Below are 56431 nucleotides of genomic sequence, written 5' to 3' on the forward strand. Positions count from 1 at the left end.
GCGGCGGCGCTCGACGAGATCAACGCCACCGTCTCGCAGATGGACGAGATGACCCAGAAGAACGCCGCGCTGGTCGAGGAAACCACCGCCGCGGCGCAGTCGCTTGCCAACCAGGCGACGGACCTGCGCTCGCTGGTCAGCTTCTTCAAGTTGGACGCCGCGGCCTTCGCGGCGGCCCCCGCCGTCCATCATGGCGGGGCATCCCAGGCTCTGCGGCGCAGCATCGCCCCGACCAAGCCGGCCCCCGCCAAGCCGGTCGCGCGCAAGGCGGCGCCGGCGGCCCGTCCGGCCGCCGCGGGAAAAGCGGCCTCGGCCACCCTGCAGCGCGCTTCCGCCGATGAGGATGACTGGAAGGAGTTCTGACCGGAGGCGCTAAAAAAGCGTGCGATGGAAAGGGCGGCGCGGACGTTTGTCAGGGTAGGCCATCACACCGGCCTCATTCACCAACCGGGAGTGACGAACCCATGACCGCGCGCCGCCTCATCCCCGTGAGTCTCATGGTGCCTCTGCTCCTCGCCGGAGCCTTGTGGGCGGTGCCGGCGGGTGCCGCCGACACGCCGCCCCCGCCCGGCGCCACACCACCGGTTCCCGGCACGCCCGGCACGCCGGGCGAACAAGCCCGCCAGGGGGTGGAGCTGCTGATGAAGGCCCTGGAGGGGTGGGTGCGGCAGGTGCCGATGTTCGCTCCCCCCGAAGTCACGCCGGAGGGCGACATCGTCATCCGCCGGCTCGACCGGTCCCGTCCGACACCACGCAATCCGGCACCGGCCGAACCTGCGCCGCCGAAGGCCGAACCCCCGGTGCCGAACGCGCCGACCGACCTTTAGGGCGAAGGCAGAGCCCGATACAGTTTGTCACGCAGCGTGCCGGCGTGGTCGGCAGAGCGCCGTGAACTGCCGGAACAGGCTTAACGCTTCCTTAATTCATAGTTAATGGCGGGTTAACGACCTTTTGCGGGCCGAACGGAGGCCGCATGGGCCGTGCTGCGTGACGCCCTGTATCGGGCTTCCGGCGTTCCCCGTCAGCCGGCGTGCCAGGGACCGCCTGTGCGGGCGAAGCCCTCCACCTGATCGCGCAGTTTCTGGATTTGCGACGGGGTGAGGGTGAGGCCGAGCCGCGCGGCGAAGGCGGCGGCGAGGGCGCCGCGTGTCGGGCGCTCCCCCCGCTCCGACAGGGCGCGGTACAGCTCGAACGCCGCGGCGTAGCGCTGCAGGGCCTCCGGACGGCGGCGCAGCTGGGCCGCCTGCGGGGTGGCGGCGGCCTCCAGATGGGCTTCAAGGCGGCGCAGGGCGTCCGCCGCCGACAGGGCGGGAAGGGGAACGGGCGGTTCCGGTTCCCGCTCGGGCCGGCCGATGGCGGCCTTGGCGCGGTGCCGCCGCTGGCGCAGCCGGTCCTCGTTGCGCAGCCGCTCCGCATAGGCGGGATCGCTGCGCCGCCGCTCGGTGCGGGAGCGGTTGGCGCGGGCGTTGCGTTCCTCCCGGTCCGCACGGCTCTGCGGATCGCTGAGAAGGAAGGCGAGCTCCTCCGCGGTCAGGCGCAGAGAGTCGGTGTCGGTATCAGTGTCGTTTTCGGCAGCCATGCCGAAAGCAACGTTTCAGGCGCCGTGATCGATCCATACCACCAAAGAAGGTCACAGAAGGGGGCGCCTCAGGCCGCGTGGTGCATCTCCCGACCGTCCGGGCAGGGGCCGGTTTCCACCTGGACCGTGGCGTGGCCGATGCCGAAACGCCCGCGCAGGGTCTCGACCAGATCGCGCAGCACCGCATCCCGGTCGGTTCCCGGAGGCACCACGGCGTGCATGGTCAGCAGCGGCCGCTCCGCCGTCAGGGACCAGACATGGACGTGATGGATGTCGGTGACCGCCGGCACCGCCTCGTGCAGGGCGCTGCGCAGTTCGTCCACGTCGATGCCGACCGGCGTGCCCTCCACCAGGATGTGGGCGCTCTGCCGCACCACCTCCCAGGCGCCGCGCAGGATCAGCAGGGCGACCAGCACCGACAGGATGGGGTCGATGGGCGTCCAGCCGGTCGCCAGGATGATGCCCGCCGCAACGACCGCCGCCACCGAGCCGAGCAGGTCGCCCAGGACATGCAGGGCGGCCCCGCGGACGTTCAGGTTCTCCCGGTCGCCGCGGTGGAGGATGTAGAAACCGGCGAGGTTGCCGAGCCCACCCAGCACCGCCACCGCCATCATGGCGCCGCCCAGGACCGGCTGGGGCTCCATCAGCCGCTCCGCCGCCTCCCACAGGATCCAGGCGGAGAGCAGGAACAGGCTGAGTCCGTTGACGAAGGCGGCGAGGACCTGGAGCCGGTGGTAGCCGAAGCTGCGCCGCCGGTCGGACGGGCGCCGCCCCAGCCGGAAGGCCAGCCAAGCCAGCGCCAGCGCCGCTGCGTCGGTCAGCATGTGCCCGGCGTCGGCCAGCAGGGCGAGCGACCCGGAGAGGACGCCGCCCACCACCTCCACCACCATCAGGGTGGCGGTCATCAGCAGGACCAGCAGGATCCGCCGCTCGCTGTCCGCCGTCACCGTCGCGGTGTGGGAATGCCCATGGCCATGCCCGTGCCCATGATCGTGGTCATGACCATCATCATGGTCATGATGCTCGTGATCATGGTGATGGGCGCCATGGCCCTGCGGTCCCTGCGTCACTGGCCTGCCCCCTCGCGGTTATGCTTGGAATAGGACGACGGCGTCAGGATAGGACCGATGCTGCGCCGCCGCCACGGCGTTTCCGGTCACGGCGATTTCGCTGTCCATCGCAACGGCGCCTCGTGCTAGAGAATGCCCCCGACACGAGACGTCACCCATTTCACAGCAGACGGGACCCGGCCGGCCATGACCCCCAGGCAAGCCCTCCAGCAGCGCCTCGCCGCCCTGGACGCGCATCTCCGCGCGGAAAACCCGAACCTTCTCCCGGTCATTCCGACCTTCCGCAATTTCGACCGGGTTCTGGTCCGGCTGGGCCTGCTGGGGCCGCACGAGTCGCTGACGACGCGCATCCCCTGGTGGCCGATGATCGCGGTGCTGGGCACCTTCTCCGCAGGCAAGTCCACCTTTCTCAACGGCTATCTCGGCGCGCCGCTGCAGAACACCGGCAACCAAGCGGTGGACGACAAGTTCACGGTGATCTGCCACGGGCCGGAGACCCGGCGGGAGGCACTGCCGGGCACAGCGCTGAACGCCGACCCGCGCTTTCCCTTCTACCGGATCGCCGACGAGATCGAGAAGGTCGCGGCGGGCGAGGGCAAGCGCATCGACAACTACCTGCAGCTCAAGACGCTGTCCGGCGACCGGGCGCGCGGCAAGATCTTCATCGACTCGCCGGGCTTCGACGCCGACGACCAGCGCCGCTCGGTCCTGCGGCTGGTCGACCACATCGTCGAGCTGTCCGACCTCGTGCTGGTCTTCTTCGACGGGCGCCACCCGGAGCCGGGGGCGATGCAGGACACGCTGAAGCACCTGGTGTCGAAGACGGTGGACCGCGCCGACGCGCGCAAGGTCTGCTACATCCTGAACCAGATCGACACGACGGCGAAGGAAGACAATCTGGAGGCGGTGTTCGGCGCGTGGCAGCGCGCCATCGCCCAGGCCGGGCTGGTGTCGGGCCGCTTCTACGCGCTCTACGACAGCAAGTCGGCGGTCGCCATCGCCGACGACGCTGTGCGCGCCCGGTACGAGGCGCGGCGCGACTCCGACCTCGCCGAACTCCAGGTGCGCATCAACGAGGTGGAGGTCGCCCGCGCCTACCGCATCGTCGGCATGATCGACAGCCTCGTGAAGGAGCTGAAGGGCGAGATCGTCCCGCAGCTTGCCGCGGCGATGAAGCGCTGGCGCAAGCTGGTGCTGATCGGAGACGCGGTGTGGCTGGCCCTGCTGGCCGTGCTGTTCGGCGGGATCGCCAGCCTCGCCGGCGGCGACACGGTGTCGGCCTTCCTGACCTGGCTGACCCAGTCGCAGCCGGCTTGGGCCGGCGGCCTGCCGGTCGGGGTGCTGGTGGCGCTGGTGGTGCTGGCCGGCCTGTTCGGCGCCGGTCATTTCTGGCTGCGCTCCTTCATGGCCCGCCGCGTCGCCCGCAGCCTGCCGGAGCGCTACGGCGACGTGGACCTGAACCTTCAGCAGGGCTTCCTGCGCAACACCCGCTTCTTCCGTTCGATCTTCCGCAAGAAGCCGGTGGGCTGGAGCGGCGGGGCCGAGAAGCGCATCTTCTCCATCCGCGAAGCGGTGGCGGAGCATGTCCAGCGCATCAACGACCTGTTCACCGACCCCGCCGGGCGGCGCAACCGCGCTCCGGCGGAGTGAGCGGGCGCCCGCCGAAGAGGGAAGGTGGCTGGCCCGTCTCCGGGCAGCACCTGATTCTCTCCCGTTCGCTGGCGGCGGCGGCGGCGATCCTGGCCGCCTTCAACGCCGGATTGAAGACGCTGAAGGATGGCGGCGCCATCGAGGAGATCCTGCGCCGCCATCTGTCCGCCGCTCCATGAGGCGTTTGCCGTCGAAGGGGGCAGAACACGCCGAATGGACGTAATGTTTGCGCCATGCGGCATTGCCAGCGCGACGCAAAGTGCTATAAACGCGCGGACTCGATCTTGGAAAAGGGGCGTGGCCCGTGGCCATCGACGCTTCCGTTCTGGTCCTGAACGGACCGAACCTGAACATGCTGGGCGTGCGCGAACCGCACATTTATGGCTCCATGACGCTCGACGACCTGGAAGGCGCGTGCCAGGAACGCGCCGAACAGCTCGGGCTGGCCATCGACTTCCGGCAGTCGAACCACGAGGGCGAACTCGTTTCCTGGATTCAGCAGGCGCGGACGGAGCATGACGGCATCGTCATCAACGCCGGCGCCTACAGCCACACCTCCGTCGCCATCATGGACGCGCTGATCCTGTCCGAGCTGCCGATCGTCGAGGTGCATCTCTCCAACATCTACAAGCGTGAGGCCATCCGCCACCACTCGCACATTTCCGCGGTGGCCAAGGGGATGATCTGCGGCTTCGGCCCGCACGGGTATCTGCTGGCGCTGGACGCCATGGCGAATATCCTCGAGCGCGACTAAGGAACACGGGAAAAACGAACACCATGGCAAGCTTCGACATCGATGGCGATCTGGTCCGCAAGCTCGCGGATCTCCTGCGTGAGACGGGCTTGAGCGAGATCGAGTTTGCCGAGGGCGAGAAGCGGATCCGCGTCACCCGCCCGACGGCCGCCCAGACGGTGGCCGTGCACGCTCCGGTCGCCGCTCCCGCTCCGGTCGCGGCCCCGGCCGCCGCCCCGGCGGGCAAGCCCGTCAGCCACCCCGGCGCCGTCACCTCGCCGATGGTCGGCACGGCCTACGCCGCGGCCGAGCCGGGCGGCACGCCCTTCGTGCGCGTCGGCGACACGGTGAAGGCCGGCCAGACCGTCCTCATCATCGAGGCGATGAAGGTCATGAACCCCATCAAGGCCCCGCGGGGCGGCACGGTTGTCGAGGTCCTGGTCTCCGACAGCCAGCCGGTGGAGTTCGGCGAAGTCCTTATGATCATCGAGTGAGCGGGGATCATCCCTTGGCGATGTTCGAGAAGGTCCTGATCGCGAACCGCGGTGAGATTGCTCTGCGCATCCACCGCGCCTGCCGCGAAATGGGCATCCAGACCGTGGCGGTGCATTCCACCGCCGATGCCGACGCCATGCACGTCCGCCTCGCGGACGAGAGCGTGTGCATCGGCCCCGCGTCGGCCCGCGAAAGCTACCTGAACATTCCGGCGATCCTGTCGGCGGCGTCGATCACCGGGGCGGACGCGATCCATCCCGGCATCGGCTTCCTGTCGGAGAACGCCCAGTTCGCGGAGATGGTGGAGGAGCACGGCTTCACCTTCATCGGCCCGACCGCGGAGCACATCCGCATCATGGGCGACAAGGTCACCGCGAAGAAGACGGTGATGGAGCAGGGGCTGCCCGTGGTCCCGGGCTCCGACGGCCCGGTGCCGACGCTGGAGGAGGCGGAGAAGATCGGCCGTGAGACCGGCTATCCGATCCTCATCAAGGCGGCGGCGGGCGGCGGCGGCAAGGGCATGAAGGTCGCCCGCAACCCCGACCAGCTCAAGGAAGCTTACCAGCTCGCCCGTGGCGAGGCGCGCGCCGCCTTCGGCAACGACGAGGTCTACATCGAGAAGTATCTCGGCAAGCCCCGGCACATCGAGATCCAGCTTCTCGGCGACGAGCATGGCAATTGCGTGCATTTCGGCGAGCGCGACTGCTCCGTGCAGCGCCGCCACCAGAAGGTCATCGAGGAAGCCCCGTCGCCGGCCCTGAACGCCGAGCAGCGCGCCTTCATCGGCGATCTGGCGGCCAAGACGGCGGCGGCCATCGGTTACCGCGGCGTCGGCACGATGGAGTTCCTGTTCGAGGACGGGCAGTTCTACTTCATCGAGATGAACACCCGCCTGCAGGTCGAGCACACGATCACCGAGATGATCACCGGCATCGATCTGGTGCGCGAGCAGATCCGCGTGGCGACCGGCGCCCCGCTCGGCTACGGCCAGGCGGACATCCGGTTCCAGGGCCACTCGATCGAGTGCCGCGTGAACGCGGAGCATCCGGAGACCTTCATCCCGTCGCCGGGGAAGATCGACGGCTACCACGCGCCGGGCGGTCTGGGCGTGCGCGTCGACTCGGCGCTCTACGACGGCTACCGCATCCCGCCGCATTACGACAGCCTGATCGCCAAGCTGGTCGTCCACGGCACCACCCGCAACGAGTGCCTGATGCGGCTGCGCCGGACGATCGAGGAGTATGTGATCGGCGGCGTCGACACCACGCTGCCCCTGCACCAGCGCATCATCGCGCAGCAGGCTTTCATCGACGGCAACTACGACATCCATTGGCTCGAACAGCTGATGGGCATGAAGAAGTAAACGGCAGAACGGTTCAAAGAAAAGAGCCCTTCTTCCCGGTGGGGAGGAAGGGCTCTTTTCGTTCGTGTGGGTGTCGAATTCTCGGGTGACAAGGTCTTCACGGATTTCACGGATCCAGGCACGGATTTCACGGATTTATATACTCGTGCTCAGCGCGTGCCCGTTGGATCGGCGGGGGCTGGGCAAGCCCGAAGAAATCCGTGCCGTCCGTGCTTAAATCCGCGAAGACCCTGTTGTCATCCAAGAATCCCCCGTCACGGCGCCGCGGTCAGAAGCGCGTCGCGGCGGCAGCGGTCGACCACCTTGGCGCCGCAGGGCATGAAGGACAGATCCTTGTTCAGGCACAGCCGCACCTCGGCCACGTCGCGCTTGGAGCAGATCAGCGCCACCGATTCCGGCTCAAGTCCCGGATTGGCCTGGACGAACAGGCGCTCCACCTGGGTCGCGGGGATCGACAGGTCGGACTTCGGGGCCTGGAGCGCCTCGGGGACCTTCACCTTGGCGAAGGCCTTGCGGACCTGCGCGAAATAGTCGGTGACGGGCAGGCCGCTGCAGGTGCCGTGCTTCGTCCACTGATGCACGATCAGCCCGACGCTGGGCATCACCGGCATGGTGGCGTCCACAACGGCGCGGGGGACCGTGCGGTCGCGGGTGCAGGTGGCCGGGTAGCCGCCGTTGCTGTACTGCGGCCACAGGCCGTGGACGATGAAGCCGAACTTTCGCTCCACCCCGCACTGGTCGGGGTCGGCGTCGCCCTGATTCTTGGCGCAGTGGGTGGGCGACCAGGACAGGCTGAGCACATAGTAATCGAAGGTGCCGGGCTCCGCCTTGCGCTGCGCCCATGACGCGCCGGTCATCGAGAGAAACGCAACCAAAGCTATGGTGATGGCTGGCAGAGCCGTCTTCATAATGGAGTCCCTCCTGTGAACGCTTCCTTCCGTTGCATACCATGGTGGGAGCCACCTGTCGCGCGGAAGTGGTGCGCTGAGATAACGTTGCTGGGGTGAGGGGGCAAACGGCTATAGTGTCCGCGATGATCGAACTGTCCGCATCGTTGCTTCTGCGCGCCTACGCCGCCGGCATTTTCCCGATGGCGGAGAACGCCGACTCCGAGGAGCTGTACTGGTTCGATCCGGAGCGGCGCGGCGTCCTGCCGCTGGAGGGCTTCCACGTCCCGCGCAAACTGCGCAAGACCGTGCGGCGCGGCCCATTCGAGCTGCGTTTCGACACGGCCTTCCGCGCGGTGATCGAAGCTTGCGCGGAATCGACGCCGGACCGCCCGAAGACCTGGATCAACGGCGACATCCTGCGGCTCTACACCGAACTGCACGAGCGTGGCTGCGCCCACAGCGTGGAATGCTGGAGCGGGAGCCAACTCGTCGGTGGTCTGTATGGCGTCGCGTTGGGCGGCGCCTTCTTCGGGGAAAGCATGTTCAGCCGCGTCACCGACGCCAGCAAGGTGGCGCTGGTGCATCTGGTCGCCCGGCTGCGGGCGGCGGGCTACACGCTGCTGGACGCGCAATTCGTGACGGAGCATCTGAGCCAGTTCGGCGCCATGGAAATCCCGCGCTCCGAGTACCGCCGTCGGCTGGCCGCCGCCCTGGCGGTGCCGACGGACTTCGGCGGCGTGGACCAGGGCACGGCCATCGCGGCGTTGCTGGGCACGGAGGGGTGAAGGCGAGGCGCTGGGCTTGCCTCAGTCCCCCTCGCAGGACAGGACCCAGACGTCGTAGATCGGGTGCTCCATCGCCGACAGGGCGGGGCTGGAGGCGAACATCCAGCCGCTGAACACCGGCTCGGCCTGCTCGCCGGGCTTGTTCTCGATCACTTCCAGAAAGGCGGCGGTTTCCGGCGGCTCGATCGGCGGGTTCTCCTTGCAGGCGCGCAGCGTGATGCGCAGGCTGCCGAGCGTCTTGGTCTCGCCGACCGCGATGGTGAAGGTGGAGGTGCGGGCGGTGATCTTGTCCAGCCCCTGAAGCTTGGCGGCGGGGCGGCTGACCATCTCCTCCGGCACCGGGGCGGCGCCGGCCGGGCTGGTCAGGCTCAGGGCCGGAAGGCAGAGCAGCGCGGCCGCCAGGGCCGCGCCGCGAATGCGTTTGCCAACGATCGGGCCGATGAGGCTTTTCGGAGTCGTCGTCACTTGGATCGTCGTCACTGGGGATCGCTTCCGTGATGTCGAACGGCGTGGGCCGAAACCCGACAGCCTTCTAGCCCGGAAGCGTCTCCCCGTCTACTCCGTGCCGGCTTTACTGGGTGATGCTGCCGCTGGGGCGGGCGCCGCCGTAGGGAGCGTTGGTGGACGGACCGGCGGTGCCCTCCTTCTCCTCGACCTTCTGGGTGGCGGTGCCGCCCGCGGCACCCGCAGCGCCACCGACCACCGCGCCGACCGGCCCGCCGATCACGGCGCCCGCCGCCGCTCCGCCCAGAGCGCCGCTGGCGGCCTTCTCCTCGGTGTTGACGCCGCAGGCGGCGGCGAGCAGGGCGAGGCCGAGAACCAGGAAACGGGCTTTCATCGCTGATCTCCTTTGTGATGGGGCTGGCGTGATGAGTCTCGCGTGATCGGTGTGCCGTGTTGGGTCTGCGGAAGGAAACGGCAGCGTGGCCGCGGCTGTTCCGATGGGGTTTGGGAAAAAGTGGATGGCGCAAACGAAAAAAGGGGCCGTGAGGCCCCTTCGTTCGACGTCTTTGTATGCGGCGTTTACAGCTTGGGCGGTTCGCCGCCCTCCTGGCCGGGCTTGCTCATGTTCTGCAGCGAGAAGATGACCTGACCCAGGAGCTGTTCGATGCCGGGGGTGCTCTGCGTGTACTCGACGCGGCCGTCCGGCTTGAGCATGTCCTCTTCGCCGCCCGGTTCCAGCGACAGGAACTTGCCGCCCAGCAGGCTTTCCGAGGCGATGACCGCCGCGGTGTCCTTGGGCAGCTTGATGTCCGGGTGGATCGACATGTGCACGACCGCCTGATAGCTCTTCGGGTCGAGCGTCAGTTCGGTGACCGACCCCACCTTCACGCCGCTGATCCGCACGTCCGCACCGCTCTGCAGGCCGGAGATGCTGGTGAAATTGGCGGTGAGGGCGTAGCCGTTCACCTTGCGCAAATCGGCGCTGGTGTAGGCGAAAGCCAGAAAAAAGCCGGCCACGGCGAGGACGACCCCGCCGAGCACGGTTTCAATCACATTGCGGCGCATGAGGAATTCCTAAGGGACCGCGCGGGCGTCTCAGCCCGGAGTCCAGGGTTCGTAATCGCCGGTGGCGCGCACGCGCTGCCCGCCCGCATACTGATGCCCGGGCGGCCGGTAGGCCTGGAGCGAGCCGGACAGGTTCGGGAGATGCTCCTTCTGCCACGGCTTGTGGAAGGCGCTGTTGCCTTCCGGCAGCGGCTCCTTGGTGGTGTGGTGGAGCCAGGAGTGCCATTCCGGCGGCACCTTGGAGGCATCCGGCTCCCCGGCATAGATCACCCAGCGGCGTTCCTTGACGCCGGCGATCGCGCTCGGGGCGCGGTAATAGGTGTTGCCGAAGCGGTCGGTGCCGACCTTGTTGCCCCGGCGCCAGGTGACGAACCGGATGTGGATGTTCGCCATCCAGGTGATCAGGGAGATTTTCTCGCTCATCGTCGCTCGCGGTCGGTAAGCCATTCGGCCGGACGGGCTGGCCGGTTAAACGCGGGCGGCACTATGACACCCCCGGCCACGCTCGTCCACTGACTCCGCAACGTCTTTTCCCGCCTGACGGATTTGCCGTCAGGCGATGCGCCGGTCGGTCAGCAGCAGACGCAGCGCGAAGCCCAGGAACAGCACCCCCGCGACGCCGTCCAGCACCGCCCGCACCCGCGCGCTCGACAGGGCGCGCCGCGCGGCACCGGCGCTGAGCGCCGCGACCCCCAGCAGGTAGAGGCCGCCGATGACGCCGAGGATCGCGCCGAGCAGGAAGATCTGCAGCGCGACGTGGCCGAGCGCCGGTGCGACGAATTGCGGCACGAAGGCGAGATAGAACAGGATGACCTTCGGATTCAGCAGATTGGTCAGCAGCGCCTGGAGGAAGACGCGGTGCGCCGGGGCCGACTCGGGCTTGGCGGTCGCCTCCTCCGCGCCGCCGCGGCGGCCGAAGCCGCTCCGCAGGGCGCTCCACAGCGCCCGCCCGCCGATCCAGCCCAGATAGGCGCCGCCGGCGTAGCGCAGCACGTCGAACAGGGCCGGGGAGGCGGCGACCAGCGCCGAGATGCCGGCGGCGGCGAGCAGCGCGTGGATCAGGTTCCCCACGGTGATGCCGGCGGTGGCGACCACCCCGGCGTTGCGCCCTTCCATCACGCTGCGCGACAGGACCAGCAGCGAATCCGGTCCCGGCGCCAGCGTCAGGACCAGCGCCGCGACGAGGTAAAGCTGAAGCAGATGCGGGTCGAGCGGCAGGGCCATGGGACTTTCTCCGTCAGTCGGGCCAGCGCCGGTGCAGCCAGAGCCATTCGGCGGGGCGCTCGCGAATCCATTGCTCCAACAGACCGTTCAGGCGCTCCATCAAAATCCGCACATCAGCGTTGCGGTCACCGGTGTTGGGAGACTCGACTGGCGGCAGAACGGTGATGCGGAAGCGCGCGCCGCCCAGCCGTTCCGTCCGCGCCGGCACCAGCGGGATGCCCAGCCGCAGGGCGAGCTGCGCCGCCGCCGGGGCGGTCATGGCGTCGCGCCCGAAGAAGGGGACGGGCATGCCGTCGTTCATCTTCTGGTCGATCAGCATGCCGACATGCCCGCCCTTGGTCAGCACCCGGATAAGCGTGCGCGCGCCCTCCGGTCCCTTGGGAATGTGCGTGCCGCCGGCGGCCCCCCGCAGTTCGGTCAGCAACCGGCCCACATAGGGGTTGTTGGGCGCGCGGTAGACCACGGCCAGTTCCAATCCCATCTTGCGGGAGCAGACGGGCTTCACTTCCCAGTTGGCGAAATGGCCCGAGACGAGGATGCCGGCCTTGCCGTCGTCGCGCAGGGCGTCGATGTGCTCGCCCCCGATCACCTCGGTCCGTCCGCCGGGGCCGTACGCGCCGATGGCGTCGAGGTGCGGGTACTCGGCGATGACGCGGCCCAGATTGTCCCACATGCCAAGGATGATCGCCTCGATCTCCGCGCGGGATTTCTCGGGGAAGGCGCGCTCCAGGTTGCGGCGGGCGGTGCGCGTGCCGCGAAGGCGCGGGCCGACGGTCCGCCCGATCCAGCCGCCGAGAGCCGAGGCGCGGTCGAGCGGCAGGGCGCGGAACAAGCCGCAGAAGCCGTAGACGAGGACGGCCTCCAGCGGGTAGCCGACCCGCCGGGTCAGCCAGGACACCAGGGGGCCGCGCGGCTTAGCCATTGGGAACTCCAGTCGGAAGCGCGGTCAGAAGGGGGGCGAGCAGGCGGTCGAGGGCGGCGGGGTCCCGCCAGACGGCGCGCACCGGCACCGCCCGGACCAGGGCGCGCAGAGGGTCCGGCAGGCGGACGGCGTCCTTCACGGTGGTGACCGGCAGGGCGCCCAGGGCGTTGGCGCGGTCGACCAGGGCCATCACCTCCTCCGGACGGTAAGGGTGGTGGTCGGCGAAGGCGGCGCGCTCCACGACGCGGGCGCCCAGCGCCTCCAGCGTCGCGAAGAACTTCTCGGGCCGTCCGATGCCGGCGAAGGCCAGGACCGCCCGTCCGGCCAGATCGTGGGCGCTCTCCACGGGTTCCAGCCGGGCGTGCAGGACGGGCAGCGCGCCGGCCACGCGGCGCTCCACCCCGGCGCGGTCCTCCCCCAGCACGACCACGGCTCCGGCGCGGGCCAGCCCGCGGGCCACCGGCTCGCGCAGAGGGCCGGCCGGTACGAGATGGCCGTTGCCGAAGCCCACCGCGCCATCCACCACGATCAGCGACAGATCCTTGGCCAGCCCGGGATTTTGGAACCCGTCGTCCATGACCAGGACGGATGCGCCCGCGGCGACCGCCGCCCGCGCCCCGGCGGCGCGGTCGCGCGCCACCCAGCAGGGACCATGGGCGGCCAGCAGCAGCGCCTCGTCGCCCACCGCGGCGGAGTCGTGGGTGCCGAGGTCGACCGGCAGCGGGCCGTGCTCCCGCCCGCCATGACCGCGGGTGAGGAAGGCGGGGGCGACGCCGCGGGCGCGCAGAGTGTCGGCCACGGCGATGCAGACCGGCGTCTTGCCGGCCCCGCCCGCCACCAGATTGCCGACGCAGAGGACCGGGACGGCGGCCCGCTCCGGCTGTCCCGCCGCCATGCGCAGTTGCCCGGCCAGCCCGTAGAGCGCGCCCAGCGGGGCGAGCGCCCAGCCCAGAGCCGCCCCGGCGGCGCCGCCGGACCCGTACCAGAAGCCGGGAGTCCTCATGCCGCGGGCCGGACGCTACCGGCGTCCAGGACGGGGGCCAACGCCGCCAGCGCGCGGTCGACGATCCGCCGGTTGCCTTCGGTCACCGCGGTCGCTCCGGCGGCCACGCCGGCGCGGGCGGCCTCGTCGGTCAGCAGCCGCCCGACCGCGTCGGGCAGCGCCTCCGCCCCGGCCACCGGCAGGGCTCCTCCGGCGGCTTCGAGCTGGCGGGTGATCTCCGCGAAGTTCCACATGTGCGGACCGTAGAGAACGGCGCAGCCGAGCAGGGCCGGCTCGACCGGGTTCTGGCCGCCGTGCGGCACGAAGGAGCCGCCCATGCAGACCACCGGGGCCAGCCGGTAGAACAACCCGACCTCCCCCATCGTGTCGGCGATGTGCACGGCGTCGGTGGCGGCCGGCAGGGCGCCCTCGCCGCGGCGCGAGACGGTCAGGCCGCGCCCGCGCAGCAGCGCCGCGATGTCGGCGCCGCGGTGGGCGTGGCGGGGAAGCAGCAGGGTCAGCAGGCCGGGGAGGCGCGGGGTCAGTGCCTCATGCACCGCGGCGGCCAGCTCGTCCTCGCCGGGGTGGCTGCTGGCGAGCAGCCAGACAGGGCGCCCGGCGCAGGCCGCGCGCAGCGCCTCCAGGGCCATGGGGTCGGCGGGCGGCGGCTCGGCGGAGAATTTCAGGTTGCCGACGCTGACGACGCCCCGCGCGCCCAATCGGCGCAGCCGGTCCGCGTCGCCGTTCGACTGGGCCAGCGTGACCTGGAAGGTGGAGAGCAGTGGCGTGATCAGGCCCGACGCGCAGCGCCAGCGGGAGAAAGAGCGCTCCGACATGCGCGCGTTGACCAGCGCCGCCGGAATGCCCCGCGCCCGCACCGCGGCCAGCAGGTTGGGCCAGATCTCCGATTCCGTCCACAGCACCAGATCGGGTTGCCAATGATCGAGGAAACGGTCCACGGCCGACGGCAGATCCACCGGCACATATTGGTGAAAGGCGCGCTCCGGCAGACGGCGGGCCATCAGCTCCGCCGAGGTCACCGTGCCGGTGGTCATCAGGACCGTCAGATCCGGGGTCTCGTCCAGCAGGCGGTCGATGAGGACGAGGACCGAGTTGGCTTCCCCGACGCTGGCCGCGTGAATCCAGGCGAGCCGCCCGGGCGGGCGCGGACGAGCGGGCGTGCCGAACCGTTCCCCCCGGCGGGCGGAGTCCTCCTTGCCGGCGGCCAGCCGCCGGTCGAGATACAGACGAACCGCCGGCCCGGCGAGGGTCGTCAGGCCGCGGTAGAGTGACTGAAGCATGCGGGTCGAAACGCCATCCACAAAACCAACGCGGCCAGGAATCCCGGCCGCGGTCCCCACCACTTTAGCACGGGGGGCTGTGGCAGAGGTAAGGCTTTGCGCTGGCGTCGACCGGAAGGCTGATGGCCGGATGGGGGCTGCGCGCATACCAGGGTATGACGATTTTGCGATCCATTATGATAATTTTGAAGCAATCCGATGCTATCCCTATGACGTAGAAACGTCGGCAGCTTCAAGGAAGGCGGGCAAGGCGCCGGCCTCCAACATTTCAGGATGATAATATCATGGCGGGCGTACAGGAACGTGACGGCCAGGAAAACCGGCTCCGGGCCTTCAGCATCACCGAAGCGGACATCGCGCGTCTGCGCGCCAACCGGGATTTCGCGCAGCACCGTCTGCCCGTGCTGCTGGAGCAGTGGCACGGCGCCTTCGCGGCCTGGCCGGAAATCCGCGACGCCCTGACCTTGCCCGACGTCCACGCCGCGCGCGTCGCCCACTGGACCCGCGTGGTCTCGGGCGACTTCGGTCCGGGCTTCCTGGAGTCCGCCCATCGGCTGGCCAAGGCCTTCTACGACCACGGCGTGCCGGGCTATGCGGTGGCCATCTGCCACCACACGGTGTCCAGCGGCATCGCCCGCGAACTGGGCCTCGATGCGGCGGACGGGCGCCGATCGCTGTTCGGATCGAACAAGGCGGCGGAGCGGGCGGCCCTGCGCGACACGCTGGGGCGGGTCGCTTGGCTCGACCTCGAAGTGCTGCTGGAGACCTACGCGGCGGCCGAGCAGGAAAGCAAGCGCGCCATCCTGAACCAACTCGCCGACAGCCTGGAGGGCAGCGTCCGCGGCATCGCCGACAACACGGTGGCCGCGTCGGACGAGATGAAGGGCAACGCCCAGCGCATGGCGCAGATCGCCGCCGCCACCAACCGCCAGTCGCTCGCCGTCGCCGTCGCCGCCGAGCAGGCGTCCGCCAACGTGCAGACGGTCGCCGCCGCGTCGGAACAGCTCACCAGCTCCATCACGGAGATCAGCCGGCAGGTCGCCCAGTCCTCGCAGATCGCCCGTGGCGCGGTGGCCGAGGCGGAGCGGACCAACGCCACGGTGAACGGCCTGGTCGACGCCGCACAGAAGATCGGCGCGGTGCTGCAGCTCATCAACAGCATCGCCGGCCAGACCAACCTGCTGGCGCTGAACGCGACGATCGAGGCCGCCCGCGCCGGGGAGGCCGGCAAAGGCTTCGCCGTGGTCGCGCAGGAGGTCAAGAACCTCGCCAACCAGACGGCCAAGGCGACGGAGGACATCTCCGCCCAGATCGGCAGCATCCAGGAGGTGGCGCGCGGCTCCGCGGAGGCGCTGAGCGGCATCGGCTCCACCATCGGCAGCATCAACGACATCGTCATCACCGTCGCCGCCGCGGTGGAGCAGCAGACCGCCGCCACCCAGGAGATCGTCCGCAACGTCCAGGAGGCCGCCCGCGGGACCCGCAGCGTGACCGACACCATCGGGGCGGTGACCAGCGGCGCGTCCGAGACCGGCAGCCTTGCCGAGGAGGTGCTGGGGGCCGCCGGCAACCTGCACCGCGAGTCCGACCGTCTGCGCGAGAGCGTGGACCTGTTCATGCAGCGCATTCGCGCCGCGTGACCGGGGGCGAGCCGGGCCGGCAGCGCGCCGGTCCGGCTTCCTTCCCTCTTCAGGTGAACGGACGGAGGTTCGCCAGGAACTGCTCGGCGGAGCGCCGCCAGGAGAAGTTCAGGGCATAGTCCCGGCACTGCTCGGGCGGGATGGTCAGGGCGCGTTCGACGGCTCCCTTGAGATCCTCGTCCAGGCAGCCGGCGCCGGAGCCGTCGACCACGTCCAGGGGGCCGGGGACCGGGTAGGCCGCCACCGGCACGCCCGAGGCCAGCGCCTCCAGCAGAACCAGACCGAAGGTGTCGGTGCGCGACGGGAAGACGAAGACGTCCGCCGCGGCGTAATGCTGGGCCAGCTCTTCGCCATGGCGGGCGCCGGCCCAATGGACGTCCGGGTATTTCTGCTGAAGCTCCGCGCGGGCCGGGCCGTCGCCGACCACCACCTTGCTACCCGGCAGGTCCAGCCTCAGGAAATCCTCCAGATTCTTCTCCACCGCCACGCGCCCGACATAGAGGGCGATGGGGCGCGGCAGCGCCAGGAAGCCCTTGGTACGGGGGCGAAACAACTCGGTGTCCACGCCGCGGGTCCAGCGCCGGATGTTGGTGAAGCCGCGGGCGGCGAGGTCGCTTTCGATGGATGGCGTCGCCACCATCACCGCCGAGGACGGCTTGTGGAAGCGGCGGACCACCGCGTAGCTGAGCGCCAGCGGCACCGGCGCCCGGTCGCGCACATATTCCGGAAAGCGGGTGTGGTAGGCGGTGGTGAAGGGCTTGCCGCGGCTGAGGCAGTAGCGCCGGGCGGCGAAGCCCAGCGGCCCTTCGGTCGCGATGTGGATGCAGTCGGGGCGCAGCGCGTCGATCAAGGCGTGCAGCCGCCGCCCAGCCCCCAGCGCCAGCCGGATTTCCGGGTAGGTGGGCATCGGCACGGTGCGGAAGCGGTCGGGGCCGATCACCTCCACGCGGTGGCCCATGGCCTCCAACTCCGAGCGGACGGTGCCGATGGTGCGCACCACGCCGTTGACCTGGGGGAGCCAGGCGTCGGAGACGATCAGGATGTTCACGCCGCAACCGACTCCTTGGGCGCCTTCTCCTTCGCCTTTTCCTTGGCCGGGATGCGGGCGGGCAGCGTCGTCGCGGCGCGCCGGCGGATGTCCGCCGCCCAATCGATGATCTCCAGCCGGCCGCAGGGATGCTCGACCAAGGCGGTGCAGGACTCGACCCAGTCGCCGTCGTTGCAATAGAGGATTCCTTCCATGTCGCGGATTTCCGCGGTGTGGATGTGGCCGCAGACAACGCCGTCCACCTTGCGGCGCCGGGCCTCGTCGCCGAGAGCGGTCTCGTAGTTGCCGATGAACTCGACCGCCGTCTTCGTCTTGTGCTTCAGGAAGGCGGACAGCGACCAGTAGGGGAAGCCCAGCTTGCGGCGGACCCAGTTGAACAGCGTGTTGGCCTGGAGCAGAACCACGTAGGCGTTGTCGCCGATGAAGGCCAGCCAGCGGGCGTATTTCACCACCACGTCGAAGCGATCGCCGTGGGTGACCAGGAGCCGCCGCCCGTCGGCGGTGACGTGGATCATCTCCTCCACCACATGGACCCCGCCGAACTGCAGGCCGGTGTAATCGCGGGCGGCCTCGTCGTGGTTGCCGGGGATGTAATAGACCTGCACGCCCTTGCGCGCCCGGCGCAGGATCTTCTGCACCACGTCGTTGTGCGCCTGCGGCCAGTACCAGGTCTTGCGCAGCCGCCAGCCGTCCACGATGTCGCCGACGAGATAGAGATGGTCGGACTCGTTGTGCTTCAGGAAATCGAGAAGGTACTCCGCCCTGCATCCCCGCGTGCCCAGATGGACGTCGGAGATCCAGATGCTGCGGTACTGCTTGACGTCGCGTGATGCGCTCATGCCCCGCTCCATCGCCGTTCCGGCAAGGGTTCGTTGAAACACATCCCGTATATCTGCGGGTCATTATCTTGACAATGATTTCGAGTGCTCGCATCTGTTGGGAGCGGTGATTTCAATGAGACTTCTTGTCAGTGAAACAAAGGCGAAAAATGACTTTATCAAAACTGAAACAGTATGGTCACATTGGGTGCCGGCGCAGCGAATGGGGGCGAATCGGTGCCTGAGACGTCCGGGCCGGCCGCGGCGACCCGGCGGCGTCTTCTGGTGATCCACAACCCGGTGGCCGGCGCCCGCCGGGCCCGCCGTCTGGGCGCGGTGCTGGAGCGGCTGGAGCAGCGCCATCGGGCCGCGGTGACGCTTCAGGCCACCGGCGGGCGCGGCGACGCAGAGGCGATGGCCCGCGCGGTGGCGCCCGGCGCCTTCGACGCGGTGGTCGTCGCGGGCGGCGACGGCACCATCAACGAGGTGGTCAACGGTCTGGGGGCGCGCGGACGCGGGGAGGCGGCGATTCCCTTGGGCATCGTGCCGCTGGGCACCGCCAACGTGCTGGCCCATGAGTTGGGCCTGCCGCTGGACGCGGAGGGCGTGGCGCGGGTGCTGGCGGAGGGGCGGCCGCTGCCGGTGCATCTGGGTGTGGCGAATGGCCGCGCCTTCGCCATGATGGCCGGCGCCGGCCTGGACGCCCGTGTCGTGGAGGGGGTGGACACACGGCTGAAGCGGCTGATCGGCAAGGGCGCCTACGCGGTGGAAACGCTGGCCCGGATCGCCGCGGGCGGTGGCGGCCCCTACCGCGTGGCGGTGGACGGCGCGGAGCCGGTGGAGGTCGCCTCCGTCATCGTCGCCAAGGGGCATTTCTACGGGGGGCGCTTCGTCTGCGCGCCCGATGCGCGGCTGACCGACCCGCGGCTGCACGTTTGCCTGTTCCCACGGGCGGGGCGTGGGAACGCCCTGCGCTACCTCTGGGGTGTCACCGCCGGGCGGCTGCCGCGCTTCCCCGACTACCGCATCCTGCCGGGCCGCCGGGTGGTCATCGACGGGCCGGCGGGCGAGCCCGTGCAGGGCGACGGCGACGTGATCGCCCGCCTGCCGGTGGAGATCGCGCTGGCGCCGTGGGTTCTGCCGGTGCTGGCGCGCTGAACAGTGTTTTAAGACTCCGTTAAGGGGTCTCTTGGGAAAATTACTTGGGAGCATTCAATAATTACTTCGGTCTCTAAGGATCAAGGCCCCGCGGCTCAGGCGGGACCGCAAGGGGGAAGCCATGTCCACGTCGATCAACGCCCTGTTTTCGGCCACCACAGCCAGCGCCGCCGCGACCACCACCAAATGGAAGCCCGCCGCTGGTGCCGCCGAAGCGGAGGGGACGTGGAAGGCGGCCTCCGACGCCGGGTCCTCCGCGGGCGCCGCGGCCCTGGCCGCCTTGAAGGGAGAGGACAGCGTGGAGCTCAGCGGACTGGCGAAGTCGCTGACCGGCGTGGCGGGGAAGGTCTTCGCGTCCATCGGCTCCAAGGGACGCGCGATGCTGGAAGACTTCGTCAAGTCCGGCAAGATGACCGAGAAGGACGTGGCGTTGGGACTGCGCCAAATGGCGACCAACGCCGTGAAGGACCGCTTCATCAAGGAGCGGCCCGAGGATGAGGAGGACAAGGCCTGGGCGGAGAAGCTCGGGGCGGCTGAAAAGGCCTTCAAGACCAAGACGGAGCGCATGGACAAGGCCATGTCGGCCCTGAACGAGGCGCGGACCGCCGCTTTCGCCGCCTTTGGGAAGGACGAGGATACCGAGGCGTTTCAGGCGGCGATGGCTCCGGCCAATGCCGTCTTCCGCGCGGAGGCGGCGGACATCGACCGCGAGATGATGGAGACCGTCGGTGGCGACCCGAACAAGATCAAGGGGAATGCCTTCAGGTATTTCGCGACAAAGGGAGAGGACGCGTTCGAAAAACTGGATTTCGGCGCGGAAGCGGAAGGCGGCGAGGGTGGGTTGCTGTCACCGGACAATGAGAAGGGAAAGGCCGCCGCCAAGCTTATGTATGACCTGGGCTTCGAGGCCAAGCTTTACGCAAATGGTCTCGCGCAGTACGCCGCGGACGTGGACATCCCCGGCATCGGGCGCGGTGAGGTCGACAAGAGCCGCCCAGGTGGCAAAGACCTCGAGCCCTCCGCCAAGGAGGAGGCCGAGGCCGCCGGCCTGCCGCCGCCGCCCGCCACGGTGCTGACCACCAGCCAGACGCCGGGGCTCCAGGGCTTCGCAAAGGTCATCCAGGACGCCCGCGACTCGCTGGACGCCACCTACACGGCCATGGCGAAGGAAGGCAAGGGGGTGAACTACTCCGACCCGACCGGAAAGGACATGGACCGGTTGTTCGGCGGCTTCGACCGGCGCAGCCTCCACGCCATCGCCAGCAACAAGGACGGGACCTTCTCCAAGAACGAGCAGCAGGCGGCGCAATCCATCATGGCCCGTCAGCAGAAGGAGGCAATGGACGCCGCCGACCCTCTCGGCACCGACAAGGCCGCCGCCTACCGCGCCGGGGTGAAGTTCCTCGACGAGGCCAGCCAGGAGGAGAAGGAGTCGGTCAACTGGTCGGTCCAGCGGGCGGCGCTTCAGTACAGCTACGAGAAAACGGTTCAGGAGACGGGCGGGAAGATGGAGCGGCTGGGCTACGGCAGTGCGCTGGCCTCCGTTCTGAAGGACGCGCTGGAGGCCCAGGGCGCGCAGACCGCCGAGGTGATGAAGAGCATCGGTGGAAAGACGATGGGTGGCGAGGGCACGGGGTACGTCTCCGACCTGAAGAGCCTGTCGCTGTTCCGGGATTTCCTGCCCAACCTCTCGGTGCGTGGTGCCGGCGGTCCGGTGAGCGTGACGGTCTGATATCCCGTCCTTACCACAGGCGGGCGGCGGAGCTTGCGGCTAATCCGATAGGGGTAGGGCCGCGGGATGTGTTTGCGGCTCAAATTCGGCAGGCAAGGGAATGCGGATCATGAACGGGGATCGGGTGCGGCGTTGGAGCGGGCGTGCCTCGCTGGCGCTTCTGGCGGTGCTGTGCATTGCCACTCCGGCGCTGGCGGACAAGCCCGACTGGGCCGGCGGTCCCGGCGGTGGGCACGGCAAGCCGCAGGGTGAGCCGTCGTACGATTCCAAAGGGCACGACTCCAGAGGGCAGGGTTCCAAAAAGCACGACTCCAGAGGGTCGGTGTCCCGCGGCGAGGTGACGATCATCCGGGACTATTTCTCCGCCCATCCGGTCGGGGCGACGGCCCTGCCGCCGGGGATCGCGAAGAAGCTGGCGCGCGGCCAGCCGCTGCCGCCGGGCATCGCCAAAAAGGTGGCGCCCATCGAGCTGCGCCAGCGGGTGCCCATGTGCATGAACGGCTGGGAGTGCATCCTGGCCGGCGCGGACATGCTGATTCTGGATGCGGTGCACGGCACCATCGCCGACATCGTCCGCGGCGTGGTCCGCTGACAGGAAGAGGGGGCGCCTTGCGGCGCCTCCCGTTGCGCTCACAGCCCGGCGATGGTCAGACCGTCGATGCGGATGGTCGGGGCGTCCATGCCGAAGCGCAGCTCCAGGTCGCTGGCCGGCTCCAGGTTCAGGAACATCTCCTTCAGGTTCCCGGCGATGGTCAGTTCGGTCACCGGATAGGCGATCTGGCCGTTCTCGATCCAATAGCCGGCCGCACCCCGGCTGTAGTCGCCGGTCACCCCGTTGACGCCCGTCCCCATCAGCTCCGTCACGTAGAAGCCGTTGGGGATCTCGGCCAGCAGCTCCTCACGGCTCTTGGCGCCTGGAACCATGTAGACGTTGGCCGGGGCCGGGCCCGGCGGACCGGAGGTGCCGCGCGCCGCGTGGCCGGTCGTCGACAGGCCGAGCTGGCGGGCCGAACGCAGATCGAGCAGCCACGTGGTCAGGTGCCCGTCCTCGATCAGGTTGCGGCGGGTGGTGGCGACGCCCTCCGCGTCGAAGGGGCGGGAGCGCAGGCCGCGCTTCACATGCGGGTCGTCCACGATGGTGATGCCGGCGGCGAAGATCCGCTGCCCCATCTTGTCCTTGAGGAAGCTGGTGCCCCGCGCGATGCTCGGCCCGCTGATGGAGCCGGTCAGATGCCCCAGCAACCCGCGCGAGACGCGGGGGTCGAACACCACCGGCACCTTGCAGCTCTTGACCCGGCGCGGATTCAGGCGGCGGATGGCCCGCTCGCCGGCCTCGCGCCCGATCGACGCCGGGTCGCGCAGGTCGGAGCCGTAGACCTTGCTGTCATAGTCGTAGTCGCGCTCCATCCCCGTGCCCGTCCCGGCGAGAACCGAGGCCGACAGGGACTGCCGCGACACGCCGTAGCTGCCGGTGAAGCCGTTGGACGCGGCGATGGCGATGGTGGAGCGGCTCCACCCCGCGTCGGCCCCTTCGGAGTTCGTCACCCCCTCGACCGCCAGGGCGGCCTCCTCGGCGATGCGGGCGCGTTCGATCAGCAGCTCCGCCGAGGGTTCCGACGGGTCGCACACGTCGAGGTCCGGAAGGGTGGTGTAGATCTGCTCCGGGTCGGCGAGACCGCAGAAGGGGTCCTCCGGCACCACGCGGGCCATGGCGACGGCGCGCTCCACCAACTCGTCCAGCGCCTTGGCGCTGCGGTCGGTGGAGGAGACGATGGCCTGCCGCTTGCCGATGAAGACGCGCAGCCCCAGGTCGCCCGACTCGGACCGCTCCAGCTTCTCCGTCTTGCCGAAACGCTGGCTCAGCGACAGGGAGGCGCTGTCGAACAGCACGGCGTCGGCGGCGTCGGCCCCGGCACCCTTCGCCTTGCGGATCAAATCGTCCAGCAGGGTCAGCACGTCGGGCTGAGAGGCGGGTTGCGAGGTGGTCGAAACGGGCATTACGGTCTCCGCTAGGTCTCCGGCTTGTCTAGCAAATGGGAGCCCGGAGAAGAAGAGGAAGGGGCATATCGCCTCAGGTCGGGCGCGGTCCGGGCGCAAACGCGGCGGCGCGCGGGGGGCTGGTGCCCGCCCGCGCGCCGTTCGTCATGTCCGCTTCAGGGTCAGGCCAGCCGGCTCTGAAGGGCGCTGCGGCCGGCGGTCGGCAGCTTCAGGGCGAAGGCGCCGTCGCCCAGCAGGGCCTGCACGCCGAGCAGCACGGTCCAGAACACCGGGAACTCCCAGCCGCCGCCCTGGGCCGAGAAGACCCAGCCGTTGCCGGTGTGCTGGAGCGTCGCGCCGATCATGATCGGCAGCAGGGCCAGCGAAATCCAGCGGGTGAAGACGCCGGCCACCAGCAGCAGGCCGCCGCCGATCTCGCCGAGGATCACCAGATAGGCGAAGAGGCCGGGATAGCCGAGGCTCTCGAAGTATCCGACCGTGCCGGCGATGCCGAAGGTGACGACCTTCAGGATCAGGCCGTGGGCGATGAAGAGAAGGCCCAGGCTGACGCGCAGCAGGAAGGCGGCGTAGGGGGCGGTGCGGTTGTCGATGGTGGCGTTCATGGCTTGGTCTCCTTGTCTCAGCGTGGTGCCCCGCGCCGGGGCCGTTGTCGTCTGAGGCCAAGAATAGCGATGTCCTCGGTTGGGATAATCCGCTTATTTATGCACTGATTGTTGCCCATTCAAGAACGATGTTCACGCGAGGGAAGCGTTGGCCGGATCGTAGCGGGAGGGCAGGGCGAACAGGTCGGCGGTGGTGCCGGCGTCGTGAAGGCGCGTCTTGGACGGGCTGTCGTAGACCACCAGAAGGGCGGGCGGGGCGCCGTCGCGGCGGACGCATGCGATGCCCTCCGCGTGGTCGTCGCCCTTGCCGTGGGGGAGATTCAGCAGATGGACGAGCCGGTCGCGCGGGATGACGGTCTCGTGGGTGACGGACAGGACGTCGGTCCAGCGCCATAGGCTGACGGGACCGTCGAGGTCCATCGTTGGCCCGGCCAGGATCACCAGATCCTCCCCGTCGAAGGTCAGTTCGCGGATGCCCAGCCCATCCAGATCGACGAAGTGCTTGCGGTACTTCTCGCCGTTCGGCCCGATGGGGCGCAGCCGCAGGCGCTCCTCGACGTCCGGGTGGTCCTCCACCGCCAGTTCCAGAATGCAGGCCCAGCCGCGCAGCACCGGGCCGCGCAGCCCCAACCAGACCCGGTCGCCATGGGCGGCCAGCCCTTCCACGTCGAAGCCGTTCTCCTTGGCGGGCACGGCGACGAAGCGGGCCAGATGCTCGTCCTCCGCCAGCGCCTTGGTCAGCGCGTTGCCGCCCTTGCGGAACTTCAGGCAACCGGCCGTCCGCTTCCCGTCGCGGCGGACCGGGGTGAGGCGCCCGCCCGCCTCGGTGACCAGCGGGACACGGCCGAGCAGGAAGCGGTTGGGGTCGCAGCGCACCTCGGTCAGCCGCTCCAGCGCCTTCTCGATGCTGCTCTCGTCGCGCCCCGGCTTCTTGCGGGCCAGCGCGTGGGAGCCGGTGACCCACAGCCAACCGTCGGCGATGGTCATGCCTTCGATGTCCGCCTCGTCCTCCCCTGGGATCGTCACCGGCAGGGCGAAGAAATCCGCCAGGGGATAGACGGCGTCCTGGCGGTAGAGAGTGCCGCCGTCTTCGGCGGCCATGTGGACGATCCGCGCGCCCTCGTCCGACGCCACGAACAGGTTGCTTCCCGCCCGCTCGGCCACCGACAGGTTCCCGGCGGTTTCGCCACCGTCACGGAAGACCAGGCGGACGGTGGCGATGGGGCGGCCAATGGGGTGGTCGGTGTCGCTGGGCATGGCGGGACTCCTTGGAAGAAGCGGGACGTCCCTTAACGCCTCACTTCCAGATCGGGGTCCCGCTGCCCGGAAGACCGTAGGACGCCCATTTGCGCGACACCTCGTCGACCACGCCCTGGTCCATGCGGATCTTCTGGCCCCATTCGCGCTTGGTCTCCGGCGGCCACTTGTTGGTGGCGTCCAGCCCGACCTTGCCGCCCAGGCCCGACTCGGGACTGGCGAAGTCCAGATAGTCGATGGGAGTGCCCTCGATCACCGTGATGTCGCGGGCCGGGTCCATGCGGGTGCTCATCGCCCACATCACGTCCTTCCAGTTCCGCGCGTCGATGTCGTCGTCCACGACGATCACCCATTTCGTGTACATGAACTGGCGCAGGAAGGACCAGACCCCCATCATCACGCGCTTGGCGTGGCCGGGATAGGCCTTCTTCATGCTGACCACCGCGATCCGGTAGGAGCAGCCTTCCGGCGGCAGCCAGAAATCCACGATCTCCGGAAACTGCTGGGTCAGCAGGGGAATGAAGACTTCGTTCAGCGCCTCGCCCAGCACCGACGGCTCGTCGGGCGGGCGGCCGGTGAAGGTGGAGAGGTAGATCGGGTTGCGCCGCATGGTCATCGCCGTGACGGTGAAGACCGGGAAGGGCTCGACCGAGTTGTAATAGCCGGTGTGGTCGCCGTAGGGCCCCTCGTCGGCGTACTCGTCCAGGCTGACATGGCCTTCCAGGATGATCTCGGCCTGGGCGGGCACCTTCAGCGGCACGGTCTTGCAGTCCACCAGCTCGACCTTCTTGCCGCGCAGCAGGCCGGCGAACTGGTATTCCGACAGCGTGTCCGGCACCGGCGTGACGGCGGCCAGGATGGTGCCGGGATCGGCGCCGAGGACCACCGCGCAGGGCAGCGGCTCGCGCTTGCCGCTGGCCTGCCAGCGATGATGGTGCTGCGCACCGCCGCGGTGCTTCAGCCAGCGCATGATCGTCTTGTTCTTCCCCAGCACCTGCATCCGGTAGATGCCGAGGTTGAAGTCGTCCTCGCGCTTGCCGGTCGGCCCCTTGGTGACGACCAGCGGCCAGGTGATGAGTGGGGCCGGCTCGCCCGGCCAGCAGCTCTGCACCGGCAGGCGGCCGAGATCGATCTGGTCGCCGGTCAGCACCACCTCCTGGCAGGGGGCGGAGCCGACCGTCTTTGGCTTCATCGACAGCACGGTCTTGGCGAGCGGGATCAGCTCCATCGCCTCGCGGAAGCCGCCCGGCGGCTCCGGCTGCTTCAGGAAGGCCAGCGTCTCGCCGACGCCGCGCAGCTCGTGCGGCTCGCGGTCCATGCCCCAGGCGACGCGCTCCACCGTGCCGAACAGGTTGACCAGCACCGGCATCTCCGAACGGGTGCCGTCGGCCTTGATGACGTTCTCGAACAGCACCGCCGGGCCGCCTTCGGCGAGCAGGCGGGTCTGGATCTCGGTCATCTCCAGCGCCGTGGACACCGGCTCCCGGACCACCACCAGCCGCCCGGCCTTCTCCAGCCGGTCGATGAAGTCGCGCAACGAGGTGTAGGGCATGGTCGAGGGTCCGTTCGGATGCGATGGGGTCGGATCAAGAGAGGGCGCTTAGCATCGGCCTGGAGGGCGCCGCGTCAAGGGGGGAGGTGCCGCCTCACGCGGGTTCCTTCACGCTGCGCAGGGCGCGGCGGACGATGCGGCGGGTGGCGTCCGGGTCGGGACTGTCCATTTCCCAGCGGGCGCAGAGGGCCTGCACCCAGCCGGGCTGGCTCTTCGCCGCGTCGTTCAGCCAGTTGGCGACCGAATCCTGGACGTAGCGCGCGCCGTCCGCCCGCAGCGGGTCGAGGACCGGCAGGCCGCGCGCCGGGTCGGTCTTCAGCGCGCCGATGTGGCCGCACCAGACGCCGCGCGGGCGGGTCGCCTCGCTGGCGAAACGGCGCAGCCGCTCCGACGGTTCGGCGGTCCAGGGCGCGAGGAGGGCCAACGCCTCGTCGAGGGCGGCGGCGATGTGCGGGCGCAACGCCAGCCACGCCCATTCGCGCACCCCGAAATGCGGGTCGTCGGCCAGCGGGCGGACGCGCACCAGCCGCTCCGCCAGAGTCAGGCCGGGGGCCGCCGCCAGTGCGTAGCAGGCCCAGCCGCGCACCGTGTCGGAGGGGTGGACGGCCAGCCGCTCCACGGCCTCCAGGCCGAGGCGCTCGACGGCCGCGCTCCCCGCCGCCGCCATGCGCCGGGTCACGCCCTCCTTCGGGTCGAAGGACACGGCGCCCGCGGCTTCCGGAACGGCCGCGGCCAGCAGGGCGGCGAAGTCGATGGCGAGCGATTCGGCCAGCGTGGCGGTCTCGCGCCGGCCCGCGTTCAGGTCGGCCAGCACCTCCGGCGGGATGTCGGCCATGCGGGTGGCGCCCTTGCGCGGAGCGGTCGTGGTCATGACTCAGGCCTCCGGCAGCAGGCGCCAGATCGTCGTCTCGCGCATCTCGCGGTCCTCCAACTCCAGGGAGGTCGGGACGCTGTACTGCGCGACCCGCTCGATTCCGCTGAGCGGGACATAGGCGCGGCCCGGATCGCCCAGCAGGACCAGCGTGCCGGTTGCGGCGATTCCGCGCAGCCAGGCGGTCACCCGGTCGGCCATCGGCTTCTCGTAGCAGACGTCGCCCGCCAGGACGACGTCGATGCCGGGCAGGGGGCGGTCCACCAGATCGGCGCTGACCGCCTTCACGTCGACTCCGTTGGATTCGGCGTTCAGGGCGATGGCCGCCAGGGCGAAGCGGTCGATGTCGCAGGACTGAACGCGCGCCGCCCCGGCCATCATCGCGGCGATGCCGACCAGTCCGGTGCCGGCGGCGAAATCCAGCACCGACTTGCCCGCCACCAGCTCCGGCCGGTCGAGCACGAGCCGCGCCACCGCCTGACCGCCCGGCCAAGCAAAGGCCCAGTAGGGCGGCGGCACATTGGACTCTTTCAAAGAATCCTCCGTAGCTTCCCACAGCGGCGTGATTTCCGTCGCCAGATGCAGCGCGATTTCGGGCAGCAGAGGAGTCCGCGTTACGACCGTGTTGGAGCGAATGAAGTCGATTTGAGAAAAGTTGTTCATAACTGGACTCTCACCGGAGCTGCGCGGGGGTGGATGATCTATCCACAACCGGTTTTGGTTACATAATTCAAACGGAGTAGACACACCTGCTGTCCCGTGTTACCCGTTCGAAAGGAGAAAAACAAAGGGCATGGGGCTGATATGCGGTCGAAAGGGATTGCACTCTGCGCATCGTTCGCGGCGTTCATCGCTCTTAGCCCGTTCACCATATCCCAAGCCCAGGCCCAGGACGGGGATTGCGTCCGCACGGTGCGCTCCATATCGGATTTCGACATCCGGGGCGATGCCTGGACGTGGTGGAACGCCGCCGCCAACCAACAATACGAGCGTGACCAGCGCCCGGCGCTCGGTTCCGTCCTCGTCTTCAAACGGTCGCAGCGGTTGGGCCGCGGCCATGTCTCCCTGGTCAGCCACATCATCGATCGCCGCACCATCGAGGTCGATCACTCCTGGCTCGACGGCCGTGGCCTCCGTCGCAACATGCGCGTGGTCGACGTGTCGCCGCGCAACGACTGGTCGGCCGTCCGCGTCTGGCACGAGCCGTCGGACCAGCTCGGCCTGCGCGTCTACACCACCTACGGCTTCATCCTGCCGGAGGGCGAGGAGGCGGAAATCCGCCAAGCCGATTCCCGGGGTGCCGGCATCGGCAGCACCTTCGCCGTGGCTCCGCAGGGCCGCGCCACACCCAAGCCCGCCGCCGGGCCGCGCCTGATGGAGGCCTCCCTGAAAGGGCAAGCCGTCGCCGTTCCGGGCCGCAAGCCGCAGGTGCTGACCGCGTCCCTCACCCTCTCCGGCAAGGGCACCGCCGCGAAGATGGTTCCGCCGGTGGTGACCGCCGTGCTGCCGGCCCGCAAGCCGACCCAGCCGGCCGCGCAGAAAGGCGTCGAGATGGTGGCCTCCACCGAGGGCATCCGTGCGGTCCTGCCGCCGCGCAAGCCGGGCTCCGGCGACAGCACCGTCGCCGAGCTGACGCGCTGAAACCTCCCTCCGTCTAGATCGTCCCGGCCAGGAAGGCCGCCAGCACCAGCCAGCCGAACCAGCGGTTCGACTTGAACTTCTTCAGGCAATCCGTCTGATCGTCGGGGTTCCAGGTCGCGACCTGCCAGGACAGATGCAGCGCGGCCAGGGAGAGCAGCGGCAGGAACAGCCCGCCCAGCCCGGCCAGACGCCCGGCGATGCCGATCCCCACGAAGGTCAGCGTGTAGAAGCCGTAGATCCAGATCTTGCTCTGGTCGCCCAACCGCAGAGCGGTGGACTTCACGCCGATTCGCGCGTCGTCCTCCTTGTCCTGGTGGGCGTAGATGGTGTCGTAGCCCAGAGTCCAGACGATCCCCGCGGCGTACAGCGCCAGCGCCGGCCATTCGAGATTGCCGCGCACCGCGGTCCAGCCCATCAGGGCGCCCCAGTTGAAGGTCAAACCCAGGAAAGCCTGCGGCCACCAGGTGATACGCTTCATCAGCGGGTAGGTGAAGACCAGCGCCAGCGACAGCACGCCCAGCCCGATGGTGAGCGGATTGAACTGCACCAGCACCGCCAACCCGATGAGGAGCTGGACGGCGAGGAAGGCCAGCGCCTGTTTCACCGACACCTGTCCGGAGGGGATCGGGCGCGTCCGCGTGCGTTCCACCATCGCGTCGAAGTCGCGGTCGAGGATGTCGTTGACCGTGCAGCCCGCCCCGCGCATGACCACGGCGCCGATTGCGAACAGCGCCATCATCCAGAGGTCGGGAATCGGCCCCGATCCGGCCAGCGCGATGCTCCACCAGCCAGGAAACAGCAGCAGCCATGTGCCGATGGGCCGGTCCAGCCGCGCTAGCCGCAGATAGGGACGGACCGCCGCCGGGGCGAAGCGGTCGATCCAGTCGCCGCGCCGGATGTCGGTGAATTCGCCGGGAGCGGGGGAGGCGGGGCTGGTCATGGCGGACTCGGGAAAGGGGAATGGAAGAAGCCGGGGGCAAGGTAGCGGCGGGGGTGGGTCCCCGCAAGGCTGGGCCGTTTCCGCCCCGAAGCGTTATCGCTATAGTCGGCGCCGCACACCGGAGACCTCGCGCCATGTCAAACCAACCGAAGACCCGCCTCTATGTGGACAGCCCCCTCGGCGAGGGGCAGGCGGTGGGGCTCGACCACGAGCGGGCGCATTTCCTGCGCCATGTCCTGCGGCTCGACAAGGGCGACGTCGTGGCCGTCTTCAACGGGCGGGACGGCGAGTGGCTGGCCGCCATCGACGGCTTCGGCAAGGGCTGGTGCTCGCTCACCGTGACCGCGCAGCGGCGTCTTCAGGCGGCCGGGCCGGACCTCTGGCTGCTGTTCGCCCCGATCAAGCGCGGGCGCATCGATTTCGTGGCGGAGAAGGCCAGCGAACTGGGCGTGTCGCGGCTGTGGCCGGTCTTCACCCGCCGCACCGACCCCAACCGCGTCAACACCGATCGCCTGCGCGCCAACGCCATCGAGGCCGCCGAGCAGTCGGAGCGGCTGACCGTGCCGGAGATGGCCGACCCGCTGCCACTGGACAAGGCGCTGGCCGGCTGGCCGGCTGAACGTACGCTGTACCTGTGCGCCGAGGCCGGGAACGTACGCCCCATCGCGGAGGCCGTCCGCGACCGTCCACGCGGCCCCGCCGCCTTCCTGATCGGGCCGGAGGGCGGCTTTGCGCAGTCCGAACTTGACGAAATTTGCAAACTCCCCTTTGTTGTTCCCGTCGGTCTGGGGCCCCGCATTCTCCGGGCCGACACGGCGGTGGTCGCGGCGCTCGCCTGCTGGCAGGCCCTTGCGGGGGACTGGACGGCGGACGGGGGCGACACCCGACCGCCCTTCCGCGCGCCGGCCGACCCCACCGTCGGGGAGTAAGGGCCGCTCGACGCGCCGCTGTTCCGAGGCGGGCCGTTTGACTCGTTGGCCAGTTTTGACTTTTTGAAAGCGGGAGCTTCCATGTCCGCACCTCCGCAGACGCGTGGTGAACCGATCACCGACCGCCGCCAGCTGGCGGCTTATCTGGAATCCGGCAGCAAGCCGGCCGACCAGTGGCGCATCGGGACCGAGCACGAGAAATTCGCCTACCGCGTCTCCGACCACCGGCCGCTGCCTTACGAGGGGCCGGACGGGATCCGTGAACTGCTGACCCGCCTGCAGCGCTTCGGCTGGGACCCGGTGGAGGAGAAGGGCAACCTGATCGCCCTGACCCAGGGCATGGCGAACATCACGTTGGAACCGGGCGGGCAGGTGGAGCTGTCCGGCGCGCCGTTGGAGACCCTGCACCAGACCTGCGCCGAGGTGCACCGTCACCTCGATCAGGTGAAGGAGATTGGGGGCGAACTGGGCATCGCCATGATGGGTCTCGGCTTCCAGCCGAAGTGGCGGCGCGACGAGATCCCCTGGATGCCCAAGGGCCGTTACAAGATCATGGGCGACTATATGCCCAAGCGCGGCAATCTCGGCCTGGACATGATGATGCGCACCTGCACCGTGCAGGTGAACCTGGACTTCGCGTCGGAAGCCGACATGGTGAAGAAGTTCCGGGTCAGCCTGGCGCTTCAGCCCATCGCCACGGCGCTGTTCGCCAACTCGCCCTTCACCGAGGGCAAGCCGAACGGCTTCCAGAGCTTCCGCAGCCACATCTGGACCGACACCGACCCCGACCGCACCGGCGACCTGCCCTTCGTGTTCGAGGACGGCTTCGGGTTCGATCGGTACGTGGACTACCTGCTCGACGTGCCGATGTACTTCGTCTACCGCGATGGCACCTACATCGACGCCTCCGGCCAGTCCTTCCGCGACTTCATGCAGGGCCGCCTGCCGGCGTTGCCGGGCGAGGTCCCGCTGATCACCGACTGGGCCGACCACATGACCACCTCCTTCCCCGAGGTGCGTCTGAAGAAGTATCTGGAGATGCGCGGCGCCGACGGCGGCCCCTGGCGCCGCCTGTGCGCCCTGCCGGCCCTGTGGGTCGGGCTGCTCTACGACAGCCAGGCGCTCGACGCCGCCTGGGACCTCGTGAAGGGCTGGACGACGGAGGAGCGCGCCCACTTGCGCGCCGAGGTGCCGCGCCACGCCCTGCGCACCCCCTTCCGCGGCCGCACGGTGCGGGAGGTCGCGCTCGAGGTGCTGGAGATCGCCCGCGGCGGTCTGGCGCGCCGCGCCCGCAACGACAACTGGGGCGACGACGAGGCGCATTTCCTGAACACGCTGCTCGACATCGCCGAGTCCGGCCAGACCCCCGCCGACGAGCTTCTGGAGAAGTTCAACGGTCCCTGGGGCGGCAGCGTTGATCCGGTGTTCAAGGAATACGCGTACTGAGGTTGAAGCCCTCTCCCCCCCTGGGGAGAGGGTTGGGTGAGGGGGCGTTACGCCCGGCAGGGCGGGAGAGTGGTTGTGTCGCCCACTTGGCGCGCCTTCGGCGCCCCCCTCATCCTTAACCTTCTCCCCAGGGGGGAGAAGGGATAGGGCAAGGGCTCCTTACTTTTTCCAGGCGATCAGCCGCCGGGCCGCTTCGGCGATGGTCTCCTCCGAGCCGGCGAAGCTAAAGCGCACGAAGCGGAGGCCGCGGGCCGGGTCGAAGTCGACGCCTGGGGTGCAGGCGATGCCGGTCTCCGCCAGGATTCGCTTGCAGAAGGCCTCGCTGTCGTCGGTCATCTCCGTCACGTCGGCGTAGATGTAGAAGGCGCCGTCGGCCGGAGCCAGCTTGTCGAACCCGGCCTTCGGCAGTTCCCTCAGCAGAAGCTCGCGGTTGCGGGCGTAACGAGCGACGTGGCCGTCCAGTTCCTCGGTGCAGGTGAAGGCGGCGACCGCGGCGGCCTGCGACAGGCTGGGGGCGGAGATGAACAGGTTCTGGGCGAGGCATTCGACCGAGCGGATCAGGTCGTCCGGAACGATCATCCAGCCGAGCCGCCAGCCGGTCATCGAGAAATACTTGGAGAAGCTGTTCACCACCAGCGCGCTGTCGCTGACCTCCGCGGCGGTGACGGCCTCCGGCCCGTACGTCAGCCCGTGGTAGATCTCGTCGGAGACGAGGCGCACGCCCTTGGCGTCGCACCAGCTGGCGAGCGCGGTCAGCTCTTCGCGACTCAGCATCGTGCCGGTCGGGTTGGCCGGGCTGGCGACGATCAGGCCCTGGATGGGCGGGTCGAGCTGTTCCAGCAATTCGATGGTCGGCTGGAAGCGGTGCTCCGGCCCGGTCGGCAGTTCCACTGGCTCGACCCCGATGGCGGTCAAGGTGTGGCGGTAAGCCGGGTAGCTGGGCGAGGCCATGGCGACGCGGTCGCCCGGATCGAAGGCCGCCAGGAAGCCGAGCTGGAAGGCCCCCGAGGAGCCGGTGGTGACCACCACGCGCCGCTCCGGCACGTCGATCCCGTAACGCTCGCGGTACCAGCCGGCGATGGCCGCCCGCAGCGCCGGGATGCCCAGCGCGCCGGTGTAGCCCAGCACGTCGGCGTCGAGCATGCGGTGGGCGGCCTCCAGCACGCCCTTCGGCGCGCCGGTCGAGGGCTGCCCGACCTCCATGTGCAGGACCTCAAGGCCGGCGGCTTCGCGCTCGGCAGCGGCGCGCATCACTTCCATGACGAAGAAGGGCGGGATGGCGCCCCGTTTGGAGACTTTGGGTGCTTTGCTCATGATTCCAGACTTCTGAACATCAACGCTCGGTTTCGACCAGGATGCCCAGGGCGTGGGCGCGTGGGTCGGCGGCGATCTGGCATTCCTTCCAGCCGCTCTCCATCGAGGTCTGGCAGGTGACGAAGGTGGCGCGGCCCGGCCCGCTCGCGGCGCGGCTGGCGCGGATGGCGGCGCCCGGTTCCTTGTCCAGCGCGGCGGGCAAGGCAGCGGTCAGCAGGGCGGCGGGAGCGGCGGCCGGGCCGTCGTTGCCGGCGGCGCTGGCCGCCCCCGCGAACTGGGTGCGGCCGACAATGGCGTTGGTCAGCAGGGCGGGCGCGCCGAAGCCGGCGCCGTCCACCCCGCGGGCACCCAGCAGGCCGGTGCCCGGCACCATGCGGCCGGTGCCGAAGGGTGCCCCCATGGTGAAGGAGCAGGCGACGCCGTTCTCCTCATGGTCGATCACGACGAGGCCGGCGCCGGGCGTGGAGGCCCCACTGCCGGTGGCGCCCAGCGCCTGGGCCACGCGGGCCGCGCGCTGGTCGGACGGCAGGTCGGCGGTGGCGTTCCAGGCGGCGGTCAGGGCGGCGCCGTTGTTGGTCTCGGGAAGCTGGGCGAAATGCATCGACACGATGCCCAGCGGAACGGCGGCGGTGCCGGTCCAGCGCGGCTGGAAGCCGCGGATGGTCGCGGGGTCGATGGCGGCGGCCTGGGCCACGGCACCACCCAGCGGCCCGCCATACATCGCGGCGATGCCGCTGCGGCGCACCTGCGACAGGGTTGCGGCCAGCTCCGGCTGGCTCAGCGGCGCGCCCTCGGCCAGCGGTGCGCCGGTCGGCAGGAAGACGCGGCGCGCCTCCGGGTCGGCGGACAGGCGGGCGGCGGAGTCGGCGAGGTCGCGGGCCAGCGCCCGGCTGACCGGGGTGGAGCGGGCGAGTTGCTCGGCCGGGACCACGGCCTGCTCCCAGCGCATCGCCCCCGTGGCGGCCTGGAGCGCGTAGACGCCGCGCAGGAAGCCGGGCTGGGCCGCCCCTCCAGCGCCGACGGACCGGGGGAGGAAGTCGAGCGTGCGGGTTTCCTTCTTCGCGGCGTCGAACACCACGCAGACGCCGCCGCCGGTCATCCCGACGCGCGACGGCAGGGTGACGGCCATTGCCATCGCCATGGCGGTGGCGGCGTCGCCGGCCTTGCCGCCCTGGGCGATGATGTCGCGCCCGATCTCCGCCGCGCGCGGCTCGTCGGCCGCGACGAAGCTTTGGGCCGGGGCGCCCGTGCGGTATTTCGTGTTGACGCAGCCACCCACCAGCGATGCGGCTATGGCAATCACGCCCAACCCTTGCCAGATTCGGCGGGTGGAATGGGGCGCCCGGGCCGGCATCTTGACCGGCTGCCCGGTGTCCCGGTGTGCGGAGGAAGAAACGGTGCGCAAGCCCAGCAGGCTGGTTTCGGTCATCGCCATGGTTGCCGTGATGGTTCTGTCGTGGTCGCCGCCCGCGGGCGCGCAGCGGCGCCAGGAGATGCAATTCCTGAGCGACGCCGAGACGGAACATATCATCCGCGACATGGCGCGGCCAATCTTCCAGGCCGCCGGCATCGATCCGGACGCGGTGAACATCGTTCTGGTCAACGACAACACCATGAACGCCTTCGTCGCGGGCGGGCAGAACATCTTCCTGCACACCGGCCTGCTGCTGGGGCTGGAGGACGCCGGGCAGCTCATCGGCGTGATCGCGCACGAAACCGGCCACATCGCCGGGGGCCATCTGGTCCGCGGGTCGGAGGCGATGGAGAACGCCTTCCTGTCCTCGCTGATCGGCATGGGCATCGGCATCGTCGGCGGCATCGCCGCGGGCAACGCCGGGGCCGGTGCGGCGGGCGTCATGCTGGGTCAGCATCTGGCGGAGCGCAACTTCCTGTCCTTCTCGCGCAGCCAGGAATCCTCGGCCGACCAGGCGGGCCTGTCCTACATGGAGCAGTCGGGCATCTCGGCGGAGGGGCTGGTCACCTTCCTGGAGAAGCTGGGCGCCGCCGACGATCCGCTTTTGGTGGACCGCGACGCCGGCTACCGCCGCACCCACCCGCTGACCCGCGAGCGCATCGAGACGGTGCGCAATTTCGTGGAGCGGTCACGGGCCGGTAAGAAGCCGGTCCCGGCGCAGTGGAACGAGGAGTTCCGCCGCATCCAGGCCAAGCTCTACGCCTATCTCGACCCCAACGGGGCGCTGCGCCGCTACAAGGCGGACGACCCGTCCTTCGTGGCGCGCTACGGCCGGGCCTACGCCTATTTCCGGCGCGGCGAGGTCCGGCAGGCATTGCCGCTGGTCGACGGGCTGATCGCCCAGGAGCCGAAGAACGCCTTCCTTTACGAGATGAAGGGCGACCTGATGCTGCAGAACGGGCGGGCGGTGGACGCCGCCGCCCCCTACCGCAAGGCGATCGAACTGGAGCCGGACGCCGGCAGCATCCGCGTCTCGCTGGCCCATTCCCTGATGGAGCAGAACGACAGCCGGCTGGCCGACGAGGCGCTCCGCAACCTTCAGGTGGCGTCCAAGACGCAGGCGCAGTCGGCCTTCCTGTGGCGGTTGATGGCCCAGGCCTGGAGCATGAAGGGCAACGCCGGCATGGTCGCCTACGCCACCGCCGAGGAGGCCTTCGCCCGCGGCGACAAGCCGATGGCCCGCTTCCAGGCGGAGCGGGCGGAGAAGCTGCTGCCCGCCGGCTCCCCCGGCTGGCTGCGCGCCCAGGACATCCGCGGGCAGGCGGGCGGCAAGTGAGGCTCCTCCGTTCGCACGGCGCACAGCCGTCTTGCCTGACCCCGCCGTCCCGGTCCACAGTATCGCCCCGATTCGCGCCGTTTTGGCTCCCCACGAGAGAGTTCGACATGACCCGCTTCCGCCCCGCCGCCCTGGCGCTCGCCGCCGCGCTGGCCCTCCCGACGGGGCTGCTGGCCCCCGCCCTCCAGGCGCAGAGCCCGATGGACGACGCGCAGCGCAAGGCCGTCGAGGAGGTGGTGCGCGACTACATCCTGAAGAACCCGGAAATCATCCTGGAGGCCGTGGACTCGCTCCAGAAGCGCCAGAAGGTGGCCGAGGAGCAGAAGGCCAAGGCGGCGCTGGCCGACAACAAGGCGGCGCTGTTCCAGAACCCCGCCGATCCGGTCGCCGGCAACCCCAAGGGCGACGTGACGGTGGTCGAGTTCTTCGACTACCAGTGCGGCTACTGCAAGGCCGTGCAGGCCGACACCGAGCGCCTGATCAAGGACGACGGCAAGCTGCGCTTCGTCTTCAAGGAGTTCCCGATCCTCAGCCCGGCCTCGCTGACCGCGTCCAAGGCGGCCCTGGCGTCGCGCGGGCAGGGCAAGTATCTGGAGTTCCACAACGCCCTGATGGCCCACCGCGGCCAGCTCGACGACGACGTGATCCAGCGGCTGGCCAAGTCGGTCGGGCTGGACACCGACAGGCTGAAGAAGGACATGAACAGCCCCGAGGTGCTGAAGGTCATCGCCGCCAACCAGGCGCTGGCCGAGGAGCTGGGCATCCGCGGCACCCCGGCCTTCGTCATCGGCGACGAGCTGGTCCCCGGCGCCATCAAGCTGGACCAGATGAAGGAACTCGTCGCCGCGGCCCGCAAGGGCTGAGGCAGGGACGAGAAATGACGATGACCAAGCCGACCACCGTCGTCTTCGACATCGGCCAAGTGCTCATCGAATGGGACCCGCGGCATCTCTACCGCGAGCTGTTCGACGGGTACGAGGACCTGATGGAGGACTTCCTCGACAATGTGTGCACCCCCGCCTGGAACCTGGAGCAGGACCGCGGCCGCCCGTGGGACGAGGCGGTCGCCGTCCTGACCGCCGAGTTCCCCGACTGCCGCGAACTGATCCGCGCCTATCACGAGCGGTGGGAGGAGATGGTGCCCGGCCCCATGGCCGGGACCCCGGAGATCCTGATGGAGCTGAAGCAGCGCGGGACGCCGCTCTACTCCATCACCAACTTCTCGTCGGAGAAGCTGGCGCTGACCCGCAGGCGCTTCGATTTCCTGAACGTCTTCGACGGGATCATCGTGTCCGGCGATGAGAGGCTGGTGAAGCCGGACCCGGCGATCTTCCAACGCCTGCTGGACCGTTACGGCTTGGCGGCGGCGGACTGCTATTTCATCGACGACAGCCCCGCCAACGTCGAGGCTGCCCGCGTCCTCGGCATGACGGCGCATCGTTTCTCCGGCGCCGCCAGCCTGCGCGCCGAACTGGAGGAGCTGGGGCTTCTGTAGCCCCAGCCTTTCTTACGCCGCGTCGCCCGGATAGCGGATGGCGACGACCTCGATCTGCTCCAGCCCGGCGGGGGTGCGCAGATCGACCACATCGCCTTCCTGCGCCTTCAGCAGGGCGCGGGCGATGGGCGAAATCCAGCTCACATGGGCGCGGTCCATGTCCACCTCGTCGGCGCCGACGATGGTGATGGTGTTTTCCGTCCCGTCCTCCCGCGCGTAGGTGACGGTGGCGCCGAAGAACACGCGGTCGCGGTTCTTCTGGAGGGTTGGGTCCACCACCTCCGCCGATTCCAGGCGCTTGGTCAGGAAGCGGATGCGCCGGTCGATCTCGCGCAGGCGCTTCTTGCCGTAAATGTAGTCGCCGTTTTCCGAGCGGTCGCCGTTGCCGGCCGCCCAGGACACCACCTCGACCACCTTCGGGCGCTCGACGCGCAGCAGCGAGCGCAGCTCCTCCTGCATGCGCTGGAAGCCTTCGGGCGTCATGTAGTTCTTCACGCCCTTGGGCAAGGGTTTGGGATCGTCGGCCTCGTCGTCGTCGCCGGCGGAGTCGTTCTCCCGGGTGAAGGCCTTGCTCATGGTCGGGACCCTTCGCGGTTCTCAGGAAAAGGAAAAGGCGCCGCGAGGCGCCTTTTCCAGTCTTTACGGCGATGAAGCGCGCTTAGCGGCTCCACCAACCCCGGCGCGGCTTGGCCTCCGGGGCGGCGTTGGCGCTGGCCGGCTCGTCGGCCGGGGCGGGCAGCGCCTCGCTGACCGCCGGAGCGGGTGCGGCCTCGGCGGGAGCGTCCGCCGCGGTCTTGCGCTTGCGCGCCGGGCGCTTCTTCGCCTCTTCGGCGACCGGAGCCGCAACCGGCGCCGGAGCGGGCGCGGCCTCGGCGGGAGCGTCCGCCGCGGTCTTGCGCTTGCGCGCCGGGCGCTTCTTCGCCTCCTCGGCGACCGGGGCCGCAACCGGCGCCGGGGCAGGGGCAGCCTCGACGGCCGCGGTCTTCGCCTTGCGGCTGCGCGACGGCTTGGCCGGCTGCGGAGCGGTTTCCTCCGGAACGGCGACGGCCTTCGCGGTGGCCTTGCCACCCTTGGCGGCGCCCTTCGCGGCGCGCTTCGGCTTGGCGGGGGCCGCTTCCGGCTCCGCCGTCACCGACTCGGCAGCCTCCGCGGCGGTCGCCTTGGCGCGGCCACGGCGCGGCTTGCGGGCCGGAGCCTCCTCCGTGGCAGCCTCCGCGGCCGGAACCTCCGCGGCGGTGTCCGCCGTGGTTTCCGGAGCGGTCTCGGCGGCCACCGCGCTGGTCAGGACCCAGTCGAACTCGACCGGTTCCATGTCCGCCGGCAGCTCCGGCGGGTTGACGGCGCGGCCGGCCTCGACGGCGGTCGGGAAGGACTCGGCTTCCGCTTCGCCCTCGGCGCCATCTTCCGATTCGGCGGCGGGCAGGCCCTCGCCGGCCTCCAGGCCCTCGCGCTGGCGGGACCGCCGGCGACCACCGCGCTTGCCGCGGCGGCGCTTCTTGCGCTCGCCATTGCCGTCGCCGTTCGGCTCGAACGCGTCGACGCCGTCGTCCGCCTCGGAGGCGGCCAGATCGGCATCCTCGTCCTCGTCGTCTTCGATGTGGGCGGGGCCGACATCGACGTCGCTGATGACGAACTCCGGAGCCTCGATCTGGGCGCGCTCGATCGCTTCCTCGTCGATCGCCGTCTCGTCAGCATCGGCGGCATCGGCTTCGACCTCGTCGCCCTCGGTCGCCTCGGCGGACTCGCCGAACGGCGCGCGGCCATCCTCGCGGTCACGCCCGCGGCCACGGCGGCGGCGGCGGCGGCGGCGGCGGTCGCCCTCGCTCTCCCCGGCGGCTTCGGCGCGCTCCGGCACCTCGGCCTCGACGGCTTCCACGACGGGCGCCTCCTCCTCGGCCTCCTCGGCCTCGGCGGCCAGGATGCGGTCGGTCTCGGCCAGCACGCGCTCGGCGCTGACCAGCGGCACGTCGTCTTCCGGCGTGCGGGCCTTCACGCGCTCAAGCCGCAGGTCCGGCGCGATCAGCGTGTCGTCGGCCTGGACCATGACGCGGAACCGGTAGCGGTCCTCGATCTTGGTCAGTTCGCCGCGCTTCTGGTTGAGGATGTAGAGCGCGATGCGGGTCGGCACGAAGACGGTGATCTCCGACGACCGCTTGCGGATGCCCTCCTCCTCGATGGCGCGCAGCACGTGCAGCGAGGCGGACTCCACCGAGCGGATGACGCCGGTGCCGGAGCAGTGCGGGCAGCGCTCGAAGTTGGTTTCCAGCAGCGACGGGCGCAGGCGCTGGCGCGACAGCTCCAGCAAGCCGAAGGCGGAGATGCGGCCGAGCTGGATGCGCGCCCGGTCGTTCTTCATCGCCTCCTTCAGGCGGCGCTCCACCGCGGCGTTGTTGCGGGGCTCCTCCATGTCGATGAAATCGATCACGATGAGGCCCGCGAGGTCGCGCAGGCGAAGCTGGCGCGCCACCTCGTCGGCGGCTTCGAGGTTGGTCTTGTAGGCCGTTTCCTCGATGTTGCGCTCGCGCGTCGACTTGCCCGAGTTGACGTCGATGGAAACCAGCGCCTCGGTCGGGTTGATGACGATGTAGCCGCCCGAGCGGAGCTGCACGACCGGGCTGTGGATCGCGTCGATCTGCGTTTCCACCTGATAGCGGTGGAACAGCGGGATCGTCTCGTCCTGGTACTGCATGACGCGCTTGGTGTGGCTCGGCATCATCATGCGCATGAAGTCGCGCGCGGTGTTGAAGCCGGCGCTGCCCTCCACCCAGATCTCGTCGATGTCGTCGGTGTAGAGATCGCGGATCGAGCGCTTGATGAGGTTCGCCTCTTCATAGATGAGGCAGGGCGCGGAGGATTTCAGCGTCTGGACGCGGATGTCGTCCCACAGGCGCAGCAAGTATTCGAGATCGCGCTTGATTTCCTGCTTGGAGCGCTCCAGCCCCGCGGTGCGCAGGATGACCGCCATACCTTCCGGAACGTCCAGGTCGGACAGGATGTCCTTCAGACGCTTGCGGTCGGCGGGGTTGGTGATCTTGCGGGAAATCCCGCCGCCGCGGCCCGTGTTGGGCATCAGCACGCAGTAGCGGCCCGGCAGCGACAGGTAGGTGGTCAGCGCGGCGCCCTTGTTTCCGCGCTCCTCCTTGGTCACCTGGACCAGCATGACCTGCCGGCGCTTGATGACCTCCTGGATCTTGTAGCTGCGCAACGGGCGGGCGCGGCGGCGGTGGGCCTCCTCGACCTCGTCCCCGCCGATGACGTCCGGGCTTTCAGCCTGGGCGGCGCCTTCCGGAGCCTCCTCCGAATCCGCGGCCTCATCCGAACCGGCGTCCGTGGCGAAGGCCGGGATGTCGCCCTCGAAACCATCGCCTTCGGCCTCCGCGTAGGAGCCGGGCATCGGAGAGTTTTCCTCGACCACCATCTCCGGGCGGATCGGCTCGGCCATCACGGCGCCGTCGGCGGCGGCCTCGGCGCGGGCCTCGGCCTGCTCCTCCAGCCGGCGTTCCTCGGCCAGCAGGGCCTCACGGTCGGCGATCGGGATGCGGTAATAGTCGGGATGGATTTCCGAGAAGGCCAGGAAGCCGTGGCGGTTCCCGCCATATTCCACGAAGGCCGCCTGAAGCGACGGCTCGACCCGGGTCACCTTGGCAAGGTAGATGTTGCCCTTGAGTTGCTTCCGGGTGGCGATTTCGAAGTCGAGGTCTTCGAGTCTGTTCCCATTGACCACGGCAACCCGGGTTTCCTCCGGGTGCGTGGCGTCCACCAGCATGCGCTTGGCCATACAAGATCCCCATGACGCCCCAGGCCGCCCGCGCGACGGACAAGCCGCCAGGGCGCGTCATCGTTGTGAGCGAAGCCTGCGGAACCGGCCCCTAACCCGTCGAACGGCGCTGACGAAGCAGCCAGGACGGGTCGGGCTTCGGCCTCCGGGTTACAGCCTTGCGGCCGGCACCAGCTTCGAGGTTTCGTCCCAATCCACCGGCAACCCAGAAGCGTCACGCCCCGGACCGCGCCCGATGATGTAAATTTCGGCCGTGGGGGTCCGCGGGCGACGCTCACAGTCACCCCGGAGAGAAACCTCTCGGAAGAGTGGGCTGGTGGGTCGCGGTATGTCGCAGAGCTACCATAGACAAGCACGAAACCATGCACAACCATGCACAACGTGGAATTCGGCGAAAGTTGCCCTCCACCGCATCCGGTTCGGCGGCATTCCGCCGGGGTGGGACCGGCCCGGTGCAGTGTTGCACGAACGGCACCCTCGCCGACAATTCCGCCACGCCCCCGGACGCCACCGTTGAGCGCCTTGATTTCGCTGCGCTATAGCTGACCGCTGGCTTTGCCGGTTTGCGGTTTCTGGTGGAACGGATGCCCCGATTGCTCGCGATTGTCGCTGCGCTGGGCGCCCTTCTGGGGGCGGTCGCCCTGCCGTGCGCCCCGGCGCAGGCCCAAACCACCGCGGCGCTGCCCTTTCCGCCGCCGGTGCAGGAGCGGGTGTCCGTCCTGAACGCGCGGCTGGGCCTGCATCCCGACAAGACGCGGCTGGTTCTGGAACTCACCGACTCGGTGCCCTTCACCGTGTCGGTGCACGGCTCGCCCTACCGCGTCGTGGTCGATCTGCCGGACGTGAGCTGGCCGGGCGGCAACACGGTGATGGCGGGCAAGGGTGTGGTCGCCCGCTACCGTTTCGAGGGGCGCGACGGCGGCGCCTCCCGCCTCGTGGTGGAGACCGACGGGCCGGCGCGGGTGGTCGAGTCCTACCTCATCCCGCCGCGCGACGGCTTCAAGCCGCGCTTCGTCCTGGACGTCGCCCGCACCACCCCGGCGCAGTTCGCCGCCTCCGCCCCGGTCGCCGTTACCACGGGCACCGCCTCGGTGAGCCGCGAGGCGGCCCGCCCGCCGGCGCGCAAGGACCCCATCGTGCCGGTCGCCGCGGCTTTGCCGCCGCCGGTCCCGCCGCGGGCGGCCCCGGTGCCGGAAAAGCCGATGATTGTCGTCGATCCCGGCCATGGCGGCGTCGATCCCGGTGCGGTCGGCGTCGGCGGGGTCTATGAGAAGGACATCACGCTGGCGATGGCGCGGGAGCTGAAGCGCCAATTGGAAGGCAGCGGCCGCTACCGGGTGCGGCTGACCCGCGACAAGGACGTGTTCATCCGCCTGCGCGACCGTGTCTCCATCGCGCGGGAGTCCAACGCCGACCTGTTCCTGTCGCTGCACGCCGACAGCATCGGCTCCGCCAACATGCGCGGCCTGTCCATCTACACCCTGTCCGACCGGGCGTCCGACCGCGAGGCGGAGATGCTGGCCGCCAAGGAGAACCGGGCCGACGCGCTGGCCGGCATGGACCTGTCCTCCGAGAACGATCTGGTGGCTTCGATCCTGATCGACCTCGCCCAACGCGACACGATGAACCACTCCAAGCGCTTCGCCAACATGGCGCTGGAGCATCTTGGCCGCGAGGTCAAGCTGATCCCCAGCAAGCCGCACCGTCAGGCCGGCTTCGCCGTGCTGACCGCGCCGGACATGCCGTCCGCGCTGGTCGAGATGGGCTATCTGTCGAGTCCCCAGGACGTGAGCCTGCTGAGCAAGTCGGCCCACCGGGAGAAGCTGGGCCGCGGCATGGTCCGCACCATCGACGCCTATTTCAAATGGCTGACCGGGGCGCAGAAGAGCTGAGGCCCATTCGAACGAAACCGGCCGCGCCGGGCACGTAGGCCCGGCGCCAGCCATGCGGGCGGAGGCGGGCGGGCATTCGCCTCGTCCGATCACCACTTTCTTGCATGCGCCTTGTGGCCGTCACATTTTCCTGACATGGCTGCGAGGGAGTCGGACTGCCGCCTCTCGCGGTGTAGGATGCCGCCCATCGGATGGTTCCGCGTCTTCCCGGTCTCTGTCCCGGACGAAGGCGGCGGGACCGCCGCCATGCCTGTCTGGGAACCGTCATGCGCTTCATTCTGTCCGCCCTGATGGCCGTCGTGATCCTCGCCCTGGCCGGGGCGGGGGGGCTGGTCTACATGCTGGACCATTACGATCACGAACTGCCGGACTACACCAAGCTCGCCAACTACGAACCGCCGGTGACCACCCGCGTCCATGCGGGCGACGGACGCCTGCTGGCGGAGTTCGCGTCGGAAAAGCGCGTGTTCGTCCCCATCGACGCCATGCCGAAGCGCGTGACCAACGCCTTCCTGTCCGCCGAGGACAAGAACTTCTACGACCACAAGGGCATCGACCCGGTCGGCATCGCCCGCGCCATCCTGACCAACGTGGAGAATCTCGGCCGCGACCGCCGGCCGATGGGCGCCTCGACGATCACGCAGCAGGTCGCCAAGAACATGCTGCTGACCAACGAGGTGTCCTTCTCGCGCAAGATCAAGGAAGCGATTCTGGCGATCCGCATCGAGCGGGCCTTCAGCAAGGATCGCATCCTCGAGCTGTACCTGAACGAGATCTTCCTGGGATACCGCTCCTACGGCGTGGCGGCGGCCGCGCTGAACTACTTCAACAAGGCGCTGGACGAGCTGGACATCGAGGAGGCGGCCTATCTGGCGGCCCTGCCCAAGGCGCCCAGCAACTACCATCCGGAACGCCAGCGCGACGCCGCCCTGGCGCGGCGCAACTGGGTGATCGGGCGCATGGCCGAGGACGGGCACATCACCCCGGAGGAAGCCAAGATCGCCCAGTCCAAGCCCCTGGTCGTGCGCAAGCGCGACGAGCAGGAGTATGTGACGTCGGAGTATTTCGCCGAGGAGGTCCGGCGCGAGCTGGTGAAGCTCTACGGCGAGCAGGCGCTCTACGAGGGCGGCCTGTCGGTCCGCGCCTCGATGGACCCGGTGCTCCAGCAGGCGGCGACCCGGGCGCTGCGCACCGGGCTGGTCCAGTACGACCGCCGGCACGGCTACCGCGGCCCGGTCGGCAAGATGGAGAACTTCGACAACTGGGCGAAGAAGCTCGCCTCCATGGCGCCGCCCGCCGGCTCCGAGGGCTGGCATCTGGCGGTGGTGCTGAAGGACGACGAGGCGGCGGCGCTCGACATCGGCCTGCCGGATGGCTCGCGCGGCCGGGTGCCGCTGGCCGAGCTGCGCTGGGCGCGGGCGCAGCGCGACGACAACCGGCTCGGCCCGGAGATCCGCCGCCCCTCCGACGTCGCCAAGCTGGGCGACCTGATCCTGGTGGAGCCCGCCGGCAAGGACGAGAAGGGCAAGGAGCCGCCTCCGGGCACCTACGCCCTGCGTCAGGTTCCGGCGGTGCAGGGCGGTCTGGTCGCGCTCGATCCGCACACCGGCCGCGTGCTCGCCATGGTCGGCGGCTTCTCCCCGCACATGAGCTCCTTCAACCGCGCCACCCAGGCGATGCGGCAGCCGGGCTCCTCCTTCAAGCCCTTCGTCTATCTGACGGCGCTGAACCAGGGCTTCACCCCGTCCTCTCTGGTGATGGACGCCCCGTTCGAGTATGACCCCGGCCACGGCCAGCCGATCTGGCGGCCGGAGAACTACAGCCACGAGTTCTACGGCCCGACGCCCCTGCGCGCCGGCATCGAGAAGTCGCGGAACGTCATGACCGTCCGTCTTGCCCAGGCCGTCGGCATGGACAAGGTGAAGGCGCTGGCCGAGAATTTCGGCATCACCGACAACCTGCAGCCCTATCTGCCGATGTCGCTGGGAGCGGGGGAGACGACGGTGCTGCGTCTCGCCACCGCCTACGCCATGCTGGCCAACGGCGGCAAGCGGGTGAATCCGACCTTCATCGACCGGGTGCAGGACCGCAACGGCAAGACCGTCTTCCGCCATGACACGCGCCCCTGCGCCTCCTGCAACCAGGTGGCCTGGAACGACGGGCTGGCCGTTCCCGCCGTCGCCGACACGCGGGAGCAGGTGAACGACCCGCGCACCGTCTATCAGATGGTCTCCATGCTGGAGGGCGTGGTCCAGCGCGGCACGGCGACGAAGCTGCTGTCGCTGGGCAAGCCGCTGGCCGGCAAGACCGGCACGACCAACGACAGCCATGACGCGTGGTTCATGGGCTTCTCGCCCAACCTCGTGGTCGGCACCTACATCGGCTTCGACCAGCCGCGCTCGCTGGGCGCCAAGGAGACCGGCGGCTCGGCGGCGGTGCCGGTGTTCAAGGACGTGATGGAGGTGGCGCTGAAGGACCAGCCGGCCACGCCCTTCCGCGTGCCGCGCGGCCTGCGCCTCGTCCGCGTCAACCCGGAGAACGGGCGCCTCGCCCAGCCCGGCGAGCGCAAGGCGATCTGGGAGGCCTTCATCCCCGGCACGGAGCCGAACCCCGACCAGCCACAGATGGTGCTGGACGGCTCGGCCCACGCGGCGGACGGCGGCTGGACCGGTGGGGTGCCCGGCGGCGATCCGGCGGCCCAGCAGCAGCCGGGCGGCTGGGGCGCTCCGGCGGCTCCGCCCTCGGCGGCGACGGTGGGCACCGGCGGCCTCTACTGACCAAGTCGGTTCGGCAAAGAAAAGCCCCGCTTCCCGGTTCGGGAGGCGGGGCTTTTCCTTTGTGCGGAGTTTCAGGGCCGTGCGGCGGTGTGGGTGTCCGTGCGGAGCTGGGCGATGGCGTCGGCGGGTGCCGTATCGGTGGGGCAGTCGGCGAGCGGGCGCAGCCGGTCCTCCATCCGCGCCAGCATCAGCCGGACTCCTTCCTGGTTGATGTGCAGGGCGTCCACGAAATGGGCTTCGTCCTCGACGTCGCGGCGGGCGTCGATCACCGGCACGTCGGGCGGCAGGCGGGCTTTCAGATCCTCGAAGAAGGCGTCGAAGTTGGTCACCTTCTCGATGTAGCCGGGGAAGAAGGGCGTGATGACCACGGCAACCCGCGTGCCCTTCTCCCGCGCCGTGCCGATGATGCGGTCCAGCGCGTCCCAGTTCGGCTGGAAGCCCTCCATCCGCTCCGTGGGCGCCTTTTCGAGCTGGGCCTTGAAGAAGGGCGACATGGTGCCGCTCAGCGTCCGGTCGCCAGTCGGGTGCAACCCGTCGAAGGCCAGCCGGATCGTCTGGTTGTTGTTGAAGATCAGCGTGTTGAACAGCTTGTTGGAGGCCCACATGGTGGCGTCGACCTGCCGGATGAAGCCGTCCACCCGGTCCGAGTAGTAGGCCAGCAGCGGCAGGTCGGCGAGCGCCTTGGGATCGTCGACCACGCTCGTCGGCTCGACCAGCAGCAGGCGGGGGGCGCCGTGCCGGTCGAGATAATCCTCCCACAGCAGGTCGCCGACCGTGGTGGGGGCGCCGCCCATGCCCAGGTTCAGCACCCGCCCGCAGGTCAGCGCCTGCACCTCCTCCACCGGGAAGTGGTTGTCGGCGCGGGAGTTGCCCAGGATCACCACGTCGGCGGGCGGCCCCTTGCGGTAGACGGTCATGAAGCGGTCCGACGACTGGAGGAGCGTGTCGCCCATCCAGGACGCCACCGCGCGGTCCATGGCGACCACCATGCCCAGGATCAGTCCGATGGCGGCCAAAAGGCGGATCATGGTTTGGGCTCCCTCAGAACTGGAAATAGATGAAGGATCGGTTGGCGAAATTGCCGAAGAGCAGGAGCATCAGGATCAGCGTGGCGCAGCCGGCGGAACGGACCACGACGTTGACCCCGGCGTAGCGGCGCCCGGCCCCGAACTCGATCATCGCGTCGATCATCAGCACGACGAGACCGAACAGGGCGACGCGGACCAGATAGCTCATCTGCTGCATGCCGCGCGGCAGGCTGAAATCGCCCTCGGCGATGATGCCGAGGATGGTCCGCACCGTGTGCATGTCGTCGGCGCGGAAGGGCAGCCAGGTCAGCGTGATCAGAAGGAAGACCAGCCCGACGGTCAGCAGCTTGCCCGCCACCAGCGGCGCGCCGCTCAGCCGCAGCGGGCTGCGCTTGGCCAGCCAGCGCACGCCGTCCTCCGCTGCCATCAGGGTGGCGTGCATGGCGCCCCACAGGACGAAGGTCCAGGCGGCCCCGTGCCACAGGCCGGACACCAGCATCACGATGGTCAGGTTGCGGATGCGCAGCCAGTGGGTGCGCCCGCCGCCCATCGGGATGTAGACGTAGTCGCGGAACCATGTGGACAGCGAAATGTGCCAGCGCCGCCAGAAGTCCTTCATGCCCATGGCGAAGTAGGGGCGGGCGAAGTTCTGGCAGAGCGTGTAGCCGAAGATCTGCGCCAGACCGATGGCGATCAGCGAGTAGCCGGCGAAGTCGCCGTAGATCTGGAGCGAAAAGCAGATCAGACCGATGACGTGGTTCAGCGCGTTGAAGAACTCCGGCTGGGCGAAGCGCGCGTCGACCACGGCGGCGGCGTTGTCGGCCAGACCCAGCTTGAGGAAATAGCCCCAGATGATCTTCTCCAGCCCGGCGAAGCGGAAGGCGAAGCTGACGTCGTGGCGCGGGCCGTTCTGGATCTGCGGCAGCAGGTCGCGCGCCCGGACGATCGGCCCGGCGACGAGCTGCGGGAAGAAGGCGACGAAGGTCGCGTAGCGCAGCAGCGACCGCTCCGGCTTCTCCAGATGGCCGAGATAGAGATCCAGCGTGTAGCTGAGATTCTGGAAGGTGTAGAAGGAAATGCCGACCGGCAGGATGATGGACAGCGTGCGGTGCCCGACGTCGAGGCCGAGCGAGGCCAGCGCCACCTGCGCGCTGTCGATGAAGAAGTTGAAGTATTTGAAAAAGAACAGGATCGCCAGATTGGTCGCCACGCTGATCTGCATGAAGATGCGCGCGGTGGCCCGGTTCGGCGCGTCGGCGATGCGCAGACCGCAATAGAAGTCGAGCAGCGTCGTGCCGGCGAGCAGCAGGCAGAAGCGGTAATCCCAGAAGCCGTAGAAGATGTAGCTGGACACCAGCAGCAGCGGCGTGAACAGCCGCGTCCTGGCGAGCATCATGAAGCCCGCCGTGAAGGCCGTGATGAACAGCAGGAACCCCAGGCTGGTGAAGTTCATCGGGGGGCCACGCTATTGTTGTTGGAGAACGGGGGCGCCGACAGTCCGCGCCCGTCGAAGGACGGGCACGAACGTTGGTGACGCTATCACGGGGGGCTGCCACTTATTCGCGCCGCGAAAGTGGTTTTGCGGCGCAAAAACGGTTTCATCCGAGTGGGTTGGGCGGGTGTCCCGGTGACGGGGCGGCGCTCCGGCGGGTTACCGTTCCGGATCGGTCCAGCGTCGCGGAAGCCGGAGCGCCTGTGGAATAAGAGGGTGCAACGCCGCTTCCAACCCGCTACATAAGGGCCAAGACACTGGTTCAACTCTGGCTGACGAGGAGGCACTGCGATGCGGGCCGAGATCGAAGCGGCCGCCGGCGAGATTAGAGAATCGCTGGCGCTGCTGAGGAGGCATCTTTGACTGGGATAACGCGCTGCGTCGTCTCGACGAACTGAACGCCCACGCCGAAGACCCCAAGCTGTGGGACGACCCGTCCCGCGCGCAGACCATCATGCGCGAGCGCACCCAGCTCGAAAATTCCGTAAACGGTTACCGCGCGCTTGAGCGCGACCTGTCCGATAGCCTGGAGCTGATCGAGATGGGCGAGGCCGAGGGCGACGCGACCGTGGTCGCCGATGCCGAGGCCCAGCTCTACGCGCTGCGCGACCGCGCCGCGAAGCTCCAGATCGAGAGCCTGCTCTCGGGCGAGGCGGACGCCAACGACTGCTTCATCGAGGTGAACGCCGGCGCCGGCGGCACGGAGGCCCAGGATTGGGCGCTGATGCTGATGCGCATGTACCTCCGCTGGGCGGAACAGCACGGCTACAAGACGCAGTGGCTCGAGGAAAGCCCCGGCGAAGAGGCCGGCATCAAGTCCGCCACCGCGCAGATCAGCGGCCACAACGCCTATGGCTGGCTGAAGACCGAGGCCGGCGTGCACCGTCTGGTGCGCATCAGCCCGTTCGACAGCCAGGCGCGCCGCCAGACCAGCTTCGCCGCCGTCTCGGTGTCTCCGGTGATCGACGACAAGATCAACATCGAGATCAACGAGAAGGACTGCCGCATCGACACCTTCCGGGCGTCGGGCGCCGGTGGCCAGCACGTCAACAAGACGGACTCGGCGATCCGCATCACCCACCTGCCCACGGGCATCGTGGTGGCCTGCCAGCAGGAGCGCTCGCAGCACAAGAACCGCGCCAAGGCGTGGGACATGCTGCGCGCCCGCCTGTATGAGCGGGAGCTGAAGATCCGCGAGGACGCCGCCGCCGCCCTTGAGGCGACCAAGAGCGACATCGGCTGGGGCCACCAGATCCGTTCCTACGTCCTGCACCCCTACCAGATGGTGAAGGATCTGCGGACCGAGGTGGAGACCTCGCAGAGCCAGGCGGTGCTGGACGGCGACCTGGACATGTTCCTGGAGGCGGCTCTGGCCGCCCGCCTGAAGGGGCAGAGCGACGACGCCGCGGCGTGAGTGCGGTTTGGGGGTAGGTCTTGCCCCCACCCTAACCCTCCCCCGCTGCCGCAGGGGAGGGGACTTGATCCTCCCTCCCCTGCGAAGCGGGGGAGGGCCGGGGAGGGGGCAAGGCACCCCCTTTTTTTATTCCTTGGCCCTAGTTTTACCCCTTGGCCCTATTTTTACCCCTTGGGAAGAAACGCGGCCTCTGCGTTGTTGATCTCCGCAACAAGAAACGGAGAGAGACCATGAACCGCAGCCTGTTCGCCGCCTTCCTGGCCGCCACGGCCTTCGCGTCCCCGGCCTACGCCGCCTGCCCGACGGACTCGATGACGCCGGACATGTACTTCGCCTATGTCGAAGGCATCCAGAAGACCCTGACCGAGCAAGGATTCCGTCCCGGCGCGATCGACGGGAAGATCGGCCCCAACACCCGCTCCGCCATCCGCGCCTACCAGAAGGCCGCGAAGCTCCCGGTGGACGGCTGTCCGACTCAGGAGCTTCTCGACCACATCAACTTCTCCCAGCCGAAGATCTACGGACCGGGCAAGCGGTAAAATCTGCCCTCACTTCACGAAGGTCAGGTCCATCACGGACTTGGCGTCCAGCGCCTTGTCCACCTGACCTTCGGACTGCCAGAACTTCACCTGATTGATGACGTCGTCGACCAGCAGCTTGCCCTTCGGCTCGACATAGGGCAGGCCGGCGGCGACCACCTCGGGCTTCTGCTTCGTCGCCTCGGCGATGATCGCCAGCAGTTCGTCGTAGCCGGGACCCTTCACGATGGCGCCCGACGCGTCTTTGGCGTTGAAGGCGGCGTGGTATTCGGCCAGCGCGGTCAGATAGGCGCTGACGAACTTCTCCGCGAGCGGACGGCGCTGGGCGACGGTCTTCGGGCTGGTGAAGAGGGCGCCGAGCTGCCACGGCGTCTCGTCGCCGACCCAGCCCAGGATGGTGCCGGAGCCTTCGGCGGCGAGCTGGCGGGCGACCGTCACCGGGGCGATCACCGCGTCCACCTGACCGCCCTTGAAGGCGGCGACCATCTTCGGCACGTCCTGCATCGCCACCATGGTCACGTCCTTGACCGTGAAGCCGTGCTTCTGGCCGAGCAGGCCGACCATGTAATGGAAGGTGGAGCCCACGGTGGTGATGGCGATGCGCTTGCCCTTGAGGTCCGCCGGCTTGGTCAGCCCGGCGTCGTGCGCCGCCTTGGTCGCCACATAGGCGCTGAGCTGGAAGCCCGGCTCGTCGCGGCTCTGCGCCGCGATCATGGTGACGGCACCCTTGGCCGCGAGGTTGTAGAAGCCGGCCGTCAGGCCGGTGACGCCGAAATCGACGTCGCCGGAGGCCACCGCCACCGGCACCTGCTGGGCCGAGGTGAACATCTTCAGATCGACGTCCAGCCCTTCCTTCTCGAAATAGCCCTTGGACTTGGCGATGAAGATCGGGCCGGAGGAGGCCAGCGCCAGCACGCCGATGGAGGTCTTCTCCAGCCCCTGCGCCTCGGCGGCGGGCGTTCCGGCCAGCGCCAGGGCCGCAGCACCCATTGCACCCAGAACCAAACGGCGGCTCCAACGCACGACGGTCATTCTCAGTCTCCCTTTCTCAATAATCATTTTTCTCACCGCCATTTCAGCAGGCGGCGTTCCAGGATGGACAGAACGGTCCCGATGCTCAGGCCGAGCAGCGACAGAACCAGCACGCCGGCCAGGAGCTGGTCGGTCAGCATCAGGTTGCCGGCGGTCAGGACGAAGGCGCCGATGCCGTATTCCGCCCCGATCATCTCCGCCGCGACCACCAGGATCAGCGCGATGGAGGCGGTGATGCGGAAGCCGGCGAGGATGCCGGGCAGGGCGCCGGGAAGCACGATCTTGCGCAGGATCGACGCCCAGGGCAGGCCGAAGCTCTGCGCCATGCGGATCAGGTTGCGCGGCACCGAATCGATGGCGCTGTAGGTGGCGATCACGGTCGGGAAGAAGACGCCGAAGCCGATGGTGGCGAACTTCGACGGCTCGCCGATGCCGAACCACAGGATGAACAGCGGCAGCAGCGCGATCTTCGGAATCGGGAAGAAGGCCGACACCAGCGGCACGCCGACCGCCCGCGCCACCGAACCGATGCCCATGGCGAAGCCCACGGCCATGCCCGCGACCGTGCCCATGACCCAGCCGACGCCGATGCGCATCAGCGACGCCTTCAGGTGCTGCCACAGCGAACCGTCCTGCGCCATGGCGGCGAGCGCCGAGGCGACCGCGCTCGGCGGCGGCAGGAACAGCTCGCTGACGAGCCCGAAGCGGTTGGTGGACTCCCACACCGCGATCAGGACCACGAAGGCGAGCAGCGCCGCCCAGCGGTGCCCCTTGACCGTGAAGCCGCCGCCGCGGAAGCGGACGGGTTGCGACGGGGAGCGATCCTGAAGCGGGAGACTGGTGCTGGTCAAAGGGGTGTCAGGCATCGGCGATCTCCCGGTCGGCCAGTTGGGCCTCGGCCCGGATCAGGTGCCACAGCCGGTCGCGCACCTCCGCCAGATGGGCCTGGGCGGAGGGCTCCAGCCGTTGGTCGCGCGGCTCCTCGATGGTCACGATCTCGCGCAGGCGGCCCGGACGGCGGCTGAGCACGACGACCCGGTCGGCCAGCCGCAGCGCCTCGTCCAGATTGTGGGTGACGTAGAGGGCGGTCGTCCGCTCGCGCTGCCAGAGCGAGAGGAAATCCTCCATCAGCAGCTCGCGCGTCTGGGCGTCGAGCGCCGACAGCGGCTCGTCCAGCAGCAGCATGGCCGGGCGAACGGCCAGCGCGCGGGCGATGCCGACGCGCTGGCGCATGCCGCCGGACAGCTGCTTGGGCAGCGCCTTGCGGAAGTCCCACAACCCCATGCGGCGCAGGCCGGACTCGATGCGCTCCCGCCGCTCCGCCGCCGACAGCGGGTGGTGTTCAAGGACGAGCGACAGGTTGTCCTCGACGCTGCGCCAGGGCAGCAGGGCGAAGTCCTGGAAGATGAAGGTGATCGGGTTCAGGCAGCCGTCCGGCACCTCGCCCGCCACCGCGATGGTGCCGGAGGTGGGCGCCACGATGCCGCCGGCGATGCCGAGCAGGGTGGACTTGCCGCAGCCCGACGGGCCGATGACGGCCAGAACCTCCCCCTCCTGCACCGTCAGGTCGATGCCGTCCAGCACGACGAGGTCGTCGTAGCGGTGACACAGGTCCTTGATGATAAGCCTCATTGTCCCTTTCCAGTGGCCTTGCCGGGATGTGCCCCCGCCCAGGCGATCAGCAGTTCGTCGCGCGAGGTCAGGCCCGCCTCCGGCAGCGCGTGATTCACGACGGCCTTGGCGGCGCCGCCGGTCGCTTCCGGCAGACGGTTCTCCCACATGGCCTGATGGAGCGTGGGCAGCTCGTCCCAGGCGCCGAGGTATGTCGTTGGCACACGGACCGCCCCCGACGCAATGACGCGGTTCAGCCCTGCGATTTCCGCAGCGTTCGAAAGATGTGTGCCGACGATGGATGCGGATGGCATCAGGATGCGGCGCTGGCGCATCCACACTTGCGGCGCGTAGAAGCTGTAGCGACGACCACTCATGTCGCCGCAATAGACGACGCGCCCCGTGTGCGGCTTCACGAGCATGGTGGAGACGGCCAGCGTGTCGCGCCGCGCCCGTTCCACCACCACGTCGGGCATGCCGCGCGGGTTGTCGGCGGCGCGCAGGATGCGGCCAACCGCCTGGCCCAGTGGCTTGAAGGTGTCCTCGGTGAACAGCCGCACGGCCTCCTTGAAGGCTGCGGTCTCGCGTTGCGGGTCGGGCAGGTCCGGCATAGTGTCGGGCCAGTCGAAATGCGGCACGCGTCGCTTGATCTCGGCCAGCGACACGGCGCCGGCCAGCGCCTCGCCATAGCCCAGCGACAGCACGAAGTCGCGCTCGGAATCCCGGTCGGTGACGACGCAGACGCGGGCGCCGGACTCGCGCGCCGCCTCGATGGCCGACAGCGCCATGTCGTCGCGCAGCCCCACCGCTCCGGCGCCGTAGAAGACCAGCACGGCCTCGCCGGGGCGCAGGCGGGCGCGGCGCAGCATCCCGGCGGGCTCGGCGGTGCCGGGCTTGCCGAGGAAGGTCATGTGGTAGCCGCTGGAAGCGCCGAAGAAGGTCAGTGCGCCGCCCTCGGCCAGCGATTGGAAGGTGCGCGGGAAGGTCGTCTCGCCGGCGTGGCTGACCGCGTAGTCGACGAGTTGGCCGCCATTGGCGGCGCGCAGCGCGTCGATGTAGGGATGGCCCGCGCGCTCCCACGCCGCCCAGTGCGCCGGGTCGGCGGGGATGCGGGTGAAGGCGGCCTCGGCGACGGAGCGGTCCACCGCCTCCGCCCCGCGGGCGCGGATCGCGGCGGCGCGGCGTTCCGACGACACCATGCCGGTCACCTTCATGCGCCGGGCCAGCGCCAGCTCCACCGTCCAGGCGCCGGTGCCGCCCGCCGCACCCTCGACCAGCAGGCGCTTGCCCGGCTGGACGTCGAGGGCGGTGAACAGCGCGCGGTAGCCGGTTCCGGCGGCGAGCATGTAGCTGCCCGCCTCCTCCAGCGCGAGGCCGGGCGGCAGGGGGAAGAGCTGCGGCCCGTCGGCCAGCATGAACTGCTGGTGGCTGCCGTCCGGCGATTGATAGCCCTGGATGTGGAAGTCGGTGAACATGGGGTCGGACCCGGCTTCCGGGTCCAGCAGGTCGGAGACGCCGGAATAGACGGCGACCAGATCGCCGACCGCCAGCCGCCCCTGCGCCTGCAACGCCTCGCCCATGCGCACAACCATGCCGACGCCGCCGGAGCCGGTGACGTGCACGTCCTCGTCATGCTCGTCGAACAGTGAGATCGGGATGCCAGTCAGCGCCCAGACGTCGTTGTAGTTGACCTCGGAGGCGAGGATGTAGACGAGCGCCTGGTTGGGGCCGGGCTCAGGGACGGGGATGACCACCTCCGTCTCGGCCTGCACCGGGTCGCCATGGGCGGCGGCTCCCGTCTCCAGGTCGCGGACGACGGCTTGGGCGAGCTGCCAGCGCGGCAGGGGGGTGGCGCCGGGGATGAAGGGGCTGCCGATGGGCAGCACGCCGTCGCGGCTGTCGCGCCGCGGACGGGCGGGCAGGGGCGGCGATTTCTTCTCCAGGAACAGGGCGATGCCCTTCTTGGCGCCGTTGTCGGAGTCCAGGAGGAAGCGGGCGAAGGCGGCGATCTCGGCCTCGGTGCCGGCGTCGAACCCGTCGCGCAGGCCGGTGTCGACGAGCTGGACGATGGTGTCGGCGACGGGGCCGCGGCCGACGCTGTGGGCTTGGCGAAGGAGGCGCTTTACCCCCTCTCCCCCCTGGGGAGAGGGTTGGGGTGAGGGGGCTGCGCGTGGCGTGGTGTCCGGCACATGCGCAACCCCCTCACCCTCCCCTCTCCCCAGGGGGGAGAGGGTATTGGAGCGAAGCGCCGCATCGCGCGCCATCGCCTTCGCCAGCGTCAGCGCGTCGTCCGCCCCGCGCGCCACCACATCGACCAGCCCAAACTCCAGCGCCGTCCCGGCGTCGATCTGGCGTCCGGACAGCAGGATCTCCAGCGCCCGCCCGTACCCCCGCTCCGGGTCCTTGCGCAGCAGCAGGCGCGGCAGGCGCTGCGTCCCACCGTAGCCCGGCGGCAGGAACAGGTTGATCTCCGGCTGGCCCAGCCGGGCGCGGGGATCGGCCACCCGGACATGGCAGGCCATGGCCAGCTCGCAGCCGCCGCCGAGCGCCACGCCGCGGATCGCCGCGAACACCGGCTTGTCCAGCGCCGCTATGGCGCTGAAGACGGCGTGGGCCTTGGCGGGCAGGGCGCGGGCCTCGCCCTCGTCCCGCACCTCGTCGAGAAGCTGGCGGATGTCGGCGCCGGCCACGAAGTTGCGGCCCGTGCCGGTGATCACCACGGCGCGCACGTCGCTCCGCCGGGCAAGATGGGCGACCAGCGTGTCCAGCTCGTCGAGCAGGCGGTCGGACAGGGCGTTGACCGGCGGGTTGTCGATGGTGACGGTCGCCAGGCGCACGCCGTCGGCGAGGCGGTCGTACTGGACGGACAGGAAGCGCTGCCGCTCGATGAGGGTCTGTTCCTCCGCGCGCTGCTGGCCGCGCGTCCAGGCGGCGATGCGCGCCTCCAGGTCGGTCAGGCATTCGGGGTTGCGGAGCGTGGAGGTGTCGCCCAGCGGCTCCCCGTTCATCATCGCCGTCAGGAAGCGGCGCATGTACTTGCCGGAGCGCGTCTCGGGAAAGGCCGGGACGGCGAGGATGTCGGAGGGGACGGCGACCGCGCCCTTCTCCTGCCGCACCAGATCCTTCAGCCGGCGCTCGTCGTCCGCCGTCAGGTCGCGGCCCTTGGCGGGCAGG

At 69.3% G+C, this 56431-nt stretch carries 51 protein-coding genes and 1 pseudogene (1 of these 52 cut by a window edge); 22 read left to right on the top strand and 30 right to left on the bottom strand.

All coding sequences use genetic code 11. From position 1 onward, the window contains the following. Positions 1-363, top strand: a pseudogene (locus H0B54_RS25025) (methyl-accepting chemotaxis protein); the annotation flags it as partial. Positions 364-497: 134 nt separating this feature from the next. Further along, the gene (locus H0B54_RS25030; protein ID WP_188262582.1) at positions 498-827 is read left to right on the top strand and encodes a hypothetical protein; all 330 of its coding nucleotides are present in this window, start codon (positions 498-500) and stop codon (positions 825-827) included. 194 nt (positions 828-1021) lie between these two features. Here the strand turns inward: H0B54_RS25030 and H0B54_RS25035 are convergent, their stop codons facing one another. Together H0B54_RS25035 and H0B54_RS25040 are read right to left on the bottom strand one after the other, a co-directional pair. After that, complete coding sequence (locus tag H0B54_RS25035; protein WP_188262583.1) at positions 1022-1579, bottom strand: hypothetical protein; 558 nt, start codon at positions 1577-1579, stop codon at positions 1022-1024. A gap of 68 nt (positions 1580-1647) precedes the next feature. Continuing rightward, positions 1648-2649 (bottom strand): cation diffusion facilitator family transporter, encoded by a 1002-nt coding sequence (locus H0B54_RS25040; RefSeq protein ID WP_188262584.1) that lies wholly within the window; start codon positions 2647-2649, stop codon positions 1648-1650. Positions 2650-2835: 186 nt separating this feature from the next. Here H0B54_RS25040 and H0B54_RS25045 point away from each other — a divergent pair, with 186 nt between their 5' ends. The 5 genes from H0B54_RS25045 to accC all read left to right on the top strand — a co-directional run bounded on the left by H0B54_RS25045 (position 2836) and on the right by accC (position 6890). Next, positions 2836-4299 carry a dynamin family protein gene (locus H0B54_RS25045; RefSeq protein ID WP_188262585.1) on the top strand — a complete coding sequence of 488 codons (1464 nt, stop codon included), beginning with the start codon at positions 2836-2838 and terminating at the stop codon, positions 4297-4299. Then, the gene (locus tag H0B54_RS25050) at positions 4296-4478 is read left to right on the top strand and encodes a hypothetical protein (protein ID WP_188262586.1); all 183 of its coding nucleotides are present in this window, start codon (positions 4296-4298) and stop codon (positions 4476-4478) included. Before H0B54_RS25045 ends, H0B54_RS25050 begins: the two co-directional genes overlap by 4 nt. 125 nt (positions 4479-4603) lie before the next feature. Continuing rightward, positions 4604-5053: a type II 3-dehydroquinate dehydratase gene (gene aroQ / locus H0B54_RS25055; protein WP_014241158.1), complete on the top strand. Its 450-nt coding sequence runs from the start codon at positions 4604-4606 to the stop codon at positions 5051-5053. Positions 5054-5076: 23 nt separating this feature from the next. Then, positions 5077-5526 carry an acetyl-CoA carboxylase biotin carboxyl carrier protein gene (accB, locus tag H0B54_RS25060; RefSeq protein ID WP_094307045.1) on the top strand — a complete coding sequence of 150 codons (450 nt, stop codon included), beginning with the start codon at positions 5077-5079 and terminating at the stop codon, positions 5524-5526. A gap of 20 nt (positions 5527-5546) precedes the next feature. Beyond that, positions 5547-6890 (top strand): acetyl-CoA carboxylase biotin carboxylase subunit, encoded by a 1344-nt coding sequence (accC, locus tag H0B54_RS25065; RefSeq protein ID WP_014241156.1) that lies wholly within the window; start codon positions 5547-5549, stop codon positions 6888-6890. A gap of 254 nt (positions 6891-7144) precedes the next feature. Here the strand turns inward: accC and H0B54_RS25070 are convergent, their stop codons facing one another. Next, positions 7145-7798: a ribonuclease T2 family protein gene (locus H0B54_RS25070; protein WP_188262587.1), complete on the bottom strand. Its 654-nt coding sequence runs from the start codon at positions 7796-7798 to the stop codon at positions 7145-7147. 125 nt (positions 7799-7923) lie between these two features. On the opposite strand from H0B54_RS25070, the gene aat reads away from it, so the two are divergent. Then, positions 7924-8565 carry a leucyl/phenylalanyl-tRNA--protein transferase gene (gene aat, locus H0B54_RS25075; protein WP_188262588.1) on the top strand — a complete coding sequence of 214 codons (642 nt, stop codon included), beginning with the start codon at positions 7924-7926 and terminating at the stop codon, positions 8563-8565. A 21-nt stretch (positions 8566-8586) separates the two neighbouring features. Here the strand turns inward: aat and H0B54_RS25080 are convergent, their stop codons facing one another. The 8 genes from H0B54_RS25080 to H0B54_RS25115 form a co-directional block, all read right to left on the bottom strand. Continuing rightward, entirely contained in the window at positions 8587-9045 is a 459-nt protein-coding gene (locus H0B54_RS25080) for a DUF2155 domain-containing protein (RefSeq protein WP_343069031.1), read from the bottom strand. Between the two features lie 91 nt (positions 9046-9136). Continuing rightward, positions 9137-9403, bottom strand: coding sequence for a hypothetical protein (locus H0B54_RS25085; protein ID WP_094307048.1), 267 nt, complete (start codon positions 9401-9403; stop codon positions 9137-9139). A gap of 185 nt (positions 9404-9588) precedes the next feature. Then, entirely contained in the window at positions 9589-10074 is a 486-nt protein-coding gene (gene mlaD / locus H0B54_RS25090; protein ID WP_014241151.1) for an outer membrane lipid asymmetry maintenance protein MlaD, read from the bottom strand. Positions 10075-10104: 30 nt separating this feature from the next. Further along, on the bottom strand, positions 10105-10497 hold the full coding sequence (locus H0B54_RS25095; protein WP_014241150.1) for an NADH:ubiquinone oxidoreductase subunit NDUFA12: 393 nt from the start codon (positions 10495-10497) through the stop codon (positions 10105-10107). A gap of 129 nt (positions 10498-10626) precedes the next feature. Further along, a complete protein-coding gene (locus H0B54_RS25100; protein WP_188262589.1) occupies positions 10627-11298 on the bottom strand; it encodes a LysE family translocator in 672 nt (223 codons plus the stop codon). 13 nt (positions 11299-11311) lie between these two features. Continuing rightward, positions 11312-12220 (bottom strand): lipid A biosynthesis lauroyl acyltransferase, encoded by a 909-nt coding sequence (locus H0B54_RS25105; protein WP_188262590.1) that lies wholly within the window; start codon positions 12218-12220, stop codon positions 11312-11314. Beyond that, complete coding sequence (gene lpxK / locus H0B54_RS25110; protein WP_188262591.1) at positions 12213-13223, bottom strand: tetraacyldisaccharide 4'-kinase; 1011 nt, start codon at positions 13221-13223, stop codon at positions 12213-12215. Before lpxK ends, H0B54_RS25105 begins: the two co-directional genes overlap by 8 nt. Continuing rightward, complete coding sequence (locus H0B54_RS25115; protein WP_188262592.1) at positions 13220-14503, bottom strand: 3-deoxy-D-manno-octulosonic acid transferase; 1284 nt, start codon at positions 14501-14503, stop codon at positions 13220-13222. Before H0B54_RS25115 ends, lpxK begins: the two co-directional genes overlap by 4 nt. A gap of 284 nt (positions 14504-14787) precedes the next feature. Here H0B54_RS25115 and H0B54_RS25120 point away from each other — a divergent pair, with 284 nt between their 5' ends. Further along, entirely contained in the window at positions 14788-16143 is a 1356-nt protein-coding gene (locus H0B54_RS25120; protein WP_188262593.1) for a globin-coupled sensor protein, read from the top strand. A gap of 49 nt (positions 16144-16192) precedes the next feature. On the opposite strand, the gene H0B54_RS25125 is transcribed toward H0B54_RS25120, so the two are convergent. Further along, entirely contained in the window at positions 16193-17191 is a 999-nt protein-coding gene (locus tag H0B54_RS25125; RefSeq protein ID WP_188262594.1) for a glycosyltransferase, read from the bottom strand. Next, positions 17188-18030 (bottom strand): UDP-2,3-diacylglucosamine diphosphatase, encoded by an 843-nt coding sequence (locus H0B54_RS25130; RefSeq protein WP_188262595.1) that lies wholly within the window; start codon positions 18028-18030, stop codon positions 17188-17190. Before H0B54_RS25130 ends, H0B54_RS25125 begins: the two co-directional genes overlap by 4 nt. A gap of 216 nt (positions 18031-18246) precedes the next feature. Between H0B54_RS25130 and H0B54_RS25135 the strand changes: the two genes are divergently transcribed. From H0B54_RS25135 to H0B54_RS25145, 3 genes are all read left to right on the top strand, one after another. Then, complete coding sequence (locus tag H0B54_RS25135) at positions 18247-19167, top strand: diacylglycerol/lipid kinase family protein (RefSeq protein ID WP_343069032.1); 921 nt, start codon at positions 18247-18249, stop codon at positions 19165-19167. A 121-nt stretch (positions 19168-19288) separates the two neighbouring features. Next, on the top strand, positions 19289-20899 hold the full coding sequence (locus H0B54_RS25140) for a hypothetical protein (protein ID WP_188262596.1): 1611 nt from the start codon (positions 19289-19291) through the stop codon (positions 20897-20899). A gap of 109 nt (positions 20900-21008) precedes the next feature. Beyond that, complete coding sequence (locus H0B54_RS25145) at positions 21009-21491, top strand: anti-virulence regulator CigR family protein (RefSeq protein WP_188262597.1); 483 nt, start codon at positions 21009-21011, stop codon at positions 21489-21491. A 38-nt stretch (positions 21492-21529) separates the two neighbouring features. Here H0B54_RS25145 and H0B54_RS25150 read toward each other — a convergent pair whose 3' ends face one another. From H0B54_RS25150 to H0B54_RS25175, 6 genes are all read right to left on the bottom strand, one after another. Beyond that, on the bottom strand, positions 21530-22897 hold the full coding sequence (locus H0B54_RS25150; RefSeq protein WP_188262598.1) for a TldD/PmbA family protein: 1368 nt from the start codon (positions 22895-22897) through the stop codon (positions 21530-21532). Positions 22898-23058: 161 nt separating this feature from the next. Beyond that, on the bottom strand, positions 23059-23499 hold the full coding sequence (locus tag H0B54_RS25155; RefSeq protein ID WP_188262599.1) for a DoxX family protein: 441 nt from the start codon (positions 23497-23499) through the stop codon (positions 23059-23061). A gap of 132 nt (positions 23500-23631) precedes the next feature. Continuing rightward, positions 23632-24756 (bottom strand): DUF3616 domain-containing protein, encoded by a 1125-nt coding sequence (locus H0B54_RS25160; RefSeq protein ID WP_188262600.1) that lies wholly within the window; start codon positions 24754-24756, stop codon positions 23632-23634. Positions 24757-24796: 40 nt separating this feature from the next. Beyond that, on the bottom strand, positions 24797-26308 hold the full coding sequence (locus H0B54_RS25165; RefSeq protein WP_114859023.1) for a UbiD family decarboxylase: 1512 nt from the start codon (positions 26306-26308) through the stop codon (positions 24797-24799). Positions 26309-26402: 94 nt separating this feature from the next. Next, complete coding sequence (locus H0B54_RS25170; protein WP_188262601.1) at positions 26403-27179, bottom strand: DNA alkylation repair protein; 777 nt, start codon at positions 27177-27179, stop codon at positions 26403-26405. 3 nt (positions 27180-27182) lie between these two features. Then, positions 27183-27842 carry a class I SAM-dependent methyltransferase gene (locus H0B54_RS25175; protein WP_188262602.1) on the bottom strand — a complete coding sequence of 220 codons (660 nt, stop codon included), beginning with the start codon at positions 27840-27842 and terminating at the stop codon, positions 27183-27185. Between the two features lie 249 nt (positions 27843-28091). Between H0B54_RS25175 and H0B54_RS25180 the strand changes: the two genes are divergently transcribed. Further along, the gene (locus H0B54_RS25180; RefSeq protein ID WP_343069033.1) at positions 28092-28820 is read left to right on the top strand and encodes a CHAP domain-containing protein; all 729 of its coding nucleotides are present in this window, start codon (positions 28092-28094) and stop codon (positions 28818-28820) included. 13 nt (positions 28821-28833) lie between these two features. Here H0B54_RS25180 and ubiA read toward each other — a convergent pair whose 3' ends face one another. Next, a complete protein-coding gene (gene ubiA / locus H0B54_RS25185; RefSeq protein ID WP_188262604.1) occupies positions 28834-29760 on the bottom strand; it encodes a 4-hydroxybenzoate octaprenyltransferase in 927 nt (308 codons plus the stop codon). Positions 29761-29894: 134 nt separating this feature from the next. Here ubiA and H0B54_RS25190 point away from each other — a divergent pair, with 134 nt between their 5' ends. Continuing rightward, positions 29895-30689, top strand: a complete 795-nt coding sequence (locus tag H0B54_RS25190) for a 16S rRNA (uracil(1498)-N(3))-methyltransferase (RefSeq protein ID WP_188262605.1) — start codon at positions 29895-29897, stop codon at positions 30687-30689. Positions 30690-30770: 81 nt separating this feature from the next. Continuing rightward, the gene (locus tag H0B54_RS25195) at positions 30771-32135 is read left to right on the top strand and encodes a glutamate--cysteine ligase (RefSeq protein ID WP_188262606.1); all 1365 of its coding nucleotides are present in this window, start codon (positions 30771-30773) and stop codon (positions 32133-32135) included. 159 nt (positions 32136-32294) lie between these two features. Here H0B54_RS25195 and H0B54_RS25200 read toward each other — a convergent pair whose 3' ends face one another. Both H0B54_RS25200 and H0B54_RS25205 read right to left on the bottom strand, forming a co-directional pair. Beyond that, complete coding sequence (locus H0B54_RS25200; protein ID WP_188262607.1) at positions 32295-33449, bottom strand: pyridoxal phosphate-dependent aminotransferase; 1155 nt, start codon at positions 33447-33449, stop codon at positions 32295-32297. Between the two features lie 19 nt (positions 33450-33468). Beyond that, positions 33469-34878 (bottom strand): gamma-glutamyltransferase, encoded by a 1410-nt coding sequence (locus H0B54_RS25205; RefSeq protein WP_246472800.1) that lies wholly within the window; start codon positions 34876-34878, stop codon positions 33469-33471. On the opposite strand from H0B54_RS25205, the gene H0B54_RS25210 reads away from it, so the two are divergent. The 3 genes from H0B54_RS25210 to H0B54_RS25220 all read left to right on the top strand — a co-directional run bounded on the left by H0B54_RS25210 (position 34847) and on the right by H0B54_RS25220 (position 37694). Continuing rightward, positions 34847-36199: a M48 family metalloprotease gene (locus tag H0B54_RS25210; RefSeq protein ID WP_247881621.1), complete on the top strand. Its 1353-nt coding sequence runs from the start codon at positions 34847-34849 to the stop codon at positions 36197-36199. The genes H0B54_RS25205 and H0B54_RS25210 overlap by 32 nt on opposite strands. Positions 36200-36306: 107 nt before the next feature. Further along, positions 36307-37062 (top strand): DsbA family protein, encoded by a 756-nt coding sequence (locus H0B54_RS25215; RefSeq protein WP_188262608.1) that lies wholly within the window; start codon positions 36307-36309, stop codon positions 37060-37062. Between the two features lie 14 nt (positions 37063-37076). Next, positions 37077-37694 carry an HAD family hydrolase gene (locus tag H0B54_RS25220; protein WP_246472802.1) on the top strand — a complete coding sequence of 206 codons (618 nt, stop codon included), beginning with the start codon at positions 37077-37079 and terminating at the stop codon, positions 37692-37694. Between the two features lie 12 nt (positions 37695-37706). On the opposite strand, the gene greB is transcribed toward H0B54_RS25220, so the two are convergent. Together greB and H0B54_RS25230 are read right to left on the bottom strand one after the other, a co-directional pair. Next, positions 37707-38270: a transcription elongation factor GreB gene (gene greB / locus H0B54_RS25225; protein WP_188262610.1), complete on the bottom strand. Its 564-nt coding sequence runs from the start codon at positions 38268-38270 to the stop codon at positions 37707-37709. 82 nt (positions 38271-38352) lie between these two features. Next, entirely contained in the window at positions 38353-41472 is a 3120-nt protein-coding gene (locus tag H0B54_RS25230) for an Rne/Rng family ribonuclease (protein WP_188262611.1), read from the bottom strand. Between the two features lie 584 nt (positions 41473-42056). Here H0B54_RS25230 and H0B54_RS25235 point away from each other — a divergent pair. Further along, entirely contained in the window at positions 42057-43364 is a 1308-nt protein-coding gene (locus H0B54_RS25235; protein WP_246472804.1) for an N-acetylmuramoyl-L-alanine amidase, read from the top strand. A 266-nt stretch (positions 43365-43630) separates the two neighbouring features. Next, complete coding sequence (locus H0B54_RS25240) at positions 43631-46141, top strand: penicillin-binding protein 1A (RefSeq protein ID WP_188262613.1); 2511 nt, start codon at positions 43631-43633, stop codon at positions 46139-46141. Positions 46142-46212: 71 nt separating this feature from the next. On the opposite strand, the gene H0B54_RS25245 is transcribed toward H0B54_RS25240, so the two are convergent. Together H0B54_RS25245 and H0B54_RS25250 are read right to left on the bottom strand one after the other, a co-directional pair. Next, positions 46213-47169: an SGNH/GDSL hydrolase family protein gene (locus tag H0B54_RS25245; protein WP_188262614.1), complete on the bottom strand. Its 957-nt coding sequence runs from the start codon at positions 47167-47169 to the stop codon at positions 46213-46215. Between the two features lie 13 nt (positions 47170-47182). Then, entirely contained in the window at positions 47183-48622 is a 1440-nt protein-coding gene (locus H0B54_RS25250; RefSeq protein WP_188262615.1) for an MBOAT family O-acyltransferase, read from the bottom strand. A gap of 330 nt (positions 48623-48952) precedes the next feature. Between H0B54_RS25250 and prfB the strand changes: the two genes are divergently transcribed. Further along, positions 48953-50075, top strand: a protein-coding gene (gene prfB / locus H0B54_RS25255) for a peptide chain release factor 2 (protein ID WP_103041137.1) whose coding sequence is annotated in 2 segments (ribosomal slippage) — positions 48953-49021 and positions 49023-50075 — 1122 coding nt in all. Because the reading frame shifts where the segments join, the coding sequence is not laid out codon by codon here. A gap of 230 nt (positions 50076-50305) precedes the next feature. Next, positions 50306-50614, top strand: a complete 309-nt coding sequence (locus H0B54_RS25260; protein WP_094306366.1) for a peptidoglycan-binding domain-containing protein — start codon at positions 50306-50308, stop codon at positions 50612-50614. Positions 50615-50623: 9 nt separating this feature from the next. Here H0B54_RS25260 and H0B54_RS25265 read toward each other — a convergent pair whose 3' ends face one another. The 4 genes in view from H0B54_RS25265 to H0B54_RS25280 are tightly spaced (at most 32 nt apart) and all read right to left on the bottom strand, a layout consistent with a single transcriptional unit that may run on beyond the window. Next, positions 50624-51646, bottom strand: coding sequence for an ABC transporter substrate-binding protein (locus H0B54_RS25265; protein ID WP_188262616.1), 1023 nt, complete (start codon positions 51644-51646; stop codon positions 50624-50626). A gap of 32 nt (positions 51647-51678) precedes the next feature. After that, positions 51679-52512, bottom strand: a complete 834-nt coding sequence (locus tag H0B54_RS25270) for an ABC transporter permease (protein WP_188262617.1) — start codon at positions 52510-52512, stop codon at positions 51679-51681. Beyond that, positions 52505-53278: an ABC transporter ATP-binding protein gene (locus tag H0B54_RS25275; RefSeq protein WP_094306364.1), complete on the bottom strand. Its 774-nt coding sequence runs from the start codon at positions 53276-53278 to the stop codon at positions 52505-52507. The genes H0B54_RS25270 and H0B54_RS25275 overlap by 8 nt, the downstream gene beginning before the upstream one ends. After that, positions 53275-56431, bottom strand: partial view of an AMP-binding protein gene (locus H0B54_RS25280; protein ID WP_188262618.1) — the 3' portion only. It continues 2261 nt past the right edge of the window; 3157 of the gene's 5418 nt are visible here — the last part of the coding sequence; its start codon lies off the right edge, out of view; its stop codon occupies positions 53275-53277. Before H0B54_RS25280 ends, H0B54_RS25275 begins: the two co-directional genes overlap by 4 nt.

This window comes from Azospirillum tabaci (assembly GCF_014596085.1).
Lineage (GTDB): Bacteria > Pseudomonadota > Alphaproteobacteria > Azospirillales > Azospirillaceae > Azospirillum > Azospirillum tabaci.

Coding starts and splice junctions, on each gene's coding strand:
- H0B54_RS25030 (WP_188262582.1), top strand. CDS start 498: ATGGTGCCTCTGCTCCTCGCCGGAGCCTTGTGGGCGGTGCCGGCGGGT.
- H0B54_RS25035 (WP_188262583.1), bottom strand. CDS start 1,579: ATGGCTGCCGAAAACGACACTGATACCGACACCGACTCTCTGCGCCTG.
- H0B54_RS25045 (WP_188262585.1), top strand. CDS start 2,836: ATGACCCCCAGGCAAGCCCTCCAGCAGCGCCTCGCCGCCCTGGACGCG.
- accB (WP_094307045.1), top strand. CDS start 5,077: ATGGCAAGCTTCGACATCGATGGCGATCTGGTCCGCAAGCTCGCGGAT.
- accC (WP_014241156.1), top strand. CDS start 5,547: ATGTTCGAGAAGGTCCTGATCGCGAACCGCGGTGAGATTGCTCTGCGC.
- H0B54_RS25070 (WP_188262587.1), bottom strand. CDS start 7,798: ATGAAGACGGCTCTGCCAGCCATCACCATAGCTTTGGTTGCGTTTCTC.
- aat (WP_188262588.1), top strand. CDS start 7,924: ATGATCGAACTGTCCGCATCGTTGCTTCTGCGCGCCTACGCCGCCGGC.
- H0B54_RS25085 (WP_094307048.1), bottom strand. CDS start 9,403: ATGAAAGCCCGTTTCCTGGTTCTCGGCCTCGCCCTGCTCGCCGCCGCC.
- mlaD (WP_014241151.1), bottom strand. CDS start 10,074: ATGCGCCGCAATGTGATTGAAACCGTGCTCGGCGGGGTCGTCCTCGCC.
- H0B54_RS25095 (WP_014241150.1), bottom strand. CDS start 10,497: ATGAGCGAGAAAATCTCCCTGATCACCTGGATGGCGAACATCCACATC.
- H0B54_RS25100 (WP_188262589.1), bottom strand. CDS start 11,298: ATGGCCCTGCCGCTCGACCCGCATCTGCTTCAGCTTTACCTCGTCGCG.
- H0B54_RS25105 (WP_188262590.1), bottom strand. CDS start 12,220: ATGGCTAAGCCGCGCGGCCCCCTGGTGTCCTGGCTGACCCGGCGGGTC.
- lpxK (WP_188262591.1), bottom strand. CDS start 13,223: ATGAGGACTCCCGGCTTCTGGTACGGGTCCGGCGGCGCCGCCGGGGCG.
- H0B54_RS25115 (WP_188262592.1), bottom strand. CDS start 14,503: ATGCTTCAGTCACTCTACCGCGGCCTGACGACCCTCGCCGGGCCGGCG.
- H0B54_RS25120 (WP_188262593.1), top strand. CDS start 14,788: ATGGCGGGCGTACAGGAACGTGACGGCCAGGAAAACCGGCTCCGGGCC.
- H0B54_RS25130 (WP_188262595.1), bottom strand. CDS start 18,030: ATGAGCGCATCACGCGACGTCAAGCAGTACCGCAGCATCTGGATCTCC.
- H0B54_RS25140 (WP_188262596.1), top strand. CDS start 19,289: ATGTCCACGTCGATCAACGCCCTGTTTTCGGCCACCACAGCCAGCGCC.
- H0B54_RS25145 (WP_188262597.1), top strand. CDS start 21,009: ATGAACGGGGATCGGGTGCGGCGTTGGAGCGGGCGTGCCTCGCTGGCG.
- H0B54_RS25150 (WP_188262598.1), bottom strand. CDS start 22,897: ATGCCCGTTTCGACCACCTCGCAACCCGCCTCTCAGCCCGACGTGCTG.
- H0B54_RS25155 (WP_188262599.1), bottom strand. CDS start 23,499: ATGAACGCCACCATCGACAACCGCACCGCCCCCTACGCCGCCTTCCTG.
- H0B54_RS25160 (WP_188262600.1), bottom strand. CDS start 24,756: ATGCCCAGCGACACCGACCACCCCATTGGCCGCCCCATCGCCACCGTC.
- H0B54_RS25165 (WP_114859023.1), bottom strand. CDS start 26,308: ATGCCCTACACCTCGTTGCGCGACTTCATCGACCGGCTGGAGAAGGCC.
- H0B54_RS25170 (WP_188262601.1), bottom strand. CDS start 27,179: ATGACCACGACCGCTCCGCGCAAGGGCGCCACCCGCATGGCCGACATC.
- H0B54_RS25175 (WP_188262602.1), bottom strand. CDS start 27,842: ATGAACAACTTTTCTCAAATCGACTTCATTCGCTCCAACACGGTCGTA.
- ubiA (WP_188262604.1), bottom strand. CDS start 29,760: ATGACCAGCCCCGCCTCCCCCGCTCCCGGCGAATTCACCGACATCCGG.
- H0B54_RS25190 (WP_188262605.1), top strand. CDS start 29,895: ATGTCAAACCAACCGAAGACCCGCCTCTATGTGGACAGCCCCCTCGGC.
- H0B54_RS25195 (WP_188262606.1), top strand. CDS start 30,771: ATGTCCGCACCTCCGCAGACGCGTGGTGAACCGATCACCGACCGCCGC.
- H0B54_RS25200 (WP_188262607.1), bottom strand. CDS start 33,449: ATGAGCAAAGCACCCAAAGTCTCCAAACGGGGCGCCATCCCGCCCTTC.
- H0B54_RS25205 (WP_246472800.1), bottom strand. CDS start 34,878: ATGACCGAAACCAGCCTGCTGGGCTTGCGCACCGTTTCTTCCTCCGCA.
- H0B54_RS25215 (WP_188262608.1), top strand. CDS start 36,307: ATGACCCGCTTCCGCCCCGCCGCCCTGGCGCTCGCCGCCGCGCTGGCC.
- H0B54_RS25220 (WP_246472802.1), top strand. CDS start 37,077: ATGACGATGACCAAGCCGACCACCGTCGTCTTCGACATCGGCCAAGTG.
- greB (WP_188262610.1), bottom strand. CDS start 38,270: ATGAGCAAGGCCTTCACCCGGGAGAACGACTCCGCCGGCGACGACGAC.
- H0B54_RS25230 (WP_188262611.1), bottom strand. CDS start 41,472: ATGGCCAAGCGCATGCTGGTGGACGCCACGCACCCGGAGGAAACCCGG.
- H0B54_RS25235 (WP_246472804.1), top strand. CDS start 42,057: ATGCCCCGATTGCTCGCGATTGTCGCTGCGCTGGGCGCCCTTCTGGGG.
- H0B54_RS25240 (WP_188262613.1), top strand. CDS start 43,631: ATGCGCTTCATTCTGTCCGCCCTGATGGCCGTCGTGATCCTCGCCCTG.
- H0B54_RS25245 (WP_188262614.1), bottom strand. CDS start 47,169: ATGATCCGCCTTTTGGCCGCCATCGGACTGATCCTGGGCATGGTGGTC.
- H0B54_RS25250 (WP_188262615.1), bottom strand. CDS start 48,622: ATGAACTTCACCAGCCTGGGGTTCCTGCTGTTCATCACGGCCTTCACG.
- H0B54_RS25260 (WP_094306366.1), top strand. CDS start 50,306: ATGAACCGCAGCCTGTTCGCCGCCTTCCTGGCCGCCACGGCCTTCGCG.
- H0B54_RS25265 (WP_188262616.1), bottom strand. CDS start 51,646: ATGACCGTCGTGCGTTGGAGCCGCCGTTTGGTTCTGGGTGCAATGGGT.
- H0B54_RS25270 (WP_188262617.1), bottom strand. CDS start 52,512: ATGCCTGACACCCCTTTGACCAGCACCAGTCTCCCGCTTCAGGATCGC.
- H0B54_RS25275 (WP_094306364.1), bottom strand. CDS start 53,278: ATGAGGCTTATCATCAAGGACCTGTGTCACCGCTACGACGACCTCGTC.